General features: G+C 38.9%; 56 protein-coding genes, 1 other RNA gene, 1 pseudogene and 1 riboswitch (1 of these 59 cut by a window edge). Of the genes and pseudogenes, 18 read left to right on the top strand and 40 right to left on the bottom strand.

The features are described from left to right. Window positions 1-256: 256 nt before the first annotated feature. On the bottom strand, window positions 257-619 hold the full coding sequence (locus DOK79_RS09725) for a hypothetical protein (protein WP_206859017.1): 363 nt from the start codon (window positions 617-619) through the stop codon (window positions 257-259). A 72-nt stretch (window positions 620-691) separates the two neighbouring features. Continuing rightward, a complete protein-coding gene (locus DOK79_RS09720) occupies window positions 692-1,072 on the bottom strand; it encodes a CvfD/Ygs/GSP13 family RNA-binding post-transcriptional regulator (RefSeq protein WP_206859016.1) in 381 nt (126 codons plus the stop codon). A gap of 90 nt (window positions 1,073-1,162) precedes the next feature. On the opposite strand from DOK79_RS09720, the gene DOK79_RS09715 reads away from it, so the two are divergent. Continuing rightward, window positions 1,163-2,332: a MalY/PatB family protein gene (locus DOK79_RS09715; protein WP_206859011.1), complete on the top strand. Its 1,170-nt coding sequence runs from the start codon at window positions 1,163-1,165 to the stop codon at window positions 2,330-2,332. Window positions 2,333-2,487: 155 nt separating this feature from the next. Here the strand turns inward: DOK79_RS09715 and DOK79_RS09710 are convergent, their stop codons facing one another. Beyond that, a complete protein-coding gene (locus tag DOK79_RS09710) occupies window positions 2,488-3,072 on the bottom strand; it encodes a peptidylprolyl isomerase (protein WP_206859010.1) in 585 nt (194 codons plus the stop codon). Window positions 3,073-3,121: 49 nt separating this feature from the next. Further along, window positions 3,122-4,234: an SLC13 family permease gene (locus DOK79_RS09705; RefSeq protein ID WP_206859004.1), complete on the bottom strand. Its 1,113-nt coding sequence runs from the start codon at window positions 4,232-4,234 to the stop codon at window positions 3,122-3,124. A 192-nt stretch (window positions 4,235-4,426) separates the two neighbouring features. Here DOK79_RS09705 and DOK79_RS09700 point away from each other — a divergent pair, with 192 nt between their 5' ends. Further along, complete coding sequence (locus DOK79_RS09700) at window positions 4,427-5,425, top strand: NAD(P)/FAD-dependent oxidoreductase (RefSeq protein ID WP_206859003.1); 999 nt, start codon at window positions 4,427-4,429, stop codon at window positions 5,423-5,425. A 96-nt stretch (window positions 5,426-5,521) separates the two neighbouring features. Next, window positions 5,522-6,031, top strand: coding sequence for a phosphatidylglycerophosphatase A family protein (locus DOK79_RS09695; RefSeq protein ID WP_206859001.1), 510 nt, complete (start codon window positions 5,522-5,524; stop codon window positions 6,029-6,031). A gap of 83 nt (window positions 6,032-6,114) precedes the next feature. Here the strand turns inward: DOK79_RS09695 and DOK79_RS09690 are convergent, their stop codons facing one another. The 6 genes from DOK79_RS09690 to tadA form a co-directional block, all read right to left on the bottom strand. Continuing rightward, window positions 6,115-6,762, bottom strand: a complete 648-nt coding sequence (locus tag DOK79_RS09690) for a TIGR01906 family membrane protein (protein ID WP_206858999.1) — start codon at window positions 6,760-6,762, stop codon at window positions 6,115-6,117. A 4-nt stretch (window positions 6,763-6,766) separates the two neighbouring features. Then, window positions 6,767-7,531: a TIGR01457 family HAD-type hydrolase gene (locus DOK79_RS09685; protein ID WP_206858998.1), complete on the bottom strand. Its 765-nt coding sequence runs from the start codon at window positions 7,529-7,531 to the stop codon at window positions 6,767-6,769. Between the two features lie 4 nt (window positions 7,532-7,535). Continuing rightward, window positions 7,536-8,219, bottom strand: a complete 684-nt coding sequence (locus DOK79_RS09680; RefSeq protein WP_206858997.1) for a YutD family protein — start codon at window positions 8,217-8,219, stop codon at window positions 7,536-7,538. Between the two features lie 11 nt (window positions 8,220-8,230). Further along, window positions 8,231-9,637: a bifunctional metallophosphatase/5'-nucleotidase gene (locus DOK79_RS09675; protein ID WP_206858996.1), complete on the bottom strand. Its 1,407-nt coding sequence runs from the start codon at window positions 9,635-9,637 to the stop codon at window positions 8,231-8,233. A gap of 160 nt (window positions 9,638-9,797) precedes the next feature. Continuing rightward, window positions 9,798-9,894, bottom strand: an RNA gene (ffs, locus tag DOK79_RS09670) — signal recognition particle sRNA small type. Between the two features lie 35 nt (window positions 9,895-9,929). Then, window positions 9,930-10,385: a tRNA adenosine(34) deaminase TadA gene (gene tadA / locus DOK79_RS09665; protein WP_206859019.1), complete on the bottom strand. Its 456-nt coding sequence runs from the start codon at window positions 10,383-10,385 to the stop codon at window positions 9,930-9,932. A 168-nt stretch (window positions 10,386-10,553) separates the two neighbouring features. On the opposite strand from tadA, the gene DOK79_RS09660 reads away from it, so the two are divergent. Next, on the top strand, window positions 10,554-11,405 hold the full coding sequence (locus DOK79_RS09660; protein ID WP_206858994.1) for a helix-turn-helix domain-containing protein: 852 nt from the start codon (window positions 10,554-10,556) through the stop codon (window positions 11,403-11,405). A 308-nt stretch (window positions 11,406-11,713) separates the two neighbouring features. Here DOK79_RS09660 and DOK79_RS09655 read toward each other — a convergent pair whose 3' ends face one another. After that, the gene (locus DOK79_RS09655; protein WP_206858993.1) at window positions 11,714-12,049 is read right to left on the bottom strand and encodes a hypothetical protein; all 336 of its coding nucleotides are present in this window, start codon (window positions 12,047-12,049) and stop codon (window positions 11,714-11,716) included. Window positions 12,050-12,282: 233 nt separating this feature from the next. Next, on the bottom strand, window positions 12,283-12,828 hold the full coding sequence (locus tag DOK79_RS09650) for a TetR/AcrR family transcriptional regulator (RefSeq protein ID WP_206859018.1): 546 nt from the start codon (window positions 12,826-12,828) through the stop codon (window positions 12,283-12,285). A gap of 469 nt (window positions 12,829-13,297) precedes the next feature. On the opposite strand from DOK79_RS09650, the gene DOK79_RS09645 reads away from it, so the two are divergent. From DOK79_RS09645 to DOK79_RS09635, 3 genes are all read left to right on the top strand, one after another. Beyond that, entirely contained in the window at window positions 13,298-13,876 is a 579-nt protein-coding gene (locus tag DOK79_RS09645) for a helix-turn-helix domain-containing protein (RefSeq protein ID WP_242543343.1), read from the top strand. A gap of 6 nt (window positions 13,877-13,882) precedes the next feature. Next, window positions 13,883-14,773, top strand: a complete 891-nt coding sequence (locus DOK79_RS09640) for a hypothetical protein (RefSeq protein ID WP_339091911.1) — start codon at window positions 13,883-13,885, stop codon at window positions 14,771-14,773. Between the two features lie 192 nt (window positions 14,774-14,965). Beyond that, entirely contained in the window at window positions 14,966-16,261 is a 1,296-nt protein-coding gene (locus DOK79_RS09635) for an ISL3 family transposase (RefSeq protein WP_206859623.1), read from the top strand. Between the two features lie 138 nt (window positions 16,262-16,399). On the opposite strand, the gene DOK79_RS09630 is transcribed toward DOK79_RS09635, so the two are convergent. The 7 genes from DOK79_RS09630 to DOK79_RS09600 all read right to left on the bottom strand — a co-directional run bounded on the left by DOK79_RS09630 (window position 16,400) and on the right by DOK79_RS09600 (window position 23,738). Continuing rightward, window positions 16,400-17,107 carry a zinc metallopeptidase gene (locus DOK79_RS09630; RefSeq protein ID WP_206853284.1) on the bottom strand — a complete coding sequence of 236 codons (708 nt, stop codon included), beginning with the start codon at window positions 17,105-17,107 and terminating at the stop codon, window positions 16,400-16,402. 77 nt (window positions 17,108-17,184) lie between these two features. Next, on the bottom strand, window positions 17,185-17,523 hold the full coding sequence (locus DOK79_RS09625) for a zinc ribbon domain-containing protein YjdM (RefSeq protein ID WP_206853286.1): 339 nt from the start codon (window positions 17,521-17,523) through the stop codon (window positions 17,185-17,187). A gap of 229 nt (window positions 17,524-17,752) precedes the next feature. Next, window positions 17,753-18,703: a DHH family phosphoesterase gene (locus DOK79_RS09620; protein WP_206853287.1), complete on the bottom strand. Its 951-nt coding sequence runs from the start codon at window positions 18,701-18,703 to the stop codon at window positions 17,753-17,755. A gap of 15 nt (window positions 18,704-18,718) precedes the next feature. Beyond that, window positions 18,719-20,050, bottom strand: a complete 1,332-nt coding sequence (locus tag DOK79_RS09615; RefSeq protein WP_206853289.1) for a DRTGG domain-containing protein — start codon at window positions 20,048-20,050, stop codon at window positions 18,719-18,721. A gap of 9 nt (window positions 20,051-20,059) precedes the next feature. Next, window positions 20,060-20,740 carry a metal-dependent hydrolase gene (locus DOK79_RS09610; protein ID WP_206853291.1) on the bottom strand — a complete coding sequence of 227 codons (681 nt, stop codon included), beginning with the start codon at window positions 20,738-20,740 and terminating at the stop codon, window positions 20,060-20,062. A 671-nt stretch (window positions 20,741-21,411) separates the two neighbouring features. Continuing rightward, window positions 21,412-21,780 (bottom strand): PTS sugar transporter subunit IIB, encoded by a 369-nt coding sequence (locus tag DOK79_RS09605; RefSeq protein ID WP_206853293.1) that lies wholly within the window; start codon window positions 21,778-21,780, stop codon window positions 21,412-21,414. Window positions 21,781-22,058: 278 nt separating this feature from the next. Further along, window positions 22,059-23,738, bottom strand: a complete 1,680-nt coding sequence (locus tag DOK79_RS09600; RefSeq protein ID WP_206853295.1) for an RNase J family beta-CASP ribonuclease — start codon at window positions 23,736-23,738, stop codon at window positions 22,059-22,061. A 465-nt stretch (window positions 23,739-24,203) separates the two neighbouring features. Here DOK79_RS09600 and DOK79_RS09595 point away from each other — a divergent pair, with 465 nt between their 5' ends. Beyond that, entirely contained in the window at window positions 24,204-25,703 is a 1,500-nt protein-coding gene (locus DOK79_RS09595) for an ABC transporter permease (protein ID WP_206853297.1), read from the top strand. Between the two features lie 13 nt (window positions 25,704-25,716). Beyond that, a complete protein-coding gene (locus tag DOK79_RS09590; RefSeq protein ID WP_206853299.1) occupies window positions 25,717-26,382 on the top strand; it encodes an ABC transporter ATP-binding protein in 666 nt (221 codons plus the stop codon). 62 nt (window positions 26,383-26,444) lie between these two features. On the opposite strand, the gene DOK79_RS09585 is transcribed toward DOK79_RS09590, so the two are convergent. The 8 genes from DOK79_RS09585 to DOK79_RS09550 all read right to left on the bottom strand — a co-directional run bounded on the left by DOK79_RS09585 (window position 26,445) and on the right by DOK79_RS09550 (window position 36,087). Next, a complete protein-coding gene (locus tag DOK79_RS09585) occupies window positions 26,445-26,666 on the bottom strand; it encodes a CsbD family protein (RefSeq protein ID WP_206853301.1) in 222 nt (73 codons plus the stop codon). 91 nt (window positions 26,667-26,757) lie between these two features. Beyond that, window positions 26,758-27,948: a beta-aspartyl-peptidase gene (iadA, locus tag DOK79_RS09580; protein ID WP_206853303.1), complete on the bottom strand. Its 1,191-nt coding sequence runs from the start codon at window positions 27,946-27,948 to the stop codon at window positions 26,758-26,760. 205 nt (window positions 27,949-28,153) lie between these two features. Continuing rightward, a complete protein-coding gene (gene yfcC / locus DOK79_RS09575) occupies window positions 28,154-29,893 on the bottom strand; it encodes a putative basic amino acid antiporter YfcC (RefSeq protein WP_206853305.1) in 1,740 nt (579 codons plus the stop codon). Window positions 29,894-30,414: 521 nt separating this feature from the next. Next, the gene (locus tag DOK79_RS09570) at window positions 30,415-31,020 is read right to left on the bottom strand and encodes an SIS domain-containing protein (protein ID WP_206853306.1); all 606 of its coding nucleotides are present in this window, start codon (window positions 31,018-31,020) and stop codon (window positions 30,415-30,417) included. Between the two features lie 501 nt (window positions 31,021-31,521). After that, on the bottom strand, window positions 31,522-31,896 hold the full coding sequence (locus DOK79_RS09565) for a hypothetical protein (RefSeq protein WP_206853308.1): 375 nt from the start codon (window positions 31,894-31,896) through the stop codon (window positions 31,522-31,524). 61 nt (window positions 31,897-31,957) lie between these two features. Beyond that, a complete protein-coding gene (gene galU / locus DOK79_RS09560; protein WP_206853309.1) occupies window positions 31,958-32,839 on the bottom strand; it encodes a UTP--glucose-1-phosphate uridylyltransferase GalU in 882 nt (293 codons plus the stop codon). Window positions 32,840-32,869: 30 nt separating this feature from the next. Next, the gene (locus DOK79_RS09555; RefSeq protein ID WP_206853311.1) at window positions 32,870-33,883 is read right to left on the bottom strand and encodes an NAD(P)H-dependent glycerol-3-phosphate dehydrogenase; all 1,014 of its coding nucleotides are present in this window, start codon (window positions 33,881-33,883) and stop codon (window positions 32,870-32,872) included. A 467-nt stretch (window positions 33,884-34,350) separates the two neighbouring features. Continuing rightward, a complete protein-coding gene (locus tag DOK79_RS09550; RefSeq protein WP_206853315.1) occupies window positions 34,351-36,087 on the bottom strand; it encodes a fibronectin type III domain-containing protein in 1,737 nt (578 codons plus the stop codon). A gap of 210 nt (window positions 36,088-36,297) precedes the next feature. Here DOK79_RS09550 and DOK79_RS09545 point away from each other — a divergent pair, with 210 nt between their 5' ends. From DOK79_RS09545 to DOK79_RS09530, 4 genes are all read left to right on the top strand, one after another. Beyond that, entirely contained in the window at window positions 36,298-37,221 is a 924-nt protein-coding gene (locus DOK79_RS09545; protein ID WP_206853319.1) for a helix-turn-helix domain-containing protein, read from the top strand. A gap of 258 nt (window positions 37,222-37,479) precedes the next feature. Then, window positions 37,480-38,121 (top strand): lytic polysaccharide monooxygenase auxiliary activity family 9 protein, encoded by a 642-nt coding sequence (locus tag DOK79_RS09540; RefSeq protein ID WP_206853322.1) that lies wholly within the window; start codon window positions 37,480-37,482, stop codon window positions 38,119-38,121. A gap of 297 nt (window positions 38,122-38,418) precedes the next feature. After that, the gene (locus DOK79_RS09535; RefSeq protein WP_206853326.1) at window positions 38,419-40,134 is read left to right on the top strand and encodes an ABC transporter ATP-binding protein; all 1,716 of its coding nucleotides are present in this window, start codon (window positions 38,419-38,421) and stop codon (window positions 40,132-40,134) included. 1 nt (window position 40,135) lies between these two features. Continuing rightward, window positions 40,136-41,911: an ABC transporter ATP-binding protein gene (locus tag DOK79_RS09530; protein WP_206853327.1), complete on the top strand. Its 1,776-nt coding sequence runs from the start codon at window positions 40,136-40,138 to the stop codon at window positions 41,909-41,911. A gap of 95 nt (window positions 41,912-42,006) precedes the next feature. Here the strand turns inward: DOK79_RS09530 and DOK79_RS09525 are convergent, their stop codons facing one another. The 4 genes and pseudogenes from DOK79_RS09525 to DOK79_RS09510 form a co-directional block, all read right to left on the bottom strand. Then, a complete protein-coding gene (locus DOK79_RS09525) occupies window positions 42,007-42,540 on the bottom strand; it encodes a folate family ECF transporter S component (protein WP_206853332.1) in 534 nt (177 codons plus the stop codon). A gap of 36 nt (window positions 42,541-42,576) precedes the next feature. Beyond that, a riboswitch (THF riboswitch) is annotated at window positions 42,577-42,674 on the bottom strand. Window positions 42,675-42,827: 153 nt separating this feature from the next. Next, complete coding sequence (mgsA, locus tag DOK79_RS09520) at window positions 42,828-43,259, bottom strand: methylglyoxal synthase (RefSeq protein WP_206853335.1); 432 nt, start codon at window positions 43,257-43,259, stop codon at window positions 42,828-42,830. Between the two features lie 63 nt (window positions 43,260-43,322). Beyond that, a pseudogene (locus DOK79_RS09515) lies at window positions 43,323-43,551 on the bottom strand (type II toxin-antitoxin system PemK/MazF family toxin). Between the two features lie 4 nt (window positions 43,552-43,555). Further along, window positions 43,556-43,789 (bottom strand): antitoxin MazE, encoded by a 234-nt coding sequence (locus DOK79_RS09510; protein WP_206853338.1) that lies wholly within the window; start codon window positions 43,787-43,789, stop codon window positions 43,556-43,558. Between the two features lie 368 nt (window positions 43,790-44,157). Between DOK79_RS09510 and DOK79_RS09505 the strand changes: the two genes are divergently transcribed. Continuing rightward, the gene (locus tag DOK79_RS09505) at window positions 44,158-45,267 is read left to right on the top strand and encodes an ABC transporter ATP-binding protein (protein ID WP_206853341.1); all 1,110 of its coding nucleotides are present in this window, start codon (window positions 44,158-44,160) and stop codon (window positions 45,265-45,267) included. Window positions 45,268-45,343: 76 nt separating this feature from the next. Here DOK79_RS09505 and DOK79_RS09500 read toward each other — a convergent pair whose 3' ends face one another. The 5 genes from DOK79_RS09500 to DOK79_RS09480 all read right to left on the bottom strand — a co-directional run bounded on the left by DOK79_RS09500 (window position 45,344) and on the right by DOK79_RS09480 (window position 49,960). Further along, on the bottom strand, window positions 45,344-45,970 hold the full coding sequence (locus tag DOK79_RS09500; protein WP_206853344.1) for a hypothetical protein: 627 nt from the start codon (window positions 45,968-45,970) through the stop codon (window positions 45,344-45,346). Between the two features lie 249 nt (window positions 45,971-46,219). After that, a complete protein-coding gene (gene rsmA, locus DOK79_RS09495) occupies window positions 46,220-47,104 on the bottom strand; it encodes a 16S rRNA (adenine(1518)-N(6)/adenine(1519)-N(6))-dimethyltransferase RsmA (RefSeq protein ID WP_206853348.1) in 885 nt (294 codons plus the stop codon). Then, window positions 47,097-47,666 carry a ribonuclease M5 gene (gene rnmV, locus DOK79_RS09490; RefSeq protein WP_206853350.1) on the bottom strand — a complete coding sequence of 190 codons (570 nt, stop codon included), beginning with the start codon at window positions 47,664-47,666 and terminating at the stop codon, window positions 47,097-47,099. The genes rsmA and rnmV overlap by 8 nt, the downstream gene beginning before the upstream one ends. Continuing rightward, window positions 47,659-48,435, bottom strand: a complete 777-nt coding sequence (locus DOK79_RS09485) for a TatD family hydrolase (protein ID WP_206853352.1) — start codon at window positions 48,433-48,435, stop codon at window positions 47,659-47,661. The genes rnmV and DOK79_RS09485 overlap by 8 nt, the downstream gene beginning before the upstream one ends. 202 nt (window positions 48,436-48,637) lie before the next feature. After that, window positions 48,638-49,960 (bottom strand): APC family permease, encoded by a 1,323-nt coding sequence (locus DOK79_RS09480; RefSeq protein WP_206853354.1) that lies wholly within the window; start codon window positions 49,958-49,960, stop codon window positions 48,638-48,640. Window positions 49,961-50,131: 171 nt separating this feature from the next. Between DOK79_RS09480 and DOK79_RS09475 the strand changes: the two genes are divergently transcribed. Beyond that, window positions 50,132-50,725 (top strand): hypothetical protein, encoded by a 594-nt coding sequence (locus tag DOK79_RS09475; protein ID WP_206853356.1) that lies wholly within the window; start codon window positions 50,132-50,134, stop codon window positions 50,723-50,725. 41 nt (window positions 50,726-50,766) lie between these two features. On the opposite strand, the gene DOK79_RS09470 is transcribed toward DOK79_RS09475, so the two are convergent. Together DOK79_RS09470 and DOK79_RS09465 are read right to left on the bottom strand one after the other, a co-directional pair. Continuing rightward, window positions 50,767-51,528: a Fic family protein gene (locus DOK79_RS09470; protein ID WP_206853359.1), complete on the bottom strand. Its 762-nt coding sequence runs from the start codon at window positions 51,526-51,528 to the stop codon at window positions 50,767-50,769. A 288-nt stretch (window positions 51,529-51,816) separates the two neighbouring features. After that, the gene (locus tag DOK79_RS09465; protein ID WP_206853361.1) at window positions 51,817-52,536 is read right to left on the bottom strand and encodes a hypothetical protein; all 720 of its coding nucleotides are present in this window, start codon (window positions 52,534-52,536) and stop codon (window positions 51,817-51,819) included. A gap of 204 nt (window positions 52,537-52,740) precedes the next feature. On the opposite strand from DOK79_RS09465, the gene DOK79_RS09460 reads away from it, so the two are divergent. Beyond that, window positions 52,741-53,406: a MerR family transcriptional regulator gene (locus DOK79_RS09460; RefSeq protein ID WP_242543202.1), complete on the top strand. Its 666-nt coding sequence runs from the start codon at window positions 52,741-52,743 to the stop codon at window positions 53,404-53,406. Window positions 53,407-53,544: 138 nt separating this feature from the next. On the opposite strand, the gene metG is transcribed toward DOK79_RS09460, so the two are convergent. Next, complete coding sequence (gene metG, locus DOK79_RS09455) at window positions 53,545-55,554, bottom strand: methionine--tRNA ligase (protein ID WP_206853363.1); 2,010 nt, start codon at window positions 55,552-55,554, stop codon at window positions 53,545-53,547. Between the two features lie 277 nt (window positions 55,555-55,831). Here metG and DOK79_RS09450 point away from each other — a divergent pair, with 277 nt between their 5' ends. Both DOK79_RS09450 and DOK79_RS09445 read left to right on the top strand, forming a co-directional pair. After that, window positions 55,832-56,110, top strand: a complete 279-nt coding sequence (locus tag DOK79_RS09450; protein ID WP_242543203.1) for a hypothetical protein — start codon at window positions 55,832-55,834, stop codon at window positions 56,108-56,110. Window positions 56,111-56,201: 91 nt separating this feature from the next. Beyond that, window positions 56,202-57,023, top strand: coding sequence for an NUDIX domain-containing protein (locus DOK79_RS09445; RefSeq protein WP_206853365.1), 822 nt, complete (start codon window positions 56,202-56,204; stop codon window positions 57,021-57,023). 143 nt (window positions 57,024-57,166) lie between these two features. Here the strand turns inward: DOK79_RS09445 and DOK79_RS09440 are convergent, their stop codons facing one another. Beyond that, on the bottom strand, window positions 57,167-57,671 hold the 3' portion of the coding sequence (locus tag DOK79_RS09440; protein WP_206853367.1) for an RNA-guided endonuclease TnpB family protein. It continues 503 nt past the right edge of the window; only the last 505 of its 1,008 coding nucleotides appear in the window; its start codon lies beyond the right edge, outside the window — the gene reads right to left on this strand; its stop codon occupies window positions 57,167-57,169.

Below are 57,671 nucleotides of genomic sequence, written 5' to 3'. Positions count from 1 at the left end.
ACCATGCCACCTATCAGTCGTCAATAGTTATTTTCGCCTTATAAAAAGAGAAGGTTTTCAAATATTTTTAGATTGTTCGGGTTATCTTCTTATTCCACTATTTTCTTCTCATATTCAGATGAAAACCCACTAAATCCTGAACATTCAACCATTACTTATTAAAAAAAGTGACAAAAAAAGAAGTTTGAAAGAAATTCAAACTTCTCTGAAAGTCATGCTTGTTATCAAAAATGATCACCTATTACTCGTCTTTTGGTTAAAAGATCGGTACGCCATCTACTTCATAAATCCCTAGTACCGTACGCATTTGTCCTGGATCTTCCCAATGATAACCTTCGCCTAACTGTTCTTGTTGATTTTTCTGTTCTGTTTCAAAAACGAACAGCGGAACATTTTCTTGATTGATATGAGTATTCGTCAACTCCATCAAGTTTATTTTACTCACGTCAATATGAACGATTTCTTTCAAAAAACTAAGTATATTTGCCAAACCAGTCTTATCATTTGAGTGGTCTGCGAATGCGAACTCTAATTTATTCTCTATTGAATGAACTAAAAATTTTTTAGATCCATCCTCCAAATGCAACATAATTGTACCAGCGACTCTTTTGTTTGCCAAAATTTCCACCTCGATCAACTTGTTTATGGCTTACAAGAGAATTTTAGCATATTTTCAGAAAAAATACACTTTTTATTTCCTAGATTCTTTTTGATCAAGTTCGACTAAGGCTTCTTTGATCCATATGGGTAACTGCTTTTCAATCGTCGCAAAACCTATTTTTTTATTTTTATTCGTAAAGTAACGTTTTCTCCGATATGGGATCGAAGGTACTTTCTTTTCTAGGGTACGTAACGACAGACTGATTTTTTTCGAATACTCATCAATATCAATGATTTGCACAGTCACCGGTTGTCCCACTTTCAATAATGTATGAATACTTTTTGTATAACCAGATTGCACTTCTGATACGTGGATCAACCCCTGCGTTTCTTCATCGAGTGAAACAAATGCGCCATATGGTTGTATTCCAGTAATTTTCCCTTTGATTATTTCGCCTATTTTATAAGTCATATACTTCCCTCTCTTCGCATTTATCATTATACTGTAAATATTCAAAAAAAAGAAGTTCTGTTCTTGCACATGAAATAGGAGGTTTTATAGATGGATCACTTTGACGAGTTCATTTCAAGAAAAAATACAGATAGCGTGAAGTGGGATGCCATTTCGCAAACATATCATATGGATGACCTTTTACCGTTATGGGTAGCGGACATGGATTTTCTTGCACCCCAAGGAGTCATTGACGCCTTTGAAAATTATCTACAAAAAGGGATTTTCGGTTATTCGATCGTACCGGACGGTCTTTACCGCTCTGTGGTCGATTGGGAGCAGAAGCACCACCATGTGACACTGACAAAAAACGACGTTCTTTTTACCAGCGGTGTCTTGGTTAGTCTTTCAATGGCGCTCCAAGCATTTACAGCCCCAGGTGATGCGGTTTTGATCCACGATCCGGTTTATCCACCTTTTGGCGCAATCGTCGAAAAAAACGAGCGTCAGCTGATCCGAAGTTCTTTGAATAAAAGAGCTGGACATTTTGAGATGGATTTTCAAGACATGGAAGAAAAAATCATTTCAAAAAAAATAAAAGCAATTATTTTATGTAATCCACATAACCCAGGAGGCCGTGTTTGGACTAAAAAGGAACTCAAACAATTAAGTGATCTATGCTTAAAGTACGACGTCTTCTTATTTAGTGATGAGATCCATCAAGATATTGTCTTTTCCGGACATGAATTCACGTCGATGCAAACGATCGATCCTACGCTTTCCAGATTGTTGATCACCTTTACTTCTGCAACTAAGACGTTTAATCTAGCCGCAATAAAAAATTCAATGGTCTTTATTAAAGATCCTGATTTAAAAAATCGGTTTATAAAGCAACTAGAAAAGAATCAACATCAAGGAATCAATACTTTCGGCTTATTAGGTACTCAGGCTGCTTACGAAACTGGAGAGGAATGGTTGAAAGAGTTACTCGTATATTTAGAAGAAAATGTCGAGGAGGTTATCACTTTTTTTGCAGAACACCTGCCTGATGTCGAAGTGATGAAACCAGAAGGAACGTATCTGATGTGGCTTGATTTTTCTGCGTATACACAGGATGATCGTCTCCTTGAAAAACAACTCATCAAAAAAGGCAAAGTTGTCTTAAACCCTGGAATCAGTTTTGGGCCAAGCGGCCATAGTCATATGCGCTTGAATGTCGCTTGTCCGAAATCAGTGTTGAGAGAAGGACTTTTACGTATCAAACGTTCATTTATTGACTGAAAAAGATGAACCTATTCATTGAACGCAAGAATCTCACACCTGTTGTCATCTGTTATTCTCTAAGTTAAAAAAGAAGCACCGAACACCAAAAGCTGGAAAAGCTTCAGGCGTTTCGGTGCTTCTTTCATTCGTTATCCGCTCTTAAAAAAATGATTCTATTCAGAAATCTCGATCGTTTCGATCACTACATCATGTACTGGACGATCTTGTGGTCCGCGTTGTGCATTTGCGATGTCATCAACCGTATCCATTCCTTCAAGTACATGTCCAAAGACTGTATGACGGAAATCAAGCCATGGAGTCCCACCATTTTTGTACGCTTCAATGATTTCGTTCGGGAATCCTGCGCCTTCTAATTGACTAAGCATATTTTCTGGCACGTTCGTATTATTAACAATAAAGAATTGGCTTCCATTTGTATTTGGACCAGAGTTAGCCATTGACAATGCGCCGCGTAGATTGAACAATTCACGACTGAACTCATCTTCAAAGCTTTCACCGTAAATGCTTTCGCCGCCCATGCCTGTACCGGTCGGGTCGCCTCCTTGAATCATAAAATCAGGAATCACGCGATGGAAGATCACGCCGTCATAATACCCTTTTTTTGCCAATTCAACAAAGTTTTGGACTGTTTTAGGTGCCAACTCGGGAAATAGTTTTACTGTAATATCCCCACGATTCGTTTTTATAAGGGCTTTAGGCCCCTTTTCATTTGCTAGATCAAGTTGTGGAAATGCCATATTTTCTTCCTCCTAAATATTCTGTCTTCATGTGTAATCATAACATATTCTATTGATATACGGTAAAGATGAGCCACAAGAAAATCAAAAAAATACTGTTGTAGAACGTGAAGATCAATAAATATTTACTTCGCCATTGTGGGTATTGCTTGATGATTATTTTATAGGAGATCAGACTTGCCATCGAAGCAATCAATGTTCCTAAACCTCCTAAGTTCGTACCAATGATCAACGCCTTGATATTTTCCGTATAGCTTGATAATAGGATTGCCGCAGGAACATTACTGATCAATTGACTTGCAAAAATGCTTGCACTGACTTCATGATGCGCAATACTTTTTTCAAACAAAGCTTGGATCATATCAACTTGTTTGATATTCCCAATAAAGATAAAGAAGAAAATAAACGTAAACAATAAGGAATAATCGATTTGTTTGAACAGTCTGCGATCATTGACAAGAACACATGCACTGACTAAGAGCAATACGACATAATGCGGGATCACCCCACTGACTGCCAGAAGACAGGTGAAAAATAGAGCAAAATAAAAAATGAGTTGCGACCTTTTTACAATTATCTCTTCCGTATCCGCCAAATCAATTGTCCTTTTTTTGACTCTTACTAAGATCGATACAACCAACAAGAAAGCTGCAGCCAATGTATAGGGTAACATCAACTGTAAAAATCCGACTAATTGCAGATGAGATTGTGCAAATAAATATAGATTTTGTGGATTACCGATTGGCGTGAACATACTGCCTAAATTACCGGCGATCGTCATCAACGTAACGATGACCGGCAGCATCGCAACCAGTCCAACCATTTCTGCTATCAATAGACCAAATGGGACAAAAATGATCAGTGCCACATCATTCGTGATCAACATACTGCTGATAAATGGGAGAAAGACTAAAATCAAGAGGATGTCTCTTGTAGTTTTTGTCTTTTTGATCAAATAATTGCCTAGAAAGTCAAAAAATTGTTGTTGGCGGATTCCTTCGACGATCAACATCAAACAAAAAAGAAGGATCAATGTGTGAAAGTCAATATAGGAAAGATAGTTGAGGGACGGCGGAATGAGAAACATCGTCCCGATTGCTAATAGAAAAGACAGGGTTAATATTCCATCTTTCCTTGCATAGCTGGTTATTCTTTTTATCATAAAATTCTACCTCTTAGATTTAAACATTTAGTACTAGTAAAATAACTCTATTTAGTTAATATTGAAAGTAAATAAGCTACAGTTCAGATAACTACGCATATTTTTCAAGGAATTCTTGTCCCATAATCAGGCTATTTGAGAAGAATTCTCAATTAAATTCTGTTATAGTGTCACCAAGGAGGAATTTCAAAAATGGAAATTTACGATATTACGATTATTGGTGCAGGACCTGTTGGCATGTTCGCAGCTTTTTATGCTGGCATGCGTCAAGCGAAAACCAATATTATTGATAGTTTGCCGCAACTTGGCGGACAATTAACTACCTTATACCCTGAAAAATATATTTATGACATTCCTGGTTATCCAGCAATCAAAGCGGTTGATCTTGTCAATAATCTAAAAAAACAATTGACCACTTTTAATCATACATTTCATTTAAATGAAGAAGTGATTTCACTTTCCAGAGAAGATGATATCATCGAGATCACAACTACAAAAGGAATCCACTATTCAAAAGCAGTGATCCTGACACTAGGAAGTGGCTCATTCCAACCGAGAAAGCTGAATTTAGAAAATGCGGATATTTATGAAAACCACGGATTAGATTATTTTGTGAACGACTTGATGAAATATGCAGGGAAGAAAGTTGCCATTGCCGGCGGCGGTGATTCAGCGATCGACTGGGCATTGATGCTTGAACCGATTGCGAGTGAAGTGTATTTGATTCATCGAAGAGAAGCTTTTAGAGCCCATGAACATAGCGTCAACCAATTGAATCAATCATCCGTCAATGTATTAACGCCCTATTTGATTGAGGAATTATCCGGTTCAAATGGTGAATTGACAGATATTCGCCTTAAAAAAGCCAGAACCGATGAAACCATTGACCTTATGATCGATTCATTGATCGTCAACTATGGATTCACTTCCAATTTAGAGCATTTATCTTCTTGGGGACTTGAAAGTTCAAGAAATGCGATCACTGTCCATTCTGATATGTCCACTTCTATTCCTGGTGTTTATGCTGCTGGGGATATTTGCAGCTATGAAGGAAAAGTCAAATTGATTGCCACAGGATTTGGGGAAGCACCGACTGCTGTCAATAATGCGTTGCACTTTATCAATCCCAAGGAACGTACACAACCTGGTCATAGTACTAGTCTTTATGATAAAACATTTGGAACAAATTAACTTGTCTATTGTCGATAGAAAAATTGATTCTTGCTTTTTATACGTACTACGTTACCATTATATATAGATAGAAAGAAGATACGGAGGAATCAAAAAATGGTCATAAAAACAGAAACGTTAGAAGAAAAAGCCAGAGATCTCCTAAAACAACGTGGAGTCACGATCGAAGATATCGCTGAATTAGTGATGTTTTTGCAAAAAGATTATATCTCAGATTTGAGCTTAGAGGATTGTGCGGAAAGTATTAACGCAGTTTTAACAAAACGCGAAGTCCATAATGCGATCATTACAGGTATTCAATTAGATATCTTGGCAGAACAAAAGCAATTGATGGCCCCGCTACAACATATCATTGAAGATGATGAAGGGTTATATGGGATCGATGAGATTTTAGCCTTATCGATCGTCAACGTCTATGGAACAATCGGTTTTACCAATTACGGTTACATCGACAAAGTAAAACCAGGGATCTTAAAACAACTAAATAGTCACGACGGCAAAAACGTTCATACATTTTTAGATGACATCGTAGGAGCGATTGCCGCGTCTGCTGCAAGCCGTTTGGCCCACCAAGAACCTGAAAAACGGAGTCGTTTGACTCAATAAACAAAAAAAGCATCCATAAAATCCTTCTGCGATTTTTATGGATGCTTTTTCTATATCAAATCCTGTGTGCTTATCACACTTTCTTAACTCTTGCCTTTTTTCAGTTCTCTTTTGCCTATGAATACCATCAAAGCGAATAGTAATTCAATCAGCACGAAAAACAAAATGAAGCAATGCATGAAGTATTGCTCAGGTAAGACATTGATAATGGGGTCTGTCCGAGGATCGAACAACCAATCATCATTGTTGAAAAATGTTTCGTGAAACACAATGAAAAAACGATCAAAGCCGATCAGCATGAAAAAACCAAAAACAAATGGTACGATCATGCCGATTTGAAACGGACGAATCAATCGCCACAAGCGTTGATCTTTCTTCAGTTGACGAAGAAACAAGCCGCTAGGAATCAACGTAAGCAGTAATACCGCATAATTGACCATGAATAATAACTTTACTTCATAAAAATGATGTAAGCCACTCGCTGACATGGGAAAGTCTGGAAGTGCCAAGACTTGTTCAAAAGGATTATTTAAATACATCATCAACTGATCATAATTTTTGAGTAATGTGGCCTGATCCAACGAGGTGTATTCTAAAATATTCAGATGTCCGATATCAAACACATAAAGTGGCCGAAAATTGATCGTTAGTGTAATTGCTAAAGTGATCAATGTCAGGAACAAACTAACAAACCCTGCATATTCCACCCATTGCCATCGTTTGTTTTTCATTCGTTTAGAAACTCCATTCATCTAGAGATTGCATGACGAAAGTCGCAGGAGTTGGCAGATGTGACAAGTCTTCTTCTTTAGTAAAACCTGATAGTACAAGCAGTGTATCGATTCCATTACGAATCCCCGCTTGGATATCTGTCTCATAATTATCTCCTACCATGATGACTTCTTCTTTGTTCAACCCTAAAATCTCCACCGCTTTATCCATGATGATTGCTTCTGGTTTTCCGATATAGATAGGCGTCTTTTGTGTCGCTGTTTCTACAAAGGACACAACGGAACCTGCCCCAGGTAACAATCCTCTTTCTGTTGGAATGTTCTTATCAGGATTCGTACCGATAAACGTTGCTCCTTTTTGGATCGCTAACGTTGCTGTCACTACTTTTTCGTAGGTCAAGTGATTGTCTAACCCTACTACGACATAGTCTGGCTGCTCTTCTTCCCAAACAAAGCCCGCATCCAAGATCAAATCCGTCAAGCCAGCTTCGCCGATTACGAACACTTTATTGCCTTTCGCGTCTGATTTCATGAAATCGATCGTCGCTAAAGAAGCAGTATAGATTGTTTCTGGTGACACATGGATATCAAACTCTGTTGCTAAACGATGTGCCACTGTTTCAGGTGTTTTCGTTGTATTATTGGTTACGAATAAAAAGGGAAGTCCCTTTTCTTGTAACTGCTCGACAAAGCGTTTACCTGCGGGGATCGGTTCTGTTCCTCGATAAATCGTTCCGTCTAAATCGATCAAATAGCCTTTATAATTCATAGGATCATTCTTCCCTTTGTCTAATAGTAAAATTTTTCTTAGAAGTTGATTTTGTTGGACGTTCTGCCGCTTTTTCAGTTGTTTTTGTTGTTGTTTTATTGCTTGCTGGTTTACGATTTTTGATTACAGGTTGTTTACGCATCGATTCAACTGGTGCTTTTTTCTCATCGATGTGCGCTTGATTGTTGCGATTTTGATTTTTTTTCTTTTTACGTCGTTGGGTATTTTTTTCTTTTTTCCCGCCAACTCGTTCAATGACAAAATACGCACAACCAAAATTACAATATTCGTATAAATAATCTTCTAATGCATCGATTCGCTGATCTGGGTGAGCACGTCGATTCGTGGCATCAAAAAAGCCTTTCAAACGTAGCTGTTCATAGCCCCAGTCTCCTACGATGTAGTCGTATCTGGAAAGCACTTCGCTATATCTTTCACCAAGCTTCTCAGCATTGAAACCCTCTCGATAATCCATGACGATGCGATAAGGTCGATCACCGATCAAAAGATTCGTTTCATCTGTCAATGTGACGATTTCTCCTTTGATTTTCTCAGGTTTCGTTTCTTCGATTATTTCTTCTAAAACCGCCGTCACTTCTTCAGTCACTGTTTGTTCGTTTGATTGATCGGCCGTTTTTTGACTCTCTTTTTTGTCACTAGTATGTTGTTTATTTTGTTTCGTCGACATGCTTTCACCACCTATTCCTCTATTATACCTTCTTTTTCATTGGTTGGGTAGTGAGCATTTAGGTAGTCTCCCACTACTGTACGGATAAATTCAGGGAACAAAAACTCGACCTGTCCGACAATTTCAATCGTTGGGAAAAAAGGAACAAACATCAAATGGTCCACCGTAGTAACGGTATAGCTCTTTTCTCCCTCAATCGGTTTGTTTTTCCAAAGAACCGCTCGATTGACCGGATCATAAGTGATTCCGCTATAGAGGATCTCGCCAAATATACGTCCACGAAATCCCATCCCTTTAATGGGGAAATTTCTTAAAAAGAGTCGGCTTTTTTCGATTTCTAACACTAAACGAATCATATCCGATCCTTTCAACGTGACGTTGATCAAATGCATCGGATGAGGCAACGCACTATGGAGTTGATCTTGATCGACCAGACCTTTGGGTATGCTGTTCAAAAACAACCCACTATTTAAAAACGCTGCTTCTGTGTTTCCTCTTTCTTTCACTGCTTCTAACGCAATTTGGATAAAGGAATGTTCAGCAAACGGATCAAGCGATAAGTCAAATGGGAGATCAGCGACTTTCTTTTGTGCCAAAAGTGCATGTCCTTGTTGAAGATAACCAGTGATTTCTTCTTCATCTTCCAAAAATGCTGTCATTGACTCTGTCGCAATCGCTTTGGCATAGTGCGCGATGATTTTTTTATTTTCCACTGTAAGATGCACTTCTCCAACATATTGTCCAAATTTTCCGGCAGCGGCTAATTGGACCTCATTGACAACTTTCCCATCAATAAAAAGATGATGCGTATGTGACCCTAAAATCACATTGATTGCAGGAATCTCTTTAGCAATTTGTAAGTCATCTTGGATGCCTAAATGGCTCATCAAAACAAGAACGTCTACTTGCGGACGCAATTGCTCAACTAGTTCAGGCAAGAGGTCATAAGGCTGACGGATATCCCAACCATTTGGACTATAAGTCAATGGGAACGGCGCAGTAAAAGCGATCAAACCGACTTTTGTTCCTTGCTCGGTTTCGATGATTTTATACGGTTTTGTCCACTCAGGAGGTTGCAAGGTATTCTTATCGAATAAGTTGCTGAGCAGCACATCGAAGTTTGCATGGTCATATAAATGATTCAATTCATTTTTTGAATTGCCCACACCTTCATTATTACCTATCGTTGCTGCGTCATATCCGACTGCATTCATTAGTTCAACATTCGCATGACCATTTGTCGCTTCTGATAGAGGATGCCAGCGATCAACAAAATCTCCGAGATCTACCGTAATTGTTGTTGTGTTGCTTTTTTTCTCATTTTCACGTTTTTTTTGCTCAAGGTATCGTCTGATCCTTGGCCAATTTTCAAGATGAGAATGCAAGTCATTCGTGTGTAAAAGAACGATTTCTTCCATTGTTTAGATCCACCTCGCTTTTTTTCATCATACCATAGCGTTGCGCTTTGTCCACATGGAAAGTTTTTGCATAAAAAAGAAGATGCTCAGACTTTTTTACAAAAATCCAAACACCTTCAACTCGCTTAAAAGCAAAAAAATAAGCCCTCATAGGCTTATTGACTTCAAATCAATCAGACACATGGCGGCACCTGCTTAGTGCTGCTTCCTTCCGGATCTGACACGCTTCACAAGCCCACCATTGTCCTAGCCTTTCGGCAAAGAATAGTATACCGCATTTCGTTATCTTTGGCTAGTCCTTTTTTGATTTCTTTTTTTTCGCGCGTAAATTCCTAAAAAACGCTGATAAAAGTTCCCCACATTCTTCTTCTAAAATACCACCCTCTACATAAGCTTGATGATTGAAACGCTCATCTTCGAGTAAATTCATCAACGTTCCGGCGGTTCCTCCTTTTGGATCAAAGGCGCCAAAGTAAACTTCTTTTACTCGGGAAAGAATCATAGCACCACTACACATCGGGCAAGGCTCTAACGTGACATATAATTGTGTCTCTCCTAAACGCCAACTTCCTATCGCCTCACATGCTTCTTGGATCGCTATCATCTCCGCATGGGTCGTGGCATTTTGCGTTGTCTCTCTTAAATTATGTCCCCGCCCGATGATCTGACCTTCATGGACGACGATGGCACCAATCGGTACTTCTGCCAGAGCTTCTGCTTTTTTTGCTTCTTCGATCGCCACACGCATCCATTCTATTTTGGTTCGTTGTCCTGTTTCTTCCACCTGTAATCCTACCTTTTTTTAGATTTACTCATTCTACCTGTCCAAAATAGTATAACTGGCTTTTAAGAGAAGCACAAAGAGTTTTTCCTTATAGCCCTGTCCTATGGTAAACTAATGGATGAGGTGAAGCGTATGAACACAGAAAAGTTACTTGGATTGTATCCAAATGCACAAAAAAAGAATGCACCTTCTCCTGATGAGCACATTCTTTCTCTAATTGTGGAAGACTATTTTTTATGGATCGACAAGAACTCTTTGTCTGCTCAAGAAGAGAATCTTTTGAAAGCGTTATTCCAAACAACCTATTCATTAGAAAATCATCCTTGGTTTCATTATTTATTTGAGGAGCAGGCGTACGTATCTGAAGAAAGTTGCCGGATCATCCAGTTACATCTTGAAAAAAGAGCAGAGTTTTTACAAAAAGAGTGGCAAGAAACGATCGCTGAACTCTTTCCGGAAGCACTTGATTTTTTTCTCTATACGGAAACAGATGGGTTGATCATTGAAAGAAAACACCCCAATTATTTGAATACTGCGGATCTAAAAGGCATCTTTTTATCTCTTGATGTCGATTTTGATCTGACGACACAAGCATTTGTGGGTTCATTCCACACATCTGGACAAAATCTAACCGCCATGTTTGATGAAGAGCGAAAGATTTTTTTGAACAAACAAACGCAGATACAGGTCTCCGATCAAACGACCTCTATTCAAGAACTTGCCTTATATTACTATACTAAAGAGCTAGTCACTTCTAGCCAACTCACCAACGAGTATCAAGAAATAATCCGAGGATTTAAAATGGAAGAGATCATCATTGAACTTTGGAAAAATTTCGGAAATATCAGTTCAGCTGCTAAACAGCTATTCATGCATCGGAACACCCTGCAATATCGGATTGAAAAATTTGACGAACAAACAGGCTTTAATTTAAAAAAAGCGGATGATTTACTCTTTTGTTATCTTCTTTTGTTACACACGTGAACTACTCGCCACTTAGCTAACCCTAACGGTTCTTAACGCTTGAAGTGGGAGTTTCTTGGGAAGAGATCATACTTGTAAGCGTATTTCTTTACTCACAGCGGTTTCTCTTATTGACCAAGCGATCTCCGTAGTTCCTACGGTTCTTATTTGTATCTAAACCAAGTCTTTTATTCGCAGTCCTTCGTTCAGAATATTGATACTCGCATTGATATCTCGGTCGTGATGCGTTTAAAAAAGGCACAAGCAGCAACCTTCATTGCTGCTTGTGCCTTTGTATAATCAATCGATCAATTGAATGAAACTAGTTTTTACATCATTTTTTCAACGAGTGACATCAGACGGCCTTTTGCATCCTCTGTTGAGTCTTTGATGGAATCACCATAGACAGAAATTTTCTTTTTGCCAGATTTTATCTTTGCTAACATTCCCATCAATGAATCTAAATCGCTATCTGATAAATGGTCAACGACATCTAATAACTTTTCATTTCCATCAAATTTGTCGTACACGAATTTTTTTACTTTTGTACGGTTACTTAAATGATGGATTTTCTCGATCACTTTACCAGAAACAACCACAGCTGTTGCGACACTTGCTGCTGCTGCGACACTTAATCCAATCGTTACTTTTGTTGATGTTTTCATAATTATCAGCTCCTTTTTATCTATCACAATCATATCACAGTAAAAAAGATAAGCGAACTAATTGCTATGGCGCCTATCGCTGAAAGGACAAAAAATGATACAAAAAGTAAATTGTGTCTTATTTTGATTGTCAGGGTTGCCGTTTTATATCAGTTAGCTGTTCGACGATTACCGATACCAGTATTTTTTGTTCTAAAAAAAGCATCTCTGTTTAAGAGATGCTTTAACCAACATCAACCAATCGGAGCATATTGGATATTTGTTAGCATTTCAGGCAAATCGTCTTCTAACTCTGCTAATTTATTCCAAATCAACGTCATTGTTTCGAAAAATTCTTTTGAAGACTTGTCTGAATTCAAACTTCCTAATGCGTTCAACCAAAGTAGTTCGAGTAAATAAGCTTCTTTGATCCCCGTATGCTCTCTAACAAATTCTGAGAAGGTACGTTTGAACAAGGAGGCCATATCTAATTCAGATTTGATGACTACCCCTCTGATACTCTCATGAATCGAGAAAAATTCCTTTAATAAATGAACGATACTAAAAAAATCGTCAATGACATATTCTGCTAAGTATCGATCAAAACAGATCGTAATCTCTTCGATAATTTTTTCTTTTAAAATACGGATTGATTTAAAATGTGCATAGATCGGGTAAGTAGAACATCCACAAAAAGAAGCTAAACTTCTTGCTGTAATTGTCGATAACCCATTTTCTTCAGCATATACCATGCTCTTGAATAGTAAATACTCTTTACTAAAGTTCGTCACTCTTCCCACGAAACCATCCATCCTTTCCGATTATCTCTTTCATATCCGGCAATGATTCTGTCTTTAATTTTCCCCTACTCTCCAGCGCATTTCACAGTAGGAAAAACTTATGTAAACCATGAAGAAACAAGTTTTGATAAAAAAATAACGATAATAACATATTTTGGGGGTTAAAATATGTCCCTTTGTAATAGAAGCTTGATTTACCTAATACTTCGCCAAAAATCAAAGTTTAAAAATAACAAAAACATCAATTAAATAACGATATATCACTATAATCAAGTTTATTTGAATGATTCCAACTTGACAAAATAAGCAAAGAAATAAACAATAGAATAGATAACTAATTATTATTTCTTAAAATAACAAGTTATATAATCAAAATCTATTACTATGTGAGAATATCATACATTGAAAACACTTTCCACTCACATTTTATGTCACTATCGGTACAGCAATTGTAAGAAAGGAGTCCATTATGTTAATCGACGCTAAAAAGAAAGAGTTATTAGTCCTCTATACGATTTCGCAAAAAAGTCAATGTACGTTGAAAGAACTGGCAGATGAATTAGCTATTCCTAAACGGACGATCAAAGAATTGATCCGAAAATTGAATACGACGATTGAACAGCAATTGAATACCTCTTCCTTTATCTCCTCTACACATAAAGGGGAAATAACGATAAGCGATGACTACCAAGAAATAAAAATGATGATTTATCATAAGATCAAACTTCTTTATTTAAAAGAGTCCAACCGTTTCAACTACTTATTACTTATGGTCAATTATCCAAAAACGTATGTTCCAAAAAAATATTTACTGGAACAACTGTACATATCGCCCTCTTATCTAGAAAAATTAACACGCCAATTGAATGAGACACTTCAAGATTTCGAGATCGAGATTGTTTCGTCCCACGGCTGTTACTTGTTCAAAGGAAATGAATTATTTATCCGGCTCTATCTATTTTTTATTTTATCTGACGCATTCCAAGGATTGGAATGGCCGTTTGATAAATTTAAATTGAGTCAATTAAAAAGAGAGAAGCGATTATAAAAAAAATTGCTCGTTTCAAAACATTCGTTGAAATATCAAGAAAATCTCTATTTGTTGATTGCTATTTTCACACTTCGTACGCAACAATCTGCTTTGATCATGCCTGAATCCAATGAGGTCTATGATATTTTAGAATTATTGCAGCAGGCTCAAGATGTTTCTGGTAGTTTTAAACACCATTTGTTTAAACTTTTACCGCAAGAAACTGCAATTGATGAACTCTTACATTTTAATTTTTTGATCTATTGTTTTTTTCCGAATCTCATCTCTAGTCAGCAGAAAAGTTTGATTGGTTACATGTTGACGAATAAACGAAATCGTCTATGTAATCAGATCACCTTGTTAACAAAAGAGCTAGCTCAAGTTTTTCCGGTGATCTCTTCTTCTGAAAAAAGGTTTTTCTATAATTATTATTTGATGCTTTCTTTGGTTTCCATTTTGATGTTAGGGCATACGACCCCGTTTTTCTACTCGTTGCACTTCCCTAAATCAGCACTTGAGATCGATGAATCAAATCAACAAATACAACAAATCAAGCAGATCATCTCGGAAGTTTTCCATGATCATCCAAAAAACGCGTTGATCGTTTATTATTTGAGCGGCTTGGTCTATAACCTTTTACAATCGGAAACAAATGAAAAATTATTGATCTATGTACAAATGAATAAAACACTTACGGGGAATTATTATATCCAAAATCGGTTACGACAAGTGTTTGATGAAAAAATGATCCGTTTGACTGAAAATCCCGAACAGGCAGATTTGATCGTGACTGATTGGTTTGATAAGTTTCATCAGACCAGTAAAATCTTTTATCTTGATCCTAATAAAGAAAAAGATTTATGGGTGGATCTCGTCACAAAGATCCAACAGCTCTATGTCAATAAGATGATCTGATCATCACAGCTAGCCGATTCTCCTAAATAAAAAGGTTCTCCAAAATAAAAAAAGTGGCTCTATAATAAAGTGGACTGATGAATCAATTCTGATTCGTCAGTCCACTTTTTCTTTTTGGGTATTAAAAAACATATCGTTCTCTAGTATGATTAAATCACCACAAAATAAACAACTGAGAGGACGATATGCTCTATGGAAAATTCTATCAAAAAAATGCTCCGATTAACAGATAAATATTTAACCATCCAAGATGTTTCTTACGAAACGTTCCATCAAACCAATACTTTAGTTATTGACGCAGTGTTAGCTCCTCCTACTTCTGCTTGTTTGACTTGTGGCTCTGCCGTGAGAGATTCGAAGGGGAAAACGGTCATTGTCAAAAATGGCAAGAAAATGACCTGCATTCGTTTCGATCAATTCAACCATTTACCGCTAATCATGCGGCTGAAGAAACAACGTTATCACTGTAGAAACTGCCATACCCATTGGACAGCCCAAAGCTATTTTGTTCGGCCAAATCATTCGATTGCCGAGCATGTAAAAATGAAAATCATTGCTTTACTCACCGAAAAGGTCTCCTTATCTTTTATCGCAAAGCATTGCCAGGTGTCTATTCCAACGGTGACGCGTATTTTGAAGTCGTTAAAAACCTATTTACCAAAACAAGCCAAGCGCCACCTGCCCAAAGTATTGATGGTCGATGAATTTCGTTCCCATGTATCCTCAGAAGATAAGATGAGTTTTATTTGTGCCGATGGGGAAACCGGGCAATTAGTTGATATCTTACCCACTCGAAAATTGTCTCGGTTGACCACTTATTTCCAGACATGTGTGAATCCATCTGACGTCGACTATTTAGTTACTGATATGAATGCGGCGTATTTTCAACTAACAAAAAAAGTATTTCCTCATGCCAAACTGGTCATTGATCGTTTTCATGTGATCAAACACATGAATCAAGCGTTCCAAGATTTTCGTGTCCGTGAAATGAAACGCCTGATTGCTTCGGGCAATCGGACAATGCCAAGGAAATTAAAAAGCCATTGGCGCTTACTCACCAAAAATCGGAAGAATATCAACCACACAGAATATAAAACTTGGCGTAGCTTTCGTGCCCCAAAGTATCCTTACCTGACAGAAGCCATGGTGCTTGACCGTTTATTAAGTGCTTCAACTGCCTTGAAAGTCGCCTATCAAGCGTTCCATGAACTAGCGGATGCCTTTCGTGACAAAGACCACGAGTCATTTTTCACTCTCTTGCATCAGTTACCAGAAACATTAGATAAAGAATTTCGGCTAAAACTACAAAATCTTCTGAGCTATGAAGAAGGGATTCGTCATTCTTTGATTTATCCTTACTCTAATGGGAAAATTGAAGCAAAAAACACCCACATCAAAACACTCAAACGAGTGTCTTATGGCTTTAAATCATTTGAGAACATGCGCATCCGAATCTTTTTGACGAATCAAGTCATTCACGTCAAATAACGAAGAAAATCCGGAGAAGAAGTGTTCACTTCTTCTTCCGGATTTCACTTGATTGCACTCATCAGTCCTTATTGACAAAGAGCCAAAAAAGTGAGTGGATCAGCGCAAATGGCTGTCACTCACTTTTATTCATTTCCTCTAGTCTCGGCGATTACCACCGAAGATCAAAATCAATCGTAGTAATTGCAAGAAAGTAGATGGCGCTGCTGCAACGTAGGTCAAGGCAGCCGCAAATAGCACATGTTTTGCCATTGGTACCTCTTCTTCTGTCAGCAAGCCACCTTCACTTAAAATTTGGATGGCTCTTCTTGACGCATTGAATTCTACTGGTAGCGTAACAAGTTGAAATAAAAGTGCCAATGAAAAGGCAAAGATCCCGATATTGATCAATGTTGCATTCCAACTAAGCAATACGCCCACCATAATAAGCGGAAATGAAATCATCGAGCCAAAATTGGCAACAGGCACTAGAGATGCTCTGATTTTCAAAGGAGCATATCCTACAGCATCTTGGACTGCATGCCCACACTCATGGGCAGCCACACCGATGGCAGCAACTGACGTTGATTGTGCAGTAGCTTGCGACAAACTCAATGTTTTATTGCCTGAGTTATAATTGTCTGTCAAATCACCGGCAATTTGTTGAACGCCTACATTATTGATTTTTTGACTTTGTAAGATGAACTGTGCAGCTTGTGTCCCTGTCACATTGTTTGTGCTTCTGATTTTATCGTATTTACGAAAGGTACTGTTGACGTACGCAGAAGCGATCCCAGAGATAGCTAATCCAGCAATAACTAAAAGAAACGTTGGATCTAAAAAACCATATAAACCATATCCATACATTATCGTTTCACCCTTTCCTCATTACATCTATTTTATCATTGATCTAGTAAAAAAATTGTGAAAAGACTTTGAATAATTTATCCTTTTTTAACAAATTCTGATTTCAGCTTCATCGGACCAAACCCGTCGATCTTGCAATCGATATTATGGTCGCCTTCAACTAAACGGATATTCTTCACTTTTGTGCCTTGTTTGATTGGTGAAGATGCACCTTTCACTTTTAAATCTTTGATAACGGTCACGCGATCACCGTCGGCTAAACGATTCCCATTTGCATCGAGAACGACCAAACCTTCTGCTTCTGTTTCTGATTCTTCTGAAGGGGTCCATTCATTGCCACATTCAGGACAAATCAATAATCCTCGATCTTCATACGCATATTCTGAGCCACATACTGGGCAATTTGGTACTGTCATGTTGTTTCTCCTTTTTGTTCGTTATTGAGCAATATTATAACGGAAAAATAACAGTTTGAAAAGAGTAAGCTGGTATTGGCAATCATTGTTTGACTGCCTTGATTTCTTGACATTGTTTGTCGTCTCACAGACACCTGTAAAAAGGCAATCAACTCCAAGTAGTGAACTAGAACTTGAATGATTTTTTCAAGTTTCTCTTTACTACTTAGAGCTGACTTTTAGCTGATCTTTATCGCGAATAATTGCTACACGCAACTTGTATTTCCTTGTAGATCTCTGCCACTTCTTCAAGATCACGAGCATTTGCGCCACTCGCCAAAGGATGCCCGCCACCATGATGTCGTTTTGCGATCTCATTGATCACTGGGCCTTTTGAACGTAAGCGGACACGATAATAGCCTTCTGGTTGCTCCACAAAAATTGCCCAAGCTAACACTTCATCAATGACACCTGGTAAAGAGACAACAGAAGCGGTCTCTGAATCATCAATGCCATACTTTCCTAATAACTCTTGTGACAAGATCACTTTTCCGGCGCCTGTTTCATCGACTTCGATCGTCTGATAGACACAACCGGATAATTTTGCTACTTTCATAGTGATCTGCTCGATTTCACGATTCAGTTGGCTCGCATCGAACGAGTAGTTTCTTAAAACTGCCGCAATTTCTAATGTGCGACCTGTGGTTGAAGGGTATAAAAATCTTCCTGTATCTCCAACGATTCCTGCATACAATAAACGGGCAGATTCACTGTTCATATTCAAATCATCAGGAAACATCAAAGCAAATTCTGCAATCATTTCACTACAACTGCTGGCTTTCGTGTCCACCCAAAGCAAATCTCCATAAGGTTCGTCGTTCGGGTGATGATCGATTTTGATCACCTTTTCGCCTAACGAGTAACGCTTATCATCGATTCGTGGTGCATTTGCTGTATCTGTGACAATGACTAATGCACCTTTGTAAAAAGCATCGTCGATTTCTTGCATTTCTGTTAAATAAAGCAACCCTTCCACGTCTTTTCCAACTTGGCGAATGTCTTTATCTGGAAAACTGTTACGTAATAATTCGGCCAATCCGACTTGTGACCCTAAAGCATCTGGATCAGGTCTTTGGTGGCGGTGAATCACGATTTTTTGATATTTTTTGATTTCATTCAAAATCATTTCTTGTATAGTCATTTTCTTTCCTACTCTCTACGAACGTTCCATCACTTGGCAGACGACAATGGCTTTAGCCACGATCGTATTTTCAATAAACACTTCTATATCAAGTTTAGCAGATCTTCGACCGATTTCTAACACTCTTGGTCGAATATCTAGCTCACTTTCGATCTGGATCAAACGAAGGTAATGCAGATTCATTTGCTCTAACAAAATATTTCGGCGTTGGTTCATGATCATTGTTTTTTGGGCAACATCTGAGATGATCTCACTTAATACCCCAAAAGAAATCGTTCCAACTCCCGTCACCATTTGTGGAGAAACTTCAAATTTGAACTTAGGGGTAGCCAAGCGGTTTCCCTCACGATCTGTATCGATCGTTTGGATTCCTCCAGAAATCTGATCAGAGATCGTATCAGCGATTTGCGGTTGGCGTTGTACCAGTTGCATCGCCTTCATCACATCTTGTCGTGTAATCAACCCTTCCAAGGTCAAATCATCAGAAACAACAGGCATGACTTCTAAGCCATCCCAGATCATTTGGTGACCGACAGAAGCGACACTCATCGTCTTCTTAACACTGATCGGGTCTTTCGTCATCACACGATCAATCACTTGGGTCGGCGCTTTTCCTACGACGTCTTTTGCAGTAATGATCCCCATTAAACGCATATGATGATTGACTACCGGAAAACGGGAATGTTGCGTTTCTTCTGAGATCCGTTGATAGTCGGCTACCGTGTCAGACTGTAACAAGTAATGTGTTTTCTGAGTCGTCAAATAAATGTCTCCAACGAGCATGATATCTTTTTTGATCAGTTGATCGCTAAGCGCTCGGTTGATCATTGTAGCTACGGTAAACGTATCATAAGTCGTACGTAAAATCGGCATAGCCAACTGATCGGCTAATTGCGCAATCTCAGGCGTCGTATCAAAACCACCTGTGATCAATACCGCTGCGCCATCTTCAAGAGCTAACTTTTGCACTTCGGTACGGTTACCGACGATCATCAATGAACCAGGAGTGATGTAGCGTTCCATGGCGTGTTCCGTCATCGCACCGATGACAAATTTATTCAGTACTTTATCTAAGCCGACCGAACCGCCTAAGACATCACCTTCAATGATCCGTACGACTTCGCCGAATGTCAAACGTTCGATGTTTTTCTTCAACTTGCGTTCGATCCGAATAGTCCCCACTCGTTGGATCGTTGAGACCAGACCGATGTTTTCAGCATCTTTGATTGCTCGGTAAGCCGTCCCCTCGCTGACATTCAATTCTTTCGCAATACTCCGGACCGATATTCGATTCCCCACAGGCAGGCTTTCGATATATTCTAAAATCAGATCATGTTTTGTTGCCATCTCTTTCCCCTACACTTCCAGCGTTTCAGAAACGCTCATTATTTTTCCTTCGTTGTCTGTTAATAAATCGATGAATACTTGCGGATCTTGTTCAATTACAGGGAAGGTATTGTAATGGATCGGCACCACTTTCTTGGCTTTTACTCGCTTCGCTGCACGAGCCGCATCCTCAGGCCCCATTGTATAGTTATCGCCAATCGGTAAAAAGGCTACATCGATCGTAAACTGTTCCCCTAAGAGCGCCAGATCACTAAAATCGGCGGTATCCCCCGCATGATAAATCGTTTTCCCCTCTGCTTGTATCAGGATACCACTTGGCTCTCCCATATAACGTGGGATACCATCGATCTCAAGACTTGAGCTATGTTGAGCGTGGACAAATTTGACCGTGCCAAATGGAAACTCACGCTTGCCGCCAATATTCATCCCAAAAGAGTTTGCTCCTTGTTGTTGTGCATAGTTAGCGATTTCGACAATACTAACAATAGTCGCCTGATTATTTTTCGCAATCGGTAACATGTCCCCAATATGATCGCTATGTCCATGGGTGACCAGTATCCAGTCCGCCTTGACGTCATCCACCTTTAAATCAGTCATAGGATTGCCAGTAATAAATGGATCTATCAGCACTTGTTGGCCATTTTGCATCTCTAGAGAAATACAAGAATGTCCGTGATAAGTAATTTTCATCTTCTCACTCCTCAACATTTTAGTCACTAACTCTCTCAATTTCGGTTCGATCATTCACACATTTAGTAGTACAGTATATCCGACTTTATTGTAACAGATAACACAGGTTGTACCAAGTAACAAGTGGGCATGAATTTTCTAATGCCTCTCTAGGTTAGCAAGTATTTTGTCTATGTTTTTCATGATGAACTGACCAAGTCCAAATGGTCATCTGTTACTTTACTAAAAGAAACAAACTTACTAACCAATATTTTGTTATAATCTTTCGTTTGACAATAAAATAAAAGAGAAATACCATTAAATCTATAATCAAAAGTTGAGTAGCTGATGTAATATAACTATCTAAAAATCTAGGAGGAGCGCTTTGGAAAAATATCATTCAAAAACATTCACTGTCATTCGATTGATCGTATACATTATTTGTATTATAAATTTTTACCTTCACTTCATCAGCAATCATTTTTTTAAATGCTACGTTCACGTTTTTATCAATTGTCTTTATCATCTACGACATTTGGGATATCGTCAGAACTGGTAAAAGCAATAAAAGGGCATGATAGCAGTCATTCTATTCTTCCTAAATCAAATCGTAGCCCACTCTTAAAATCATAAGAAAGAGCCCTAGAAAACTTGAACACGCAACTTTCTAGGGCTCTTCTTATTTTTCGCAGCTAAATCCTTTGATCATCTTCTAAAATAAGCAATTTTTTTAATATCTTTTCAGCATTGAACAGACCATATTCTTGCTTGTCTATCACTTGGATAACCTTAGCAGGATACTCTTCCATGATCTTTTCTTTCATCGAAGACAGTTCTGGAGATAACAGGATGATATCGGCAGCCTTAGCAAACTCATCCAATTTAGAAATACTGTGCATTTCAACCTGTACGAGTAACTGTTGCTTTTTTGCTAGATTGTTCATTTTAGTCACTAACAGGTTGGTATAAAACGTGCTATCTGCACTCATCGACGTCAAACCAAATAGTATGATCTGCTTTTCTTTCTTTTGCTCACCCAGACATTCAGTTTCTTTTTTCATTGTTATCCCCTCCAGCTTTCATTCTAGTTGTTGAACGATTTACACTTACTTTATTCATAAAAATATACTTAGGACATTTAATCAATCGTACCTGTTTGACAATAAATTATATTCGTTATTCAACAATTTACCACGAAATAATCCCTTTGGCCTTTTTTATCATAAAAAGCCGTTTTGACGTCATAATATGAATCCAACAACTCCATTCATTTGAAACAAAAAGCTGTACCAAACATGTTCAACACCTGAACATCCTTGATACAGCTTTATTTCAATAGTTATCTTTTGCCGCGACGTTGTGTGGCTTCCATGATGACTGGTAAGATCACTGGACGACGTTTTGTTTGTTCAAACAAATAGCGGCCTAATTGGTCACGTATTTCTTGCTTTAACTTGCTCCACTCAAAATCATCGCTTTCTAAGTGTTTTCCTACGATGCTCTCGATCATGTTGCTACTTTCATTGATCAAGTCGCGACTTGCTTTGACATAGACAAAGCCTCGTGAAGTGATCTGTGGTTTTGAGACGATTTTCTTTTCACGACGACTGATCGTCACTACTGCAACAAAAATGCCGTCTTCCGATAAGATTTTACGGTCTCGTAAAACGATGTTGCCGATGTCCCCGACACCTAGTCCGTCGATCATGACATTTTCAGCACTTGTCGTACCTGCCACGCTCATTCGATTGTTTTTATATTCCAAAATATCTCCACGTCCTGTGATATAGATATTTTTGTATGGAATACCAACCGCATGTGCTAAGTCGGCGTGCGCAGCTAATTCACGATATTCTCCTTGAACTGGGATAAAATACTTCGGTTTCATGAAGTTCAACATCAATTGTAGATCATTAGGGTTCGCATGACCGGAAACGCGCAGATTATCAGAGATCTGTTTGACCGTTCCACCTGCTCGATAAATGATATCTTCTGTTTTTGCCACCATTGTTTCCATCGCAATACTTGGTGTCGTTGTGATATAAACAAGGTCGCCTTCTTTGATTTTGATGTGACGGTGTGCACCATTCGCCATTTTTTGCAATGACTTGATTGGTTCGCCCATACGGCCTGTTTCTAAAATGATCAGTTCTTCAGGCTCATAGTTTTTCATATCTTTTAATGTAACGAGCAGATCTTCACTTGGTAATTGAAGTTTTTCTAAGCGCATAGCTGTACGGATGATCCGTTCAAAATCTTGCCCAGTCAACACGACTTTACGTCCTGCTTTAGCAGCAGCGTCTAAGATTTGTTGGACACGTTGAAGATTGCTTGCAACACAGGCAACGATAATCCGGCCTTCCCAGTATTTGATCGTATCAAATACTTCATCTGCGATTTGGAACTCAGAAGCGACTGGTGTCGCGTTTTCAGCGTTAGCTGATTCACTAAGTAAGGCTAAGACACCTTCTTTACCGATTTCTGCTAAACGGGCATAATCTGTTTGATACATCGGAATCGCCATTTGGTCAAATTTGAAATCCCCTGTGTAAACGATGTTTCCTTCTTGGGTTTTCAAATTGATCCCGATTGAATCAGGAATCGTATGGGTGGTACGGAAGAAACTAACGATCGTTTCTCCGAAATCGATCTCTGTATGCTCATCTACCACATGGAAATCTTTGAATCCTTTTGCAGCATCATTGCGATTGACATTTAGTTTTGCCAATTCGATCGTCAATTCTGTTCCGAACACAGGTACAGAAATTTTTGACAATAAATAAGGCAACGCCCCAATCGCATCTGCGTGACCGTGGGTAAGAAAGACACCTGCCACACGATCAACATTTTCTTCTAAATACGTAAAATCAGGAATCACGACGTCGATCCCTAATAATTCGTTTTCAGGATATTTTAGACCACAGTCTAAAATAAAAATAGCTTCCCCTACTTCTGCAATGTACAAGTTTTTTCCGTTTTCGCGTACACCGCCTAAAGGGATAATCTTAATGGTACTCACAAATTTCACCTCTTCTTATGACATCTTCGTTTAACGATGTCGATTCTCTATTTTATTTAAACGATCCATTTTCTGAGTGCCTGATTTTCGGATGCTCTCATCAAAATCAACACTCCGGCTTTTTTACAGGCTTTTAGGATCTTTTTTGACACAAAAAATCGGGACTGCCCCAGTTGCTCGATCAACTGCTCCACATTATTATACAACAAATCAAACAAATCGCTAGCATGTACGATTGTTTCTGTCTCTATGTTTTTCCCAGACCATTTTCTTCCTTCATTTTGGAAGATACTTTGTCTATTTTAACATAAATTACGCAATAACTATAGAATGTTTTTCATTTCCTGCTTCATTTGACTTGTTTTTTGGCTTTCTGCTGTCTCTGGTCGTTGTCTTTCTTTAAGGTAGGCTTAAGCTACTCCCTTTATTCTGTTCCTTGTACTCATTCGAAAGGAGATCGAACCAATGAATTTTTTCAAACGAGCATTAAAAAGTACCAAGGTAAAATGGGGACGATCCTTGCTATTATTTGCAGTATTTACAGCAATCCTCGTCTTTGTCCTTGCGGGATTAACCATACGTAGTGCCGCACAACAAGCAGCAGAACAAGCACAAAAAGATGTGGGGGCAACCGTCACTTTAAGTGCAAATCGTGAAGCAGCTTTCCAAAAACAAGAAGATACCACAGATTCTGAGTCAGGTGGTAGACCTGATCCTGGAAGTTTTTCACTCACGCCTGTTTCAGTCAGTGATGCCGAAAAGATCGCCGCTCTAGATAATGTGGCAAGCTATTCCTTTGAAAGTTCTGCGACAGCTTTAGCAAGTAGCGGCATTACCGCCATTTCAAGTTCTGATAGCACTGAAACGTCAGAGGAAACAGAAGCTGACACGATGCCAAACGATGAAAATATGGGTGGTGGAATGAATGGCAAACCACAAATGACTCAAGCAGATTTTCAAGTCAGCGGTGTATCTGACACAGCACAGACTAGCGGATTTACAGATGGCACAGCAAAAATCATCGAAGGTGAAGGCATCACCGAAAGCGATAAAGATACCAATAATGTAGTGATCGATTCCACTCTCGCTAGTGCTAATGACTTGGCCGTTGGTGATACTTTTGTTGTTACTAGCACAGAAGACGAAGACACCACTTATGAAATGACGATCAAAGGAATCTATGAGTCAAGTGAAACAAGCAGTAGTATGGGCATGAACTTCAATTTCATGAATCCAGCAAATACTCTATATACTTATTATACGTTTGCTAACACATTGAATGGCTCAACAGATGAGGAAACGATCGATTCTGCGGTCTATACACTTGCTGATCCGAATAAAATGGAAGCTTTCATCACCGAAGCTGAAAAACTGATCGATACGTCAACATTCAGTCTGCAATCAAATGATACGATGTTCCAAGCAATGCTTGAACCACTTAATAATGTCGCAAGCTTCTCACAAAATGTCGTCTTACTCGTTGCAGTTGCCGGAATCATCATTTTGACATTGATCATTATGATCACGATTCGTGAACGTCGCCATGAATTAGGGGTATTACTCTCATTAGGTGAATCCCGAAGTAAAATCATCCTTCAATTGTTCACAGAAGTGGCCATATGTATGATCGTTGCATTAGGTGTGGCTTCATTTACCGGAAATGTCGTTGCAAATACTCTCGGTCAACAACTCCTTGATCAACAAACCGAAACAACCACCAACTCACCGAGTGGTCAACAAGGAAACCAAATGCCTGGTGGCGGCAATCGCGGACCTGGCGGACAACCGGGTGGTACGAGTAATCCGTTTACTGTCTCAGAACAAGTAAGTGACCTCGAAATCGCGGTCCAACCCACTCAACTTGGTTTATTAGCAGGTGTCGCATTTGGGATCAGCTTACTCTCTGTTTTCCTAGCCTCCATCGGCATATTGCGACTAAACCCACGAAAAATCTTATTGAACTAAAGGAGGATATTGGATGTTACGTACAGAAAACTTGAGCTTCTGGTATCAAAATCCAGCAGAGGCGCTTTACAGAAATGTTGATTTATCATTTGAGAAAGGCAAGATGTATGCCATATTAGGCGCAAGCGGCTCAGGCAAAACGACCTTTCTTTCCTTGATCTCAGGACTTGATACACCGAAAGAAGGCACTGTTTATTATGAAGACCGTTCGTTAGCTAAAATAGGGTTGCGTAATTATCGTAAAAATGATGTATCGATCATTTTTCAGGCGTACAACTTGTTGCCTTACCTTTCGGCTGTCGATAACGTCATCGCTGCCATGGAAATTTCAAATACGCCAAAGAAAGACTACCGACAAGTGGCACTTGACCGACTCGCACGCGTTGGGATAAATGAAACACTCGCCAACCAGCAAGTGACGAAATTGTCTGGTGGACAACAACAACGTGTAGCAATCGTGCGAGCGATTTGTTGCGAACACCAATTGATCATCGCGGACGAACCAACAGGAAACCTCGATGAAACGACTTCACAAGAAATCGTTCAACTCTTCCAGGAAATTGCGCATGAACAAGATCGCTGTATCATCATTGTGACACACGAATTGGAAGTAGCTAAAAAATGTGATGACGTCATCGAATTAAAAAATAAAATGTTCACACCTATTCATTTTGAATAGCAAAAAAAGCGTCCTACCATTGAGGTGGACGCTTTTTTTACGAAAATTCTCAGCTAAAAAGATTACTTATGGTCTTTTTTTGAAAATTTTTCTTTTACATCTTCAAAACCTTCTTTGATCTCATCGCCGATATTACGAGCTTTGCTCTTGATATCTGCACCTACAGATTGGGCTTTACCTTCTGTTTCTTTGCTTTTGTCGCCTGTTGCTTTACCATAGGCTTCTTTGCCTTCGCCTGCAACTTTGTCTTTCAAATCTTTAGAGCGTCCTTCTAAATCTGCCATAATAATTCCTCCTCTAAAATTTGTCTTATCTAACTGTTTTTAGAGTAACACCAATTATAAAAACAAACAAACAGAATGCTTAAAGCGTTATTTAGTTGTTAATGATTTGTTCAAACGTTCCCCAAACTTTCACTTGTTTCTCTTGAACCATTAGTTTCCCATTGGCAATCACAGTATCGATCTCTAGCGTTTCTTTATCAAGAATACAAAGATCCGCATCCTTGCCAACAGCGATTCTACCTTTTTGCTCTAATTTTAGGATTCTTGCAGGATTACAAGTAACTGCTCGTAAAGCGATGTCTAGTGGAATATTTTCTTTTTGAACGGCTTCTTTTATACCAACAAGCAAGGACTTCGCGCTACCAACGCCCATTCCAATAAACCGATTCTCTTCATCGAAATACGGCAAACTGCCTTGTCCATCAGAGGTCAAGGTGAAATTATCGAGGGAGACTTGCGCTTCCAGTAATTGTTTCAATGCTTTACTAAAACGGACTTCGCCATCGGTCTTCTCCCAAAAATCAGGATCTTCACTTGCTGTGAAATCGATGGTTCCTCCTTTTTTCGCAAATTCGATACATGCCTCTAATAATTCAGTCGTCCGATTCGCATGAGTTGGGTAAAACTGAGTGATCGGAATCTCAGTTTCTTCAACGATTCGATCCAGTAAGTCGAGTTTTCTTTTTCCTCCACCTAGATGGACATTCACGATTCCAGCTTTACCTGATAACATGCCGCCAACACGCGCATCTGCTACTGCGTGAGCAAACTCTTCAAAGGTCGGTTGAGAAGAACGATGATCAGAAACAGCGATTTCTCCGATTCCGATGATTTTATCAATTGTCAAAAAGTCCTTGATCAATGAGTCTGTAACAGTCTTAACTGGTAAGCGATAGGAACCAACATAAACATAGGTAGACACCCCTTCTGCCTCTAACCCTCTTGCTTTACTGATCAAAGCAGTCATATCTCGCCCTTCACCATCTGTCCCGATACACCCTACGACCGTTGTGACACCAGCTGTGGTTAATTGGCTAAGGGTTACTTCAGGCGTACGGTTATGATAGCCACCCTCGCCTCCGCCTCCTAAAATATGGAAATGCGCATCAATAAATCCTGGGGTCAAAATTTTTCCATCCCCTGAAATTTCTTCCACGTTCAATTCCTCGTAACCACCGGATAATCGTTCTTCTAAGGCAACGATTTTATTCCCTGCCACTAACACATCTTTCTTACCAAGATATTCTGGTGCATAGACATCGATTTGTCGAATAAGTTTCATACGTGTCCTCTCCTTTATATAAATCACTGATACTGCCACCATTTTTCAAATGACTGAACAACAAACCATCGAACAGCCGTCAGCTCCTTAGGAAATAAGCGAGAAAATCCAAAATATGAAAATACTTTCGGCTTTTCTCGCTTATTCTCTCGGAGCTGCGCTCAGTTGGCACAGCTTCTCTATTTGATAAAAACAGTTTTTTTCTTTATTGAAGTCCGATTGCAATGGCTATCATAATGAAGATCGTTCCTAAAACAAAGAAGAAACCTTGCATTTTGATTTGGAATCTTGCCCATTTTGCCCATTCGATCCGTGCAACACCTAATACGCCGATCAAGCTAGCAGAAACTGGCGTGAAGGCGTCCATGAAGCCGGAACCTAATTGATAAGCCAAGACTGCAACTTGACGTGAAACACCAACTAAATCAGCTAACGGAGCCATAATCGGCATTGTCAATGCTGCTTGACCAGAATTTGATGTTACGACGAGGTTGAACAAACTTTGGAAAACATACATCGCCCATGCACCGATCACTGCTGGTACGCCAGTCAATGCTGTTCCAATACTGTGTAAAATCGTATTAAGCGCAGAAGGCACAGAGGCATCTGATCCACCTAATACAAGTAAGATACCTTTTGCCATCCCAACAACGATCGCCGTTCCAGCTAAATCTGCGGCACCTGATTGGAAAGATGATGCAATATCATTGACTGTCATACCATCAAGTTTGAATAGCACAGCAATGATCCCTGCGACTAACCCCATAACGAAAAATTGCGAGGCGATCTCTGGGATATAGTAGCCTTTTTGAGTGACTCCCCAAACGATCCAAACTAAGACGATCAGCATTTCTACTAAAATCAATTTGTGTCCTAGTGTAAATGGTTTTTGCTCATCAGACGTTTTCTTCAAGTGGTTACGGAAGTATTCATCTGATTTATACGTCAATGAACTTTCTGGTTTTTTCCGAACTTTTTCACCATAGATCATCAAATAACCAGCTGAAAGTGCAGTCACGACGACCCACATGATCAATCGGAACGTTGCACCCGATAAGACTGGAATACCTGCGATCCCTTGGGCAACTGCCACACTGAATGGGCTCATCCATGACGTGGCATTCCCTACTTGCGAAGCAACGTAGGTGACCGTGACGGCAACAATCGAATCGTAACCTAAAGCGATCACAAACGGCACCATCACCATTGAAAATGGTATGACTTCTTCAGCCATACCGAATGTTGCGCCCCCAAATGAAAATGCAAAGAATAATAGCGGTAAAGCTAAACGTTCTAGGCCACGCGTCTTATTGATAAAAGCATAAATACCTGCATCGATTGCACCCGTACGCATGATGATCCCAAAAGCACCACCAACGACTAAAATAAGTGCAGCGATTCCTACTGCTGATCCATATTTATCTCCTGATACAAGCCCTTCAAAAACAAAGTTCAAAAAGCCAAATCCACCAAAGTTATCTGTTCCCCATAGCTTCGCTGTTTTATGGAGTTTCTTTGATGTATCATAGATATCTTCCCCGTATTCATCATATAACACATCATCTGTCAACGAGATTTCATCTAACTTCTCTTGGCTCAAATTTTTTTCACCAGCTGCAAGGACATCTTCTAATCCCTCTTCAGGAACAGCTAGTTTTTCTCTTTCACTTGGATTATTTTGCAATTCTTCCAGTTGATCAAACACAAATGCCTTATCTAATTCATAGGCATAACGGAATGAATCTTGCCGTAATACCGTTCTTGTACTCGTTTCTCCATTTGCATCTTTGTATTCAATATCTTGCGTACTGAATCTCCCAGCTGGTACGATAAACGTCAATATCCAGGCAAGTACAACTACACCAAAAATAATGACATACGTATGCGGAGTTGTCATTTTGGTAAAGTCCCGTTTTTTCTTCAGCGAAGAATTTTTTTCCTTCAAAACTAGTTCTTCCTTTCTTGTTACATTTTTATTGATAATGAATAAGCAAATCGATTATACAGTAAAATGTTCTATACCACATGAATAAACAATTAAAAAATTTTATTGATTTTCATTGACTAAAACAAGCTTTTTTTCATAAATGCTTTTGTATCAGTCATTCTTCCTATAAAAAATGATTAAAATTCTTTTTCTATTTTTACAATTTGTGCGTTCTCGTCTGTATATTTTCATTTCTACTGACGAATAAAAAAAGATAATTTAGCATTTTGCGAATATTTATACATTTTTATTCCAATAATTTTACAATCGAATCCTCGTTTTAGTTCAATTTCTGTCATCATTTCTCCTTTCTTTTCATTTTCATTAGGTATCTTCATTGCAATATTCATAACAAATGTACTATAATTGGAGTGTAAAGAGTTTTGGGGAAGACTCTTTCATCAACGTGTATAAAGAGACAAGAAAGAATTATCTTAATTCTTTCTTGTCTCTTTTTCGGACTATTTTTATTTTATCTATTAGTGACTCTCAAATAAATGAAGCACTGCAAAATAGACGATCTGCTGCAACAACACTTGGGTCGCTAACGACGCAGTGCCGCATATTGCTAGTTCAAATTTAGGAAGCGTAAGGACTGCATCGCCTAGCGTTGCATAATTATCTAGTACCAGATCCGCGTATTCATATAGCCGTAATCCGCTACTATGTCTTGACTTGATACTTCGGGATAGATCAAATCCGGTGATCACGATCAACAGGTGCCCTTGTGCTTTGATCCATTCTGCTAATTCAATGATCGCAGGGTTTCTTCCTTCATTTGATAGAAGCAGAAAAATATCCTCTGGGTGCGTATTGATCTGCTCAATGATTGCATGACCAGTTCCTTCCAACGTCTCATAAATCCCTGCGGCGGGGTGCTCGATCAACTGACTAGGTAATATTTTCGGACATTGTTGCCAAAACTCATAAGCGACCCCTTGTAAAGTGCGACTAGCAAAAATATGTAAGCATCCGCCTAGGCGAATTTGTGTAGCGATCCATCGTCCTGCTTGTTCCATCAAAGGTTCTTCTATTCTTAATTTTTGTTCAAGCTGTTGGCAATAATCAAAATAGGGTAGGCTCATCTTTTTCTCCTCTTCTTCTGCTATTTCAGCATAGAGACAACTGTCAAAAGAAAAATACAAAAAGATGAAACGGAGTAAGCACTCAGTCTCATCTTTACCTTAACCACTTATTCATTACAATCACGAAAAAATCTGATGTAGCAGCATCATTATTTCTCCGGTTTTCATGTAATAGATAGGAACGATGTATTGTTGGAAGTTTTTGAAACTTTCCTAAACAAGCAACTTGCTTGAACGTACATCTTTTTTGACATAGCAAATAAACTGTCCCGCTTCTTCCGCTATTTCTCCTGATAAGGTAGAAAATACTCCTTAAATCAGGTACAATAAATGCGGTTGATGCGTTGCATCGACTATGGCAAAATGATCGGTCAGGGTGTATACGTGTGACTGGTCATTCCTTGATCGTTAGTTGCCGCTAAGGATCAAGGAGCCTTTTTTAGTTATTTCTATCTGCATCTATTGTAAGGAAACTGCTGAACAAGTGCAAGCATCAAAATATCAGCGGCCAGATCTTGTTTGTCTTTCCGAAACATCTTTCGATCGGCTTGAAGAGGCAGCATGCCGACCTTTTTTGACAACATGGAATCTTTTGAGCAGGTAAGGGATATAGGCAAAGAGGTACAGCACGAGAAATGCTGCTGCAAAAATAAATGCCTGTTGGTCGCCCCACAAAAGAACGATGATCAAACTGCTGATTGCCACTGTTGCCAAGTACCATATAAAAATCAAAAAGGTTTCTTTTATTCTGACCATATATAACATCGTAAATAAACTAATAAATAATACTGGCAGTAAAAACAGCCAATTATTTCCTTCCATCAACCATTTCAATCCATCAAGAAACGTTTGTGCACTATTGATTAGAATCCCCATGTATGCAATACACCCCATTTACTATTCTTTCTCATGATTTTATTTATCTATTTGTACTATTTTAGTCAAGAGAACGACTTAAATCAATGAGGTATTGTTTGAGCTGTTCGCTGATTTCAGGATGACCTAAGCCGTATTCGATACTTGTTTTTAGATAACCAAATTTATCACCAACATCGTATCTAGAGCCTTTGAATTCTCTCGCATATACGGGCTGTTTTTTATTCAACTCATCGATGGCATCCGTTAATTGGACCTCATTGCCAGCTCCAGGTTTTTGTGTCTCTAAAAGTTCAAAAATTTCTGGTGTCAACAAGTAGCGTCCGATGATCGCTAAATCACTCGGTGCTTTTTCAGGCGTTGGTTTTTCGACGAATCGCTTTACTTCATACAAACCCTCTGACTCTTTGACTTGTGGATCGATGATCCCATATTTCGATGTCTCTTCATGAGGAACCTTCATGACCGCCACAGTCGATCCACTTGTCTTTTCATAATCTAAAATCAATTGTTTTGTCAGTGGGACCTCATCTTCCATCAAATCATCACCGAGCATGACGATAAATGGTTCATCACCAACAAATGTCTTTGCTTGTAATACCGCATGACCAAGCCCTAGTGGATGAGATTGACGGATAAAATGAAGATTGACTTTTGTTGTTTCTTCGACTAGTTTTAGCAAATCTGTTTTATTCGATTCTTGTAAATTCAATTCTAATTCGATATTTGAATCAAAGTGGTCTTCGATCGGGCGCTTCTCTTTTCCAGTCACGATCAAAATATCTTCGATGCCAGATGCTAAAGCTTCTTCTACGATAAATTGGATCGTTGGTTTATCAACGATCGGCAACATTTCTTTTGCCATTGCCTTTGTTGCAGGTAAAAAACGCGTTCCTAAACCTGCCGCAGGAATGACTGCTTTTTTTACAGTTTTTTTCTCCATATGCGTATTTCCATACTCCATTCTGTTGATTTACTGAAATTCGTTTTCCATCTTACCATCACGCAACATGATTTCCTTTGCTGCTTGTTTGATGTCCTCGCCTTGATAAAGGACCTGATAGATCGTTTGAGTGATCGGCATTTCTACGCCTAGCTGTTCTGCTAATTCAACCGCCGCTTTGGTTGTCGCTACGCCTTCCACGATCATTCCCATACTTTCTAAGATTTGATCCAGCTTTTGTCCTTCACCCAACATATGTCCGGCACGCCAATTTCGTGAGTGAACACTTGTACACGTAACGATCAAGTCACCAACGCCACTTAATCCAATAAACGTTAGCGGATTAGCACCCATTGCTACGCCTAAACGACTGATTTCAGCTAATCCTCTCGTCATGATTGCCGCTTTCGCATTGTCGCCAAAACCAAGACCGTGGATCGCACCAGCACCGATTGCAATAATATTTTTCAATGCAGCTCCTGTTTCGACCCCGATCACATCATTATTTGTATAAATTCGAAAATAGTCGTTCATAAACAACTCTTGCACATAAGTGGCTGATTTTTGATCGATACTTGCAGCAGTGATCGTCGTGATATCGTGGACGGCCACTTCCTCAGCATGACTTGGGCCTGACAACACAACGATTGGTTGGCGTTTTTCTTCTGGGATCTCTTCAGCGATCACTTCGGAGATCCGTTTGTGTGTGTCTTGCTCCAATCCTTTACTTGCATGGATGATGACAGGTTTTGTCGTTAAATGTTGCACTAACTCTTGTGCGACGCTACGTATCGCTTTTGTCGGCACGACAAACAATACCGCATCTACCCCTTCGACCGCTTCAGCCAATTCTGTATAGCCAATGATCGATTCTGGTAAATGTAATTCAGGTAAATAGCGTTTATTCGTATGATACGTATTGATTTCTGTGATTTGTTCTGGAACATTCCCCCAGATACGGACATCATGCCCATTTTCTGCTAAGGTTTGAGCTAAAGCAGTTCCCCAAGAACCTGGGCCTAATACTGCAATCTTTTGTTTCATGGAAATTCCTCCAAAATTCATAGTTAATTTCTATTATAGTATAGATTGGCAAAATACTGGACTTATTTTCATTGTTTTTCGCTTTTGTTTTAAAAAGTGCCTAGATTATTGAGCAGTTTTTAAATCTTATCCTAACATAAAAAAAAATAATGTTGCAATAACGTACATTATGTTCCTTTAACCGATTTAGGCGATATACTATGTTCATAAGTTAACCAATAAAGGAGGTTAGTATTATGTGGCAAGTTATCCCACCAATGTAAAAATATTTACATAACCAAATTTTCAGTAAAAATGAAAGTCGGCAGTTGCTAGTCAACGTCGACTTTTATTTTTTTGCGGAGAAAACAATCGAACGGATAACTGTTCTTATCCATCCATTGATACAAAAAAGCGAGAATCGAACAGTTGCTCGATTCTCGCTTTTTTAATTTTATTATGATCATTGTACTGAACGATTATATAAATCAGCCAATCAATTCCCAAGGTCCCCATTGCTCTGTTCCTGGTTCATTTCCTTGTGTCCACCATTTTGCACGGTAAGTATTTCCGTTGTGAGTGACAACATCACCTAGAACATAGACCTTCGTCGCATCCCATGCAGCGATTGCTGGTGCTTCTGCTGTTGTGATAACCAATGCTTCACTTGCTTCTGAGACATTTCCTGCTGCGTCAAAGGCTTTTACTGTGTATGAATATTCGGTGCTTGCAGTTAAGCCAGTATCTGTAAATGCATTTGTAACTGTTTCCCCTACTTCTTTACCGTCACGATAGATAACGTATCCGGCTACGCCAACGTTATCGCTTGAAGCAGTCCATGTCAATAAGACACTCTTATCAGTGATTGTCGAAGCGGTCACATCTAATGGTGTAGATGGCGCAAGTACATCTGCTGGAGGTACTTCTAGAGTTTCGATCACTAATGCTTTGCTTACTTCGGAAACATTACCTGCTGCGTCAAAAGCTTTCACCGTATATGAATATTCTGTTGTTGCTTCCAACTCTGTATCAGTAAATGCGTTCGTCGTTGAACGTCCTACTTGTTTGCCATCACGGTAAATATAATAACCAGCTACGCCACGATCATCAGTAGATCTTGTCCATGATAACGCAACCGTTGAATGTGTCGCTGTTCCTGCTAAGTTAGTTGGTTGTGATGGTTTTTCTGTATCTGGCGTTTTTTCTTGGAATAGATCTTTATACGCATTCGCAAATGACTCATTATACATCACACCTGCTGAATTTCTTCCTTCATCCCAGTTGATACTCCAAGTCATCAACCCTTTCAGCGGTGTTTGATCTTTTTCCATTTGTTCAAATACATCATAAACTTTCGATGGTTCTTTTACAAAGCCATTTGCTGCTGCATCAACGTTTGCTGGAATACCTAAAGCTAAGCGGTTCGCTGGGATTTGAATAAATCCTCCACTTCCTTCATTAAAAGCTTTTGAGATTCCATATAAGAATTCAAATTTTTTGCTGTCGTTGTTTTGAGCGATCCATTCAGTTCCAACACTGATACCGTCTCCTGCTTGATTGTACAACTGAGGTGCGATAAAGTCATACTCTTCTTCCAACGCAGTGATATAAGGAACATATTTTCCTTGTGTTCTTAAATAGGGAAATTCTGGTGCCATTGAGATAATGAAATGTTTTTGTTCTTTCTCAAAATGCGCACGTACGATTTTCAGAGCAGCTGGAATCACTGTTTTATTGTCGCCTGCATCTACTGCCGTTTGTTCTAGATCGATATCCAAGCCATCAAATCCATAGACTTCTACAAGACGAATGATTTCATCTGCAAAAGCTTGTTCTTCCCCTTTATGTAATTCAATATGGGAATCTGCGCCCCCAAGTGAAATAAGCACTACACGATTTTCCGCATTCAATGTCGCTACTTTTTGTCTAAATTCAGTATCAGACATATTGTACGGTTTGAACGTTGGAATACCATCCCCCTTCATGAAGGATACAGCAATCACATTATAAAACGGATTAACTTTCGCCAAATCAGTATCCGCTGGACGTCCTCCTTGGTAACCAGCTCCTTGCTCAGGCATCCAGTTATGATAATACCCTACTGATACTTGACGATTTGAGATATCTGGCATCACATCTGCTGCATCTGCTGCAAATACATCCGAGCCGCCTCCAATCAAACAACCTAATAGACCAACTGAGAATAACAACGTTTTCTTGTTCATTTTTTCCCTCCTAATTTTGTATTACAGAACAAATTAAAACATGTTTTTTTCTGACATTTTATTTTTGTAGGGTATTGCAACAAAAAAAGATTCTCTCTTAAAAATCGCACTTATTTAACAAAAGGGCGCATATATGAAAACATAACATTCACATAACTACATTATGCTATTATAGTCATATAAAAAAACAGCTTCTGGAGGTATTGAGCATTGACAGAACATGCTGCTCTAATTCGCAAACTAAGAAAAGATCGTGGACTAACACAAGAACAGTTGACTGAAGGCATCTCGCAAAGAGGAACTTTAGCAGCCTTTGAATCCCGTGGAACAAAAATCGGTTTTGAACTATTAGTCAACTATCTTGATCGTATGAACGTCACACTTGAAGAATATCAATTTTTGTTGAATAGCAATTCACTTTCGAATAAACAAAAATTGACGAATTATCTGATCAACTCGAAAAAGATCACACCTGCACAAGAACAAGAATTATTGAATGAATTTGAAAAAACTGGTAATATTTATTATCGCTTGATCTATGCCCAAAGAAAATTGATTTCAAATTATCTTTACAGCACCATATTTACCTCGGCAATGAAAGAAGAAATAGCTATCATTAAGACATATCTTGAAAAAATTGACACGTGGGGACATTTTGAGTTAGCAATTTTTTCAAATTGTTTATTTATTTTTGACGATGACTACATTATCCATTCATTTCAAAAGAGTGTCATTAAAATGAAAGCCTACATAGATAGTACCTACTATTCGGAACATCTTTCTATATTTATCTTGAACGGGATTCGTCTATCTTTCAATCGAGAGTCCTCGAGACTTCGCAAATTATTTCTAGAAAAACTAAAAATGCTCGCGAATACACACAAACAATCTTTAGATTTAGCACACTACAAAGTCTTTACTGCGCTCGATCGTTTGGCAGATGGTCAAAGAAGTGCTTGTAAAGAAGTTGAAGAAGGAATTCATTTCTTTGACTGGTTAGGCTTGACCTCTACGACAGAATATTTGATCAGCTTAAAAGACAAACTAGCTGAACAGTATAATGAGTCAATCTATACGGAAAGTCGAACAGACCGAAAAGTCATCGTAAAAAGCAAACGTGTCCCATCAACGTAATCGATCCAATAAAACGACAAACCAAAGCACTTAGCCTTTATTTTCTCGATAATGACTAAGTGCTTTTTAGTTATCTCGTCATTCTGTAGGTTCCACTTGAATGACGGAATTTCACACGATGACTACTTATAGCTGGAGCAGTTCGCCAGCGACCAATCTTTTTTGTTGCAATAACGTACAATTTTTTAACACTAAAAACATATCAGTTATGATAACAATTGTACGTTACATAAAGAAAAAATCATTGGAGGAAACATCATGAAAAAATGTACATTAATAGGTTTAGGATTGATTTTAGAAAGTATTGGAGCAAGCACGTTCACTTCGATCGATGTCGCTGCTCATGGTTACGTTTCGCAACCAGCAAGTCGCGGTTATCAAGGGAGCATTGACAAAAACAGCAACTATAATGCAGCATTCAAAAAATACGGAGCTGTCATCAATGAGCCCCAATCTCTTGAAGCACCAAAAGGATTTCCAGCTGCTGGTCCTGAAGATGGACAAATTGCTTCTGCAAATGGCGCTGTCGGCGATTTCCTATTAGATCAACAAACGGCATCTCTATGGACAAAACAACAAATGACAGCTGGTGCAAATGACTTTACTTGGACATTCACTGCTAATCATGCGACAACGAAATGGCATTATTACATGACAAAAGCAGGTTGGGATCAAAATGATGCGTTGACAAGAGATGATTTGGAATTCATTGGTGAAGTCTCAAATAATGGTCAATTATCTTCTACTAACCCGACTCATTCCATCAACATTCCTAGCGATCGCTTAGGCTATCATGTGATCTTAGCTGTTTGGGATGTTGCTGACACTAAGAATGGCTTCTACAACGTCATCGATGTCGATGTCAAAGGTGAAACTTTATTATCTGACTTACAAAAATAAAACAATACGATTGAACGAAAAAGAGTACCTCTATATTTGGCTAGGTACTCTTTTTTTGTGATTTCTTAAGTTTTACTAAAATATGCTGTTTATGAAAAGGCTTGTTCTCTTTTCATTCTAAATTTCATAAGCTACAATATGAGAGTACCTAGTTATATTATCGTTGGATTTCTCGTTGCAAGTTCATTTCATTGCTTTAAGAATATCTATTTATCATATATCGGTTGGACTATCCTTTGGTTTATGCCGACAGACGTTAGAACAAGATTGGGTAACTCGTTTTTAGGAGGAAATTTTATGATTCAGTTATTGCGCTATGCGAAAGACTATCGAAAACAAATCATCCTAGGTCCTGTGTTCAAATTCTTAGAAGCTGTCTTTGAATTGATCTTACCTTTGATGATGGCTTCGCTGATCGATAATGGGTTGAAAATGAACAATCGTGAAGTGATCATCAACATGGGTATTTGGATGATCGCCATGTCAGTGATCGGACTGATTTGTGCCATTATTTGTCAATATTACTCATCCATTGCCTCTCAAGGTTTTGGGACAGAACTTAGGAACCAACTTATCAAAAAAATCAATACATTTTCTCACAGTGAATTAAATCATTTTGGCACCGATACGTTGATCACGCGAATGACAAATGACATCAATCAACTACAACTGGCACTCGCAATGGTGATTCGTTTATTGATCCGTGCCCCTTTTTTAAGTATTGGGTCTGTGGTAATGGCTTTTGTGATCGACTGGCAAGTTGGACTATTCTTCTTAGCTTTGTTACCTATTTTTTCAGTCATTTTATACTTTATTATCCGTAAGACGATTCCCCTCTATCAAAAAGTCCAAGAAAAATTAGACGGTCTGAATGAGACTGTCAGCCAAAATTTAAGTGGTGTTCGTGTGATCCGTGCATTTTCTCGCACAAACAAAGAAATCAAAACATTTGATGAAAACACTGATGTCTTGGCAAAAAATTATTTACGTGTGTCTAATATCTCTGCTTTACTTTCCCCAGCTACGACATTGATCATGAATGTCGGCATCATCTGTTTATTGACTGTCGGTGGGATCAAAGTAAATATCGGTTCCTTACAACAAGGACAAGTCTTAGCACTGATCAACTACATGAATCAAATGTTACTTGCCCTGATCGTTGTTTCAAATCTTGTCGTGATCTTCACACGTGCAGAAGCTTCCGGCAAACGGGTCAAAGAAGTTTTAGATACTGAAAATAGCATCACTGATCCTGAAAGTTCGCTTGAACCAACGATGGATGCGGAAGATATCTTACAATTTAAAGACGTAGATTTTCGTTATACACCAGAATCAGGTCTATCCCTGCAAGGAATCAACTTCAAACTGAAACGCCAGACAGTTCTAGGGATCATCGGACCAACTGGTAGTGGGAAAACGACATTGACGCAATTGATCCCACGCTTTTATGATGTTAGTTCGGGCGCAGTGATCTTTAATGAGCAAGACGTTCGTGACTGGCCATTAGATGTTTTACGGAGCCAAATCTCACAAGTCCCACAAACAGCCGTCTTGTTTACTGGAACGATTCGTGACAATCTTCAGTGGGGCAAACCAGAAGCGACAGACGCAGAATGTTGGGAAGCTTTAGCGATTGCGCAAGCCGAGGATTTTGTTCGCCAATTGCCAAAAGGATTGGACACAAGAGTCATGGAAAATGGGAAAAACTTTTCCGGTGGACAAAAACAACGTTTGACGATTGCCCGCGCGTTGATTGCCAAACCAGCCCTCTTGATTTTAGATGATTCATTAAGTGCGTTGGATTACCAAACAGATTTAAACTTACGAAAAGCGCTCCAGTCTTCCCTTGATACAACGGTCATCATTATTTCTCAACGGATTCGTTCGATCCAACAAGCGGAGCGTATCCTCGTTATGGATCAAGGTCAAATCGTGGCACAAGGAACACATGATGAACTACTGGATCACTCGTTTGAGTATCGTGAAATCGTAGCATCTCAGGAGGAGGAATAAGATGAAGTCGAAAAAATTATCCATGCAAACCCTCAAACGCTTTGTTCCCTATCTGACTGCACATCCACGAGAAATTTGGCTGGCTGTCTTGTTGGGGATCATCAATGGTGTTGCTACCGTCGTCATGACACTACAAATTGGTCAAAGTATCGATCAAATGGTTGGGATCGGCCAAGTCAACTTTACTCGGTTGGCCCAATTACTTTTGATGTTCGGCGGGATCGTATTACTGAATGTCATCAGCCAATGGTTGATCCAAGTATTGAGTAATCGATTAGCATACCTATCTGTTGCTAATCTAAGAAAAGATGCCTTTGCTCGTTTGAATCTTTTACCTTTAAGATATTACGATCAAAATTCCCATGGGAACATCGTCAGCCGCTTTACGAACGATATGGACAACATCTCCATTGCAATCTCGGCGGCGTTCAATCAATTGTTTTCTGGCGTGGCGATCATTATCCTCTCCTTGATTTTCATGCTCAACTTGAGTCCATTATTGACCCTTGTTGTGATCTGTTCGACACCGATCATTTTCTTAGTTAGCTGGTTAGTTGCACGAGCTTCTCAAAATGATTTTGATAACCAACAAAAAATCATCGGAAATATCTCAGGTTTTGTGACGGAACGAATCGGTAATCAAAAAATCATCAAAGCGTTCCAACAAGAAGAAGTCAATCAACAACAATTCAGCGCATTGAATGCCGATCTATATGAGAAAGGACAACGTGCGCAGTTTTCTTCTTCATTGACGAACCCTTCTTCTCGTTTTGTCGATCACTTAGCCTATCTTTCCATCGGATTGATTGGTGGGTTACTTGCATTAAGAAGTGATTCAACGATCACTGTTGGTATTATTTCAAGCTTTACGATCTATTCTAGTCAGTTTTCAAAACCGTTTATTGAATTGTCAGGTATCACCACGCAGATCCAAACAGCTTTTTCTGGTTTAGAACGAGCTTTTGAATTGATCGACCAACCGGAAGAAACGCCTGATGAACCTTTTGCTTATCAACTTGATCCTAAAACGATCAAAGGCGAGGTCGCTTTCAAACATGTTTCTTTCTCGTATGAGCCACAACAACGCTTGATCGAAAACTTTAGCTTTGTTGCCAAACCTGGGCAAACGGTCGCAATCGTTGGTAAAACTGGTGCGGGTAAATCGACCTTAGTGAATTTGTTGATGCGTTTTTACGATGTTAACTCTGGAACGATCACGATCGACGATTATGATATTACTCAAATCGCTCGTGACTCCTTACGTAAGAGTTTTGGTATGGTCTTACAAGATACATGGTTATTCGACAGTACGTTACGAGAAAATTTACGTTACGGAAAACCGGATGCAAGTGATGAAGAAATCAATGATGCACTCAAATCAGCATATATGTACGAATTCGTCCAACGCTTACCTGAAAAACTAGATACACGTATCGGTGGACAAGGATTAAAAATCTCCGATGGGCAACGCCAACTACTAACGATCGCGCGTACCATGATCAGTAATCCACCGATGTTGATACTTGATGAAGCGACAAGTTCTGTGGATACATTGACGGAAAAGAAAATCCAAAATGCCTTTCTAAAAATGATGGAAGGAAAAACCAGTTTCGTGATCGCCCATCGCTTATCGACGATCAAAAATGCCGATCAGATCCTCGTCATGGATCAAGGAGCAATCGTAGAAATGGGTATGCATGACGAATTATTGAAGATCGCAGATGGGAACTATCGTCAGCTTTATCAAGCACAATTTACTGGATCAGCTGAAAAATAATGAGCATTTGTAGAGAGAAGTCGGAACAAAAATGTTTCGTCTCCTATAGATAAAAAAACAAGCAGTCTTCTGGGATGGGAAGACTGCTTGTTTTTTTATTTTGTATGCGTCGTTAAACTCCGCAAAATTCTTTTATATGGCATGGCACGCCCAATCACGTAGATCATGATTGATTGGATTGGCACCCAGATAATGGCTCTTAATAAACGTGGTCCCCAAAATACCCAGTTCATCGGTACTTGGTACATAATGACTAACCATAGTGGTGTCAGGATCAAACTAATGAGCACTGTCACACTAAGTGTTGCTAAGATCGCATTTTTCCAAGTGATCTCTTTGCGATAGAAAAAGAAACCATAAATCGCTCCTTCAATAAAAGCATTCAACGTGAAGCCGATGAAAAAGACAGATTTAGGAAATAATGCCATACCCACGACATCAGCTAAAACAGACCCGATCCCTGTCCAAAATGGGCCAAATAAAATACCCATGACCACTTGGGGAATGAATGTTACACTGATTTTGAGTAATGGTGTTTCAAATGAAACTAAGCGAGACAGCGTGACCATCAAGGCGATCAACAGTCCCATGATCGTAATCATACGAGCATCTAAACGATTTTTCTTCATTTCTAGCATCTCCTTTAAGAGCTGCTACATGTTTCATGCAGCGAATGCGAAAATAAAACCGCGAACAAATGTCCTTCGTCCTAGAGGCAACATCCCATCCTCTAAGCACTTAACGCTTTACTTTCTACTCTGTTGATAGTGGGAATTTATCCCAGACAAACTATAGCATAGAAAAGGATTCTGTGTAAATAAAAAACTAATATTTCTATCAAAAACAATTCATTAGTTCGTAACGTAACAGACATTTAACAAACAAATCCTAATGAATAACCACAAAACACGAATTTTTATAGATGGTTGGGAAAAGGAATCTTGCTGCCCTCTTCATGGATGACTTCTCGGAACTTGAAAAACCCTGCTTCAAGTCCTCGCAATAAAACTTCTGCGGTACCGATATTCGTTGCTAAAGGGATATCATAAACATCAGCTAATCGGATCAACGCAGTCACATCAGGCTCATGCGGTTGAGCCGCTAAAGGATCACGAAGGAAAATCACTAGATCCAATTCATCTTCCGAGATCATCGCCCCAATCTGTTGATCCCCGCCTAAAGGCCCTGAGTTGAATCGATGGACGGATAGTCCTGTCGCTTCTGCAATCTTTTGTCCGGTCGTCCCTGTCGCGAATAGTTCATGTTGTTCAAGTATCGTTTTATAGGCAGTAGTAAATTTGATCATCAATTCTTTTTTGCGATCATGTGCAATCAATGCTATCTTCATCTGTCATCGCTCCTTTTCTACCAGTGTAACAAATTTCTTTCTGGTTTGATATTCTACAACTTCCTATACAAACATATTAAGGACTTCTAGTACATCAACCCATGTCAGAATAGCCCATTGTTCAATTTTTATTATGTTTCTAGCGGTGTAGTCAATTGAACGCAACTGATGTGTAACAACTTGTCCAGAAATTATTTGTGGTTCTTTGATCTTAATATATGTATCAAATTTTCTTTCCTCTAGCTGAATCAAAATCCAGCCACACAATATCTTTTTGCTTTGGATCATCCATTTATTTATAGTTCCTCTCCCTCAAGGTCCATTTCATCCCACTCTTTATCTTCTTGGGTAATTGACTCTCTAAAGACTGCCCATGCCTCTGGACTCTTGAAAATATCTTCTTTTTTGGGCTTTAATACATATGTTTCACCTATTTTTATAATCGTATATATTTTTCCAACTTCTGGAGAAATATCTTTGGGAAAAATCGCTCCTACAGAATTTCCAATCTTTCTAACAGTCGTTTCCATTATTATCATCTCCCAGCTCATGTTAAATTGAATTTATCTTCATTTAACATGAAAATCAAATTTTGGTTTCTTGGTTGCCTCCTTTTTATATCTCTTAATATCTACAAAGTATTATACGCTCTAAGATAGTGAATACACGGTAAATCTTTGATAAATCGAGCAGTAAAAGCCCCCAAATTAAATTGCCATATTGCTGGAGTTTTCTCTCATTATTGAAAGATTTGCTTCATGAACATCATTTATTCTATTTTGTACACATTGACGAAAGATTCCACGAATTCTTGTTCATTGTGACATTGATTATAGATAGCGCTTTCAACTATACTAAACACATCAAATAAAAGAAAAAAGAAAGCGTGGTTTGTTCGATGGTAGAAATGGCTCTGAAAAATGTATACAAGAAATATGATAACGCAGAAAATTATTCTGTTACTGACTTTAACTTGGCAATCAAAGATCGTGAATTTATCGTATTCGTTGGTCCTTCCGGTTGTGGGAAATCAACGACACTTCGTATGATCGCTGGTCTTGAAGATATTTCTGAAGGTGAATTGAACATCGGCGGCAAAGTAATGAATGATGTTGCTCCTAAAGATCGTGATATTGCGATGGTATTCCAGAACTATGCCTTATACCCTCACATGACGGTGTTCGACAACATGGCGTTTGGTTTGAAATTACGTAAATATGACAAAGCAGACATCAAACAACGTGTGGAAAATGCTGCGGAGATCCTTGGTTTGACTGAATACTTAAAACGGAAACCAGCTGCTCTTTCAGGTGGACAACGTCAGCGTGTGGCTTTAGGTCGTGCCATCGTACGTGATGCAAAAGTCTTCTTGATGGATGAGCCATTGTCAAACTTGGACGCGAAACTACGTGTTGCTATGCGTGCCGAAATCGCAAAATTACACCAACGTCTAGAAACGACAACGATCTATGTTACCCATGACCAAACAGAAGCGATGACGATGGCAGATCGTATCGTTATCATGAAAGATGGATTTATCCAACAAATCGGTTCACCGAAAGAAGTTTATGATACACCAGTCAATATGTTTGTCGCTGGTTTCATCGGCTCACCTGCCATGAACTTTTTCAGTGTCACACTAAACCAAGGCGTGATCTCAGATGGCCATGGGTTAAAACTAAGAATCCCTGAAGGTAAAAACAAAGTCTTGGTTGAAAAAGGCTACGAAGGAAAAGAACTTGTCTTTGGTATCCGTCCAGAAGATATCCATAGTGAGCAAGTCGTTTTGGATGCCTCACCAGAAACCGTCGTCAATTCAGAAGTTGTCGTATCCGAATTACTTGGTGCAGAAACAATGCTTTATACTCGCACTGGAACAACAGAGTTCATTTCAAAAGTTGACGCTCGCGACTTCCATAAACCAGGAGAAATGATCGATCTTGCCTTCAACATCAATAAAGGGCATTTCTTTGATAAAGATACAGAAGACGTCATTACGATCCCATAATCTATAAACAATCGATGATAAATAAAAGTCCCAACGATCTTGTGATCGTTGGGCTTTGTTTTGATTTCTTCAATAACTAAACAGTTCTTTTGATCGTTCCTTGCATGATCTCGTTCTTTTGCTGTTTTTTTGCGGCAGTGAAAACTGGTACGTCGAAAAATTTGCTTAATGTACCAGCGATAAAATAAGCAATATTGTAATCCACTAAACTGTGGATCAAACCACCGATCCCCATCAAGATGAATACTGTATAGAAGTACCCTTCTGCGTAGTATGTTTCAGGCATGTTTCCAATAAAGAAGAACACACTGACGACAATCATCTCAACAATCGAATGGATCACACCAATTAGGAAATTAAATCCTTGAAAGCGCCAGTTCAATAAAGTGAACTCTCCGTCTTTTAAGACGATTCCTGGTTTTTTTTGTAAATACCATGCGCCGATCAGCGCAAACACCAAATGAGACAATGCGCGAAGTGCAATAATCACTGGTGTAGTCAAGAAGAAGCCAAATGTTGTACCTAGTTCTACTGCAACAGCGACACCTGGTGAAAAGAACATTGCGATAAATAATGGCACATGGGAAGCAAGTGTAAATGATGCAGGGGGGATCACGATTTTAGGCATGATCATCGGGATAAGAATCCCCATCCCAATCAGCAAAGCGGAAATTGTCAGTTTTCTTACAGAATTTGTTTTCATTTTTTTACTCCTTAACGTGTCTTGACACATTCATTTTGACTTATTGTACTGCTAAATCATCAATGTGTCAAGACACCTAAAGGCAAAAAGAAGCAGACACCTTACATCTTCTAAAGTCGAGTAAGTACGCCAAAAAAACTGTTTTTAAGATAATAAGAACCTCTTGAAAAAAATAGCTAAGCTTATTTTCTCAAGAGGTGTCTGATGATTCATCTTTTAGACGTTTTTTCATGTCTTAGACTGATTGCTTTATTTCTTTAGCTGCTCCATTGCATTGCTTAGTGCAGCAAATTCTTCTAAAGAAAGTGTTTCGCCTCGTCTTTTCGGATCGATCTCTGCCTTAGAAAGACTTTCGGTCAACCAATTTTTTGTTTCTTCATCTTTCCCATAAGCATGCTGCAAGTTATTCCATAAGGTTTTTCTGCGCTGTTGAAACGCAGCTTTGGTCAAACGGAAAAAGGCTTGCTCATCTGTCACAGAAACTGCTGGTGTTGCTCGTCTCGTCAATTTCAAAATCGCTGAATCCACGTTAGGTTGTGGAACAAAAACAGTTTTTGGAACAATAAACGCTAAGCTGGCTTCCATGTAATACTGGACAGCAATCGACAACGAGCCATATGCTTTTGTTCCAGGTTTAGCTGAAATACGATCGGCCACTTCTTTTTGCATCATCACGATCATTTCATCGACAACGACTCCTGACTCAAGAAAATGCATCATGATTGGTGTCGTAATGTAATAAGGTAGATTCGCAACTACCTTCAAAGGTAGTTTTTCTTTGAATTGTGTACTTATTGCCTCTGCTAAATCGGTTTTTAAGATATCTTGATGGATGACTGTCACATTTTTATAAGGCGCAAGTGTATCCGCCAAAACAGGGATCAATCGGTCATCGATTTCAAAGGCGACCACTTGCTTGGCGTGACGTGCAATCTGCTCTGTCAATGCACCGATCCCTGGTCCTACTTCGATCACATTAGTTTGCTGATCGATTTGACCAGTCTCAATGATTTTTCTAAGGATGTTCGGCTCTGTCAAAAAGTTTTGCCCTAAGCTTTTCTTAAAAGAAAAACCGTGTTTCAATAAAATCTCTTTCGTTCTAGTGGGTGTTGCAATGTCCCGATATTCACTCATAATGATCCTCCACTTTTTTCATTGCCTGTTTAAACTCGTCTAACGTAATCCGGAACATGTTCAACCGTTTCTCCAATTGTTTTCCGTTGGTATAGCCGATGCGTAATTCGTCACCTAACATTTCCCGCTTTTCTTTTGCTTGAGGTCCTGCAATCAAACCTTGTGTCACAAGCATTTGTCTAGTGATTTCTGGTGTTTGTTCCTCATCATCGACTGGCGTGACGACTTTTTTCAATGCTTCTAAGATCGCCGTATCACTCGCATGCTCGACCCCTAAACTCCCTTTCTTCTTCGGGACTGCTTGATTCCTCGGTAAAAAGGCGTGTTTTGCTTGTGGTACAACTTCCATGATCGTTTTACGGATTTTTTCACCTGAAAAATCTGGGTCTGTAAAAATAATGATGCCTCGAGTTTCCTGCGCATGTTCGATCTGCATCAATATTTCTTCGTTGATCGCTGATCCAATGGTTTCTATCGTGTCGGCTTCAACCACTTCTTGTAATCGTCTCGTATCGTCTTTCCCTTCGACGACAATGATTTCTTGGATCTTTAATTTAGTCATGCTCTGCTAATCCAAACAAACGATGGGCGTTTTCCCATGTCTGTGCAGCTACTTCTTCCATCGGTAGCTGACGAAGTTCTGCGATCTTTTCTACTGTGTAACGTGTATAGCCCGGTTCATTTCTTTTGCCACGATACGGTACAGGTGCTAAATAAGGTGCATCCGTTTCGACCAACAGCCGATCCAATGGTACATTTGTGGCAGCTTCCTGCACATCTAATGCCTTTTTGAATGTGACTACGCCACTAAAGGAAATGTGCATCCCTAAATCAAGGAAACGTTTTGCCCACTCAAAATCACCACTGAAGCTATGCATGATCCCACCGATATCTCGGATGTCTTCTTCTTTTAAAACCTTATACGTATCTTCTAACGCATCTCTCGTATGGATGCTGATCGGTAGGCGCATCTCTTTAGCGATCGCGATCTGTCTTCGGAAGATTTTGTCTTGGACTTCTTTAGGATCTTCCATCCAGTAGTAATCCAATCCGATCTCACCTAAAGCAACTACTTTGGGTAAAGTCAATTGTTCTTGTAGTTTATTTTCGATTTCTTTCGTATAGCTGCCAGCTTCCGTGGGATGCCAACCGATAATGCTATAAATATTTGGGTAATCTTGACTAAGCATCAAAGACTTTTCGATCGTCGGCGTATCAAAACCTACGACTGCCATTTTAGTCACACCTAGTTCTTCTGCACGCTGGATCGTTTCAGGGATATCCTCATTGAATTGTTCTGCGTTCAAATGAGTATGAGAATCAAATATCATTTTTATCTCTCCTTTTCATTCATTACTTTAGCATATAAATAGGCTTTAAAGAAGTCTCAACGACTAAAAAACATGATATCTGTTACGAAAAAAACAAGACGGGATAAAAGTGTTCTCCTTAGAGAAGTCACTTTTATTCCCGTCGTTTATTCAGTGTTAGAGGACGCAAGAGAACTAACGTCTCCACTTTTTCAATCGAAACTTATTTACTTTCCGATTGTCTTTTTTTGTAATAAAACACAGGCACACCTAACAATGTCACTAAGATGCCGATCATCGCTAGATTCGTTTGTGTGATCAGTGTCATTCCTAAAATAAAGATTGCTCCTAAGATCGCGATGATCGGTATCACCGGATAGAAAGGCACTTTATAAGGACGAGGCATTTCAGGCGCTTTCTTTCTTAAAATGAATACGCCAATGAAAATCAATAAGCTAAATAGCCACATCACAAAAATCAGCATATCCGTCAGAAAATCAAATGATCCTAAGCTCATCATGATACATGCAATCGCTAGTTGGAATAACGCAGGTACATATGGAACCGTGAAATTTTTTGAGAGCTTCGATAACTGTTTACTGAATGGCAATTCATTTTCTAATGCCATTGCATAAGGGACGCGAATTCCGGTCAGTGTATAACCATTCAATGCCCCATAAACAGAGATCAAAATACCGATCGTAACAATTTTCCCTCCCAATTCACCGAAGATAACGGCAGACGAATCAGAGGAAGCATTCAAGTTTCCAGCAATTTGATCGATCGGTAATGTTTTCAAAAAGACGAAATTGATCAATAAGTAGACGAATGTCACAAAACTTAATCCTAGAATAATTGCTTTTGGCAAATCCTTTTCTGGACGCTTCATTTCTCCTGCCATCGCTCCAACACCTAACCAACCATCGTAAGCAAAAAGTGTTGCCAACAAAGCACCGCTTAGTCCTTCTGCCCAGGAAACACCTTGACCTGCTTCTACTGGAAATAATTGAACCGTCCCTTGTCCAGGTGTCAAAAGACCCCAAATGACGATCACTGCAATCGGGATCAACTTGATCACTAATGTAACAGATTGAACATAAGCACCAACTTTGGTTCCTAGGAGATTCAACCCAGTGATAGAAAGTGCCGTAATAATCGCGATCACTAATAAATAATTAGCTGGTAGTTGCAAAAGATTGATCAGCTGTGTCGCAAAGATGATCGACAGTGCCGCGATGTTGGCTGGAAAGTAGATCAAACTTTGTGCCCAGCCTAATAGAAAACTTGGTAACTTACCGTAAGCTGCTTCAATATATTTGACTGCTCCACCGGTTTCAGGAATCGCAGTGGCTAATTCAGCTACCGTTAGGCCGGCACAGATCGTTAAGAACCCTCCTAACAACCACGCGAGTAACGTCAAACTTGTTGATTGTGTACTTGCCACTACCGCTGCTGTTTTAAAAAAGACGCCGGCGCCAATCACAGTTCCCATCACTGTAGATAGTGCACCAAACAAATTGATCTCGCGTTTTAATTTCCCTTTCATCCTCTTCCTCATTTCGTATTTCTTTTTTATTTTTTTCAGTATAACTGAGAACTTTTCGTTTTACCATTCTTTTCAGAAATTTTTATTGAAAAACATCCCTCTTAAGACGGATGTTTTTTTGCTATATCTTCTATAAAATAGGACTACTTGGAATTGTAAGGAGGTAACCAGATGGATTTTCAATCAATCGATCCAAAATTAGCCACTTATTTAAAAGATAAAGGTGCTACTCTCTTTCCACAAAAAGAACAAAAGCAATCCAAGCTACATTGGTTATTGTTGATTTTATTTGGTTGGTTAACGATTGCGACATTTACGCAACAATTGCTATTGATGGCTGGTTTTCTTCTCATTGCGGCCTTGATCAAAGGACCTGGGATGTTGTTGTGGGGAATCGTCTATTCCTTTCTTGTTGGTTTGTTTCCGCCCATTGCTTTTTTACTTTCTGTCCTCTTTTTACTATTGAATGTCCAAACGATCGTCAAAAATTGGCGCGTTACGATGGTCGGGATATTTTTCTATGGCTATCCTTTAGCAATGAACGCTTTGCGTCACTTGAACGATTGGGATACGACATGGTTCTTCGCTATTAGCTTACTGGTAGGTTTAGTGATTTTACACACGCTATTGCTCAAGATCTATGCACGTTATGGCAATAGCCGTCTGGTTGCTTGGTATATTTTATGTATTCCTTTTTCAATCGTAGCAGCTTTATTGCCAACAAAAGTCAAACAACGGTTAAAACTAAAGAAAGTCGGACGATGATTTCTCATCGTTCGACTTTTTTGACTGTCTCTAAAACGACTCTAGTGATGAATCGCTCCTGTGAATTTCATTCGTTTCAAAAACTGTTCATACATATCCTGGCTCATACCTAAAGTATCGAGCAAATAACCGTTCTCGGTTCCCCAATTACTTAAACCTCTATAATAAAATTCACGATGGATATCTTTGATGACGAAAGGCATGACATTGTGCTTCAAACATTCTTTGAACATGAGCAAGCGTCCTGTACGTCCGTTGCCATCTGCAAAAGGATGGATTCTTTCATATTTCACATGGAAGTCAGCAATCTCAGCTAAACTTTTGTTCTTTTGATTCTCGTAGTTCGTAATTAAATCCATCATTTCTTCGCTTACGTTCTCTGGCGCTGCTGTTTCAACTTCCTCATAACCAAACCCAATCATATTTTGAACAATCTTGAATTCTCCAACAGGTGTCAGCGGATTTTTTTCATCGGTTGTTCCTCGTTTCAAAATACGGTGTAATTCTTTAATAAAATCATTCGATAATGGTTCTTCGATATGCTCAATCACGTAATCAAAACCTTTGAAATGATTTTCTGTTTCTTTGATATCATCTAGTTTCGTCGCCTCACCATTTTCAGCAGGAGGTAGAATATTATTTTCAAATATCAAGGCGGTTTGCTTCTCAGAAATTCTCGATCCTTCGATTCGATTGGAGTTATACGCCATTTCTACTTGCGTTAAATGGTAAATTCCACCATGCAGATTTGCTTTCCTTTCCAAGATAAATCGCGTGATCAAATCTAACTCATTCACATCCATCTTTATTCCTCCTCTCCCAATAGGTAGCGTAGTTATCCTATATTTCATAAATCATTCTGTCTAAACCAATAATCTGATGACTCGGTTTGGACTCTTTACTTTTTATACCTAGACACTTTTCTTTCTTATTGTAACATGTATGTTTTGTTTAGCTGTGACATTTCGAAAATTTCATTGAACAATGATTATGAAAGAAAGATTTAGTTTCGATAGGCTATTATTCTAGCTCTACACAAAAACTTTATCCAAGAAAAAATGCTCGATGTCTGAGTCAACCTATCCATCTTTTTATACATCAAATCTTTGATACTGTTCGATCGAATCTGCTAAATCTTCGACTGTCTGATTGCCTATTTTTCCAAACCAATGACTTGCATCACTATAATATTTTTTTGCACTTTTTGTATCGCCTAAAAGAATTGAAACATCCGTTAAGAGTACATATACTTGAAAGACAACTTCAGGTAATTCTGATTGTAGGTCCGCTCTTGATATTGCACTTTCAAGCATTTTTTTAGCTTCAATCGGGCTTTCGTGGGAATAAGCAAGCGTGTTACTTTCCCAATATAATTTTTCAAATCTTGATTTGTCTGAGTGCTCTCTTTTATGACTATAAGGTTGTGAAAAAATGAAATGATTCCCATTAGGATCAGTTATACTAAATCTTCTATCAGCATCTAAATTCTTTGGAATCCCCACTCTAGGTAAGCCATTTCTTGGCGGAACCTTCCCATGGATCTGTTTATAATTCGATATAAAAAGTTCGTATAACGAATCAATATTCTCAACTTCATATAAATACATATTCGTTGGCGTAGGTACTGTCAATTTTTTATAGCTGTAGAGTTGAAAATTTAAATACCCATTATCCATGATTGCATACCCGCGTGAACGTTTTTTGTTCTCATATAGATTAGTAAAACCAAGTTCCTTATAAAATGCAACTGTCTGTTCCATTGAAACAGCTGGCAATAATGGTACACTCTTTTTAACGATGATTTCATTCATTGAATTGCCTCCCTTAAAACTAAATTGGTAGAAATTTTATTCCCTACAATAATCATAGCAAATTAATGCAAATGCTAATGTTTCAACAAATAAACGTATATTTGATCATATATTTGGAAATATAAGTTGTCATGAACTTTAAAGTTTAATTATAATGAAAAGTAGAGGTGTATAAGAATGAGAGGCAACGAAATTGCAAAATAATTGAATATTAGTACAAGTGCGTTAAGACACTATGAGTCTTGGGGGATCATCCCTAAAGTCGAACGAGCAAAAAATGGCTATCGAATCTACACCTATGAACATCAAGCATATTTTCGTTGTATCCGATCGATGCTTCCTGGTTTTGGTATGGATTTTATAAAAGAGATCATGCCTTTAGTTATGACGGGGGAAATGACAAAAGTTCTTTGGAAGATCAATGATGAACAAGTAAAACTTCATACAGAAAAGCAAATAGTCAAACATACCATCGCTATACTTGACCCAACTGCTCTATCAAGTACGCCAAAATATAAAGATAAAAAACACTTTTCGATTGGCGAAGTTGCCAAGGAAGCAACTGTATCGACATCTGCCATTCGCCACTGGGAAAAAGAAGGATTACTAAAGCCGACTCGGAATAAGGATAGTCGATTTCGAGAGTTCAATATTTACGATATTAGAAGAGTTTTCATTATTAGAACCGTACAACGTGCCGTATTTTCCTTAGAAAGTGTGAAAGAAGTACTTGAAAGACTTGATAACAATGAAATCAGCCATACCAGAGAAATTGCCGTTAATACCTTACAGCAAATCGATGGCATCTTATTGGAACAAATCAAGGGCATCGCCTCATTCAATGAGTTATTACGTGTGATCAGTGAATAGAATACCTATAGTTTTCGTTTTAATTAACGAGCCAAAGAACAAGACGACAACCACAAAATCTGAACATCGATTTTGTGGTTGTCGTCTTATTTACCGAGGCTAAATATTTTTGTTGAAACCTCTATTAGTTATTGCATTTTAGCCAACTTCCGAACCGTTTGGCATACCTTTTGGTGCTTCGATCACTTGGAGCGAGCCATCTGCTGCTTCTGCTGAAAGAATCATCCCTTGGCTGATCAGTCCGCGCATTTTGCGTGGTTTCAAGTTGGCAACGATCACCAATTTTTTGCCGATCAATTCACTAGGATCAGGATAAAACTCAGCAATACCAGATAAGATCTGACGGTCTTGGTTATCACCTGCATCTAAGCGGAATTGCAACAGTTTATCTGCGCCTTCTACTTTTTGACAATTGATAACTTCCGCTACTTTTAATTCGACTTTTTCAAATACATCGAACTTGATTTGTTTTTCTTTTGTGGAAACAAGTTCTGTTTCTTCTGGGTCCCATTTGACAGAGTCCTCATTTGTTTGAGTACCTTCTGACATTTTCGCTTGGATGTAGGCAATTTCTTCTTCCAACTCTAAACGTGGGAAGATCGGTGTGCCTTTTGCAACAACTTTAGTTCCAGATGGGAATTCACCGAAGTGCAAGCCTTCAAGATCCATTGTTTCAGCATCCAACCCTAATTGATTGAAAATCTTGCTTGGTGTTTCTGTCATGATCGGTTGTAAGAGAATTGCTGTGATACGTAGCGACTCAGCTAAGTGGATCATCACACTCTCCAATTCTTTTTTCTTCTCTTCGTCTTTCGCTAATACCCAAGGCTCTGTTTCGTCGATATATTTGTTGGCACGAGAAATCAATACCCAAATTTCAGCTAAGGCAGTGTTGAATTCCATTTTTTCCATCGCATCATGGTAACGACCTACCACGTTCGCAGCAGTTGTCGATAACTCACTGTCAAATGGTGTCACTAATGAGGCATAATCAGGAACTACACCGTCGCAATATTTATTGATCATCGCAATCGTACGATTCAAAAGATTCCCTAAGTCATTCGCCAAATCGTAATTTACACGAGAAACAAAATCTTCTGGTGTAAATACGCCGTCTGAACCGAATGGTACAGCACGTAATAAGTAGTAACGTAGCGCATCTAAGCCATAACGTTCTACAAGCATTTCCGGATAAACGACATTTCCTTTTGATTTAGACATCTTGCCATCTTTCATCAGCAACCAGCCATGCCCAAAGACTTTCTTCGGCAATGGGATATCTAATGCCATCAACATGATCGGCCAATAGATCGTATGGAAACGAACGATTTCTTTTCCGACCATATGGACATCTGCCGGCCAATATTTCTGGAATAATTGATCGTCGTCTGAGCCGTAGCCTAATGCCGTGATATAGTTTGATAACGCATCAATCCAAACATACACCACATGCTTCGGATCATTTTTGACATTGATTCCCCAGCTGAATGTCGTACGTGAAACCGCTAGATCTTCTAAACCTGGTTTGATGAAGTTATTGATCATTTCGTTTTTACGCGATTCTGGTTGGATGAATTCTGGGTGTTCTTCGTAGTATTCTAACAAGCGATCCGCATACTTGCTCATACGGAAGAAATAAGACTCTTCCTTGACTAGTTCGACTTCATGACCACTTGGCGCTTTTCCGCCGATCACTTTGCCGTCTTCATCTTTGTAAACTTCTGCAAGTTGTGTTTCTGTAAAGAATTCTTCGTCTGAGACAGAATACCAGCCTTCATATTCACCTAAGTAAATATCGCCTTGTTCAAGCAAACGATCAAAGATTTTTTGAACCGCTGCTTTATGATAATCATCGGTTGTGCGAATGAATTTATCGTAGCTGATATCTAATGTTTTCCACAGTTTTTTGACATCTGCAGCCATTTTGTCTACATATTCCTGTGGCTCTACGCCTAATTCTTCTGCTTTCTTCTCAATTTTCTGTCCGTGTTCATCTACCCCAGTTAGATAAAACACATCAAAGCCCATCAAACGTTTATAACGTGCAACAGCATCACATGCAATCGTTGTATAAGAATTGCCAATGTGCAGTTTGCCACTTGGATAATAGATGGGCGTAGTGATATAAAAAGTTTCCTTTTCTGCCATGGGGTACTTCCTCCTTTATCGCATGGTGCGAATTCGTTTCCTTGCTAGTATACCATAAAATGAATACGCTGTTAGCTTTTTTTGATAACTCCCGAAATGTTACAATGTTCGATTCTTTCATAAAAATATCGATCAAGAACTTCTGTTATAGTGAGATGTCACTCACTTCCCTGCTCAACCAATCACTCGTTTTTCTTTTAGATTGCCTACACGCCATTCTCTGCTTTACAAACATGTTATAATAAGCAATATCATATAAGAAAAGGTTTTGAGACTAATGACAAAAAAGCACAAATTATTTATTATCAGTATTACTTTACTTTCGCTCGTCCATCTACTATTTAGTTTCTATTATTTACGTTTATACGGTTATTTCAATCTTCATGGACAGCTGAACACGTTTCTTTTACTCTCAATGATCCTTCGAGTTGTCCTAGCAGTGTACATCGTTGTCTGTGGATTTTTCGCCATTCGAGAAGAAAAACAAAAGCTTCTCCCTTTTTATTTGCTTTTCTTCCTATTTAATCTACTCTTACCGTTTCTCTTTCAACTATGAGTTTGATTTATTTGTCTAGAAATCTTTGGTTTTACTTGAGATTCTGCTACAATAATGTAAAAAGCGCCTTAATCTAACGGGAGGTGAAAACGTGGAACACTTTCATTCAAAAGAAGAAGAAAAAACCTATTATGAACAAGAAGCACCGGAAGCCGATTTCTTAGCTTGGTACCAAGACCAAGAGCGGCCTGAATATGAGAAACCTTCCTTGACAGTCGATATCGTTTTACTCTGCTATAACAAAGAAGAAGATCAATTAAAAGTTTTGCTTATCCAGCGTAAAAGCCATCCTTATCGAAATTCCTGGGCACTTCCTGGAGGATTCGTCCAAAAGAATGAATCGACAGGTGCCAGCGTCTTAAGAGAAACCAAGGAAGAAACTGGCGTTGTCATCTCAGAAGAAAATATTGAACAACTGCATACCTTCAGTACACCAAACCGTGACCCTCGTGGCTGGGTCGTCACAGTCAGCTATCTCGCCTTTATCGGTGAAGAACCTTTGATTGCTGGAGACGATGCCAAAGAAGTCCAATGGTTTTCTCTGGAACGCAATGCAAACAAGCTTCATTTATCGAGTGGTGAGGTGGCAATCACGCTTGATTTAACGACAAGTGAATCTTCCGGCAAAGACACGTTAGCCTTTGACCACAGCGAGATCATTGTCAAAGCCTTCAACCGTGTCGTCAATAAAATGGAACATGAGCCACAGGTGCTTCAAGTTCTAGGAAAAGACTTCACGATCACAGAAGCACGTAAAGTATTTGCTAAATTTTTAGGGATCGATTTTAAAATGATCGATCATTCCAATTTTAAAAAAGCAATGTTACAGTACTTTGATGAAATCGGCGAACGTCCAGTTGGGATCGGACGTCCTTCAAAAATCTATCAATTAAAACCTGGGCATACAGAATAAAAAGAGGTGAAGGGCAGTAAATGCTCTTCTCCTCTTTTTTGGTTTGTCATAATTAGTGAGCTTTTCTTAAAGAAATTCCTAGAAACAAAAACAATAGTTGTTTTTTATAAACAAGGCGAACCCTGGCGCCCCTACCAGTTTTTTTATTCAAACAGAACTTGTTTTCCTATTTCAACTAATTCCAGACTCTTTTTTCCTGTGGAAGGATTCGTTTGTTCCTGCATATCGATCAATACTAGCTTTTTGCTGTACCATTGCGATTTGTACTGGAGTTTTGCTAATAGCTTATGCCAATCTTGGATTGAAAACTCACCTTCTGAACAGTCTGCTGAAATCGATTCGACAAACAAATAATCATAGTTACGGATGACCGTTCCTGAAATTTGTTCAAAATAGTCTTCTCGTTGAAATTTTTGTTTTAAATACAGGTCTTTGATTTTTCGTTTTTGTTTTTGGTAATTTTTAACTCTTTCAACGTGTGTCCGTCTGTGTTGCGCTGCCCGACCTTTGATCACAAGCTTTCTTTTTGCTCGAACAAGCTGCCGATCGACGTGTTTGAATTTAGGGACCGAGATATCGATCGGTGTGGACATCTCCACTAGACGATCTGGATCATAGGCGATCCCGATCCATTTATTTGATGCTTCC

The organism is Enterococcus sp. DIV1094, assembly GCF_017316305.2.
GTDB lineage: Bacteria > Bacillota > Bacilli > Lactobacillales > Enterococcaceae > Enterococcus_B > Enterococcus_B mangumiae.
The sequence above is the reverse complement of the archived record's forward strand: the minus strand, read 5'-3'. Positions and strand labels throughout refer to the sequence as shown.

Bases quoted from the DNA above. Each gene is read 5' to 3' on its own strand.
- DOK79_RS09720 (WP_206859016.1), bottom strand. From the start codon at position 1,072: ATGACTTATAAAATAGGCGAAATAATCAAAGGGAAAATTACTGGAATA.
- DOK79_RS09715 (WP_206859011.1), top strand. From the start codon at position 1,163: ATGGATCACTTTGACGAGTTCATTTCAAGAAAAAATACAGATAGCGTG.
- DOK79_RS09710 (WP_206859010.1), bottom strand. From the start codon at position 3,072: ATGGCATTTCCACAACTTGATCTAGCAAATGAAAAGGGGCCTAAAGCC.
- DOK79_RS09705 (WP_206859004.1), bottom strand. From the start codon at position 4,234: ATGATAAAAAGAATAACCAGCTATGCAAGGAAAGATGGAATATTAACC.
- DOK79_RS09700 (WP_206859003.1), top strand. From the start codon at position 4,427: ATGGAAATTTACGATATTACGATTATTGGTGCAGGACCTGTTGGCATG.
- DOK79_RS09695 (WP_206859001.1), top strand. From the start codon at position 5,522: ATGGTCATAAAAACAGAAACGTTAGAAGAAAAAGCCAGAGATCTCCTA.
- DOK79_RS09690 (WP_206858999.1), bottom strand. From the start codon at position 6,762: ATGAAAAACAAACGATGGCAATGGGTGGAATATGCAGGGTTTGTTAGT.
- DOK79_RS09685 (WP_206858998.1), bottom strand. From the start codon at position 7,531: ATGAATTATAAAGGCTATTTGATCGATTTAGACGGAACGATTTATCGA.
- DOK79_RS09680 (WP_206858997.1), bottom strand. From the start codon at position 8,219: ATGTCGACGAAACAAAATAAACAACATACTAGTGACAAAAAAGAGAGT.
- DOK79_RS09675 (WP_206858996.1), bottom strand. From the start codon at position 9,637: ATGGAAGAAATCGTTCTTTTACACACGAATGACTTGCATTCTCATCTT.
- tadA (WP_206859019.1), bottom strand. From the start codon at position 10,385: ATGCGTGTGGCGATCGAAGAAGCAAAAAAAGCAGAAGCTCTGGCAGAA.
- DOK79_RS09660 (WP_206858994.1), top strand. From the start codon at position 10,554: ATGAACACAGAAAAGTTACTTGGATTGTATCCAAATGCACAAAAAAAG.
- DOK79_RS09655 (WP_206858993.1), bottom strand. From the start codon at position 12,049: ATGAAAACATCAACAAAAGTAACGATTGGATTAAGTGTCGCAGCAGCA.
- DOK79_RS09645 (WP_242543343.1), top strand. From the start codon at position 13,298: ATGTTAATCGACGCTAAAAAGAAAGAGTTATTAGTCCTCTATACGATT.
- DOK79_RS09635 (WP_206859623.1), top strand. From the start codon at position 14,966: ATGGAAAATTCTATCAAAAAAATGCTCCGATTAACAGATAAATATTTA.
- DOK79_RS09630 (WP_206853284.1), bottom strand. From the start codon at position 17,107: ATGTATGGATATGGTTTATATGGTTTTTTAGATCCAACGTTTCTTTTA.
- DOK79_RS09625 (WP_206853286.1), bottom strand. From the start codon at position 17,523: ATGACAGTACCAAATTGCCCAGTATGTGGCTCAGAATATGCGTATGAA.
- DOK79_RS09620 (WP_206853287.1), bottom strand. From the start codon at position 18,703: ATGACTATACAAGAAATGATTTTGAATGAAATCAAAAAATATCAAAAA.
- DOK79_RS09615 (WP_206853289.1), bottom strand. From the start codon at position 20,050: ATGGCAACAAAACATGATCTGATTTTAGAATATATCGAAAGCCTGCCT.
- DOK79_RS09610 (WP_206853291.1), bottom strand. From the start codon at position 20,740: ATGAAAATTACTTATCACGGACATTCTTGTATTTCTCTAGAGATGCAA.
- DOK79_RS09605 (WP_206853293.1), bottom strand. From the start codon at position 21,780: ATGAAAAAAGAAACTGAATGTCTGGGTGAGCAAAAGAAAGAAAAGCAG.
- DOK79_RS09595 (WP_206853297.1), top strand. From the start codon at position 24,204: ATGAATTTTTTCAAACGAGCATTAAAAAGTACCAAGGTAAAATGGGGA.
- DOK79_RS09590 (WP_206853299.1), top strand. From the start codon at position 25,717: ATGTTACGTACAGAAAACTTGAGCTTCTGGTATCAAAATCCAGCAGAG.
- DOK79_RS09585 (WP_206853301.1), bottom strand. From the start codon at position 26,666: ATGGCAGATTTAGAAGGACGCTCTAAAGATTTGAAAGACAAAGTTGCA.
- iadA (WP_206853303.1), bottom strand. From the start codon at position 27,948: ATGAAACTTATTCGACAAATCGATGTCTATGCACCAGAATATCTTGGT.
- DOK79_RS09570 (WP_206853306.1), bottom strand. From the start codon at position 31,020: ATGAGCCTACCCTATTTTGATTATTGCCAACAGCTTGAACAAAAATTA.
- DOK79_RS09565 (WP_206853308.1), bottom strand. From the start codon at position 31,896: ATGGGGATTCTAATCAATAGTGCACAAACGTTTCTTGATGGATTGAAA.
- galU (WP_206853309.1), bottom strand. From the start codon at position 32,839: ATGGAGAAAAAAACTGTAAAAAAAGCAGTCATTCCTGCGGCAGGTTTA.
- DOK79_RS09555 (WP_206853311.1), bottom strand. From the start codon at position 33,883: ATGAAACAAAAGATTGCAGTATTAGGCCCAGGTTCTTGGGGAACTGCT.
- DOK79_RS09550 (WP_206853315.1), bottom strand. From the start codon at position 36,087: ATGAACAAGAAAACGTTGTTATTCTCAGTTGGTCTATTAGGTTGTTTG.
- DOK79_RS09540 (WP_206853322.1), top strand. From the start codon at position 37,480: ATGAAAAAATGTACATTAATAGGTTTAGGATTGATTTTAGAAAGTATT.
- DOK79_RS09535 (WP_206853326.1), top strand. From the start codon at position 38,419: ATGATTCAGTTATTGCGCTATGCGAAAGACTATCGAAAACAAATCATC.
- DOK79_RS09530 (WP_206853327.1), top strand. From the start codon at position 40,136: ATGAAGTCGAAAAAATTATCCATGCAAACCCTCAAACGCTTTGTTCCC.
- DOK79_RS09525 (WP_206853332.1), bottom strand. From the start codon at position 42,540: ATGAAGAAAAATCGTTTAGATGCTCGTATGATTACGATCATGGGACTG.
- mgsA (WP_206853335.1), bottom strand. From the start codon at position 43,259: ATGAAGATAGCATTGATTGCACATGATCGCAAAAAAGAATTGATGATC.
- DOK79_RS09510 (WP_206853338.1), bottom strand. From the start codon at position 43,789: ATGGAAACGACTGTTAGAAAGATTGGAAATTCTGTAGGAGCGATTTTT.
- DOK79_RS09505 (WP_206853341.1), top strand. From the start codon at position 44,158: ATGGTAGAAATGGCTCTGAAAAATGTATACAAGAAATATGATAACGCA.
- DOK79_RS09500 (WP_206853344.1), bottom strand. From the start codon at position 45,970: ATGAAAACAAATTCTGTAAGAAAACTGACAATTTCCGCTTTGCTGATT.
- rsmA (WP_206853348.1), bottom strand. From the start codon at position 47,104: ATGAGTGAATATCGGGACATTGCAACACCCACTAGAACGAAAGAGATT.
- rnmV (WP_206853350.1), bottom strand. From the start codon at position 47,666: ATGACTAAATTAAAGATCCAAGAAATCATTGTCGTCGAAGGGAAAGAC.
- DOK79_RS09485 (WP_206853352.1), bottom strand. From the start codon at position 48,435: ATGATATTTGATTCTCATACTCATTTGAACGCAGAACAATTCAATGAG.
- DOK79_RS09480 (WP_206853354.1), bottom strand. From the start codon at position 49,960: ATGAAAGGGAAATTAAAACGCGAGATCAATTTGTTTGGTGCACTATCT.
- DOK79_RS09475 (WP_206853356.1), top strand. From the start codon at position 50,132: ATGGATTTTCAATCAATCGATCCAAAATTAGCCACTTATTTAAAAGAT.
- DOK79_RS09470 (WP_206853359.1), bottom strand. From the start codon at position 51,528: ATGGATGTGAATGAGTTAGATTTGATCACGCGATTTATCTTGGAAAGG.
- DOK79_RS09465 (WP_206853361.1), bottom strand. From the start codon at position 52,536: ATGAATGAAATCATCGTTAAAAAGAGTGTACCATTATTGCCAGCTGTT.
- metG (WP_206853363.1), bottom strand. From the start codon at position 55,554: ATGGCAGAAAAGGAAACTTTTTATATCACTACGCCCATCTATTATCCA.
- DOK79_RS09450 (WP_242543203.1), top strand. From the start codon at position 55,832: ATGACAAAAAAGCACAAATTATTTATTATCAGTATTACTTTACTTTCG.